Source organism: Kitasatospora sp. NPDC059146 (assembly GCF_042786665.1).
In the GTDB taxonomy this organism is placed as follows: Bacteria; Actinomycetota; Actinomycetes; order Streptomycetales; family Streptomycetaceae; genus Kitasatospora.
Genome location: NZ_JBHZCY010000043.1, coordinates 1 through 55,629 on the forward strand (window position 1 = coordinate 1; position 55,629 = coordinate 55,629).

Annotated in this window: 54 protein-coding genes and 1 rRNA gene (1 of these 55 only partly in view); 39 read left to right on the forward strand and 16 right to left on the reverse strand. The window is 72.3% G+C overall.

All coding sequences use genetic code 11. The annotated features are described in order from the left end of the window. Window positions 1-144: 144 nt before the first annotated feature. The 9 genes from rrf to pstB all read left to right on the forward strand — a co-directional run bounded on the left by rrf (window position 145) and on the right by pstB (window position 10,058). A 5S ribosomal RNA gene (gene rrf / locus ACFXPX_RS19730) occupies window positions 145-261 on the forward strand. Window positions 262-333: 72 nt separating this feature from the next. After that, complete coding sequence (gene mshD / locus ACFXPX_RS19735; protein WP_380642486.1) at window positions 334-1,362, forward strand: mycothiol synthase; 1,029 nt, start codon at window positions 334-336, stop codon at window positions 1,360-1,362. Between the two features lie 330 nt (window positions 1,363-1,692). Further along, entirely contained in the window at window positions 1,693-3,870 is a 2,178-nt protein-coding gene (locus tag ACFXPX_RS19740; RefSeq protein ID WP_380525379.1) for an RNA degradosome polyphosphate kinase, read from the forward strand. A gap of 121 nt (window positions 3,871-3,991) precedes the next feature. Next, on the forward strand, window positions 3,992-5,080 hold the full coding sequence (locus ACFXPX_RS19745) for a CHAD domain-containing protein (protein ID WP_380407387.1): 1,089 nt from the start codon (window positions 3,992-3,994) through the stop codon (window positions 5,078-5,080). A 112-nt stretch (window positions 5,081-5,192) separates the two neighbouring features. Further along, entirely contained in the window at window positions 5,193-5,654 is a 462-nt protein-coding gene (locus ACFXPX_RS19750; protein ID WP_380407393.1) for an NUDIX hydrolase, read from the forward strand. A 227-nt stretch (window positions 5,655-5,881) separates the two neighbouring features. Continuing rightward, entirely contained in the window at window positions 5,882-7,015 is a 1,134-nt protein-coding gene (gene pstS, locus ACFXPX_RS19755; RefSeq protein ID WP_375888835.1) for a phosphate ABC transporter substrate-binding protein PstS, read from the forward strand. Window positions 7,016-7,165: 150 nt separating this feature from the next. Then, a complete protein-coding gene (pstC, locus tag ACFXPX_RS19760; protein ID WP_375888832.1) occupies window positions 7,166-8,143 on the forward strand; it encodes a phosphate ABC transporter permease subunit PstC in 978 nt (325 codons plus the stop codon). Then, complete coding sequence (gene pstA / locus ACFXPX_RS19765) at window positions 8,140-9,213, forward strand: phosphate ABC transporter permease PstA (RefSeq protein WP_380525378.1); 1,074 nt, start codon at window positions 8,140-8,142, stop codon at window positions 9,211-9,213. Before pstC ends, pstA begins: the two co-directional genes overlap by 4 nt. A 68-nt stretch (window positions 9,214-9,281) precedes the next feature. Then, window positions 9,282-10,058 (forward strand): phosphate ABC transporter ATP-binding protein PstB, encoded by a 777-nt coding sequence (gene pstB / locus ACFXPX_RS19770; RefSeq protein ID WP_375888826.1) that lies wholly within the window; start codon window positions 9,282-9,284, stop codon window positions 10,056-10,058. A 121-nt stretch (window positions 10,059-10,179) separates the two neighbouring features. Here pstB and ACFXPX_RS19775 read toward each other — a convergent pair whose 3' ends face one another. Then, complete coding sequence (locus ACFXPX_RS19775; protein WP_375888824.1) at window positions 10,180-11,175, reverse strand: anion permease; 996 nt, start codon at window positions 11,173-11,175, stop codon at window positions 10,180-10,182. A 5-nt stretch (window positions 11,176-11,180) separates the two neighbouring features. Then, window positions 11,181-11,801, reverse strand: coding sequence for a DUF47 family protein (locus ACFXPX_RS19780; RefSeq protein WP_359914173.1), 621 nt, complete (start codon window positions 11,799-11,801; stop codon window positions 11,181-11,183). Window positions 11,802-12,159: 358 nt separating this feature from the next. Here ACFXPX_RS19780 and ACFXPX_RS19785 point away from each other — a divergent pair, with 358 nt between their 5' ends. Beyond that, window positions 12,160-12,576: a metal-sensitive transcriptional regulator gene (locus tag ACFXPX_RS19785; protein WP_380642488.1), complete on the forward strand. Its 417-nt coding sequence runs from the start codon at window positions 12,160-12,162 to the stop codon at window positions 12,574-12,576. 13 nt (window positions 12,577-12,589) lie between these two features. Here ACFXPX_RS19785 and ACFXPX_RS19790 read toward each other — a convergent pair whose 3' ends face one another. Together ACFXPX_RS19790 and ACFXPX_RS19795 are read right to left on the reverse strand one after the other, a co-directional pair. Continuing rightward, complete coding sequence (locus tag ACFXPX_RS19790) at window positions 12,590-12,778, reverse strand: hypothetical protein (protein ID WP_375888817.1); 189 nt, start codon at window positions 12,776-12,778, stop codon at window positions 12,590-12,592. A gap of 183 nt (window positions 12,779-12,961) precedes the next feature. After that, on the reverse strand, window positions 12,962-13,861 hold the full coding sequence (locus ACFXPX_RS19795) for a hypothetical protein (RefSeq protein ID WP_375888814.1): 900 nt from the start codon (window positions 13,859-13,861) through the stop codon (window positions 12,962-12,964). A 177-nt stretch (window positions 13,862-14,038) separates the two neighbouring features. Here ACFXPX_RS19795 and ACFXPX_RS19800 point away from each other — a divergent pair, with 177 nt between their 5' ends. After that, entirely contained in the window at window positions 14,039-14,230 is a 192-nt protein-coding gene (locus ACFXPX_RS19800; RefSeq protein ID WP_375888811.1) for a hypothetical protein, read from the forward strand. Window positions 14,231-14,291: 61 nt separating this feature from the next. Here the strand turns inward: ACFXPX_RS19800 and ACFXPX_RS19805 are convergent, their stop codons facing one another. Together ACFXPX_RS19805 and ACFXPX_RS19810 are read right to left on the reverse strand one after the other, a co-directional pair. Then, on the reverse strand, window positions 14,292-15,014 hold the full coding sequence (locus ACFXPX_RS19805; RefSeq protein WP_375888808.1) for a phosphatase PAP2 family protein: 723 nt from the start codon (window positions 15,012-15,014) through the stop codon (window positions 14,292-14,294). A gap of 179 nt (window positions 15,015-15,193) precedes the next feature. Further along, on the reverse strand, window positions 15,194-16,351 hold the full coding sequence (locus tag ACFXPX_RS19810) for an NlpC/P60 family protein (protein WP_380642490.1): 1,158 nt from the start codon (window positions 16,349-16,351) through the stop codon (window positions 15,194-15,196). Window positions 16,352-16,599: 248 nt separating this feature from the next. Here ACFXPX_RS19810 and ACFXPX_RS19815 point away from each other — a divergent pair, with 248 nt between their 5' ends. From ACFXPX_RS19815 to ACFXPX_RS19840, 6 genes are all read left to right on the forward strand, one after another. Then, on the forward strand, window positions 16,600-16,950 hold the full coding sequence (locus tag ACFXPX_RS19815; protein WP_375888806.1) for a hypothetical protein: 351 nt from the start codon (window positions 16,600-16,602) through the stop codon (window positions 16,948-16,950). A gap of 167 nt (window positions 16,951-17,117) precedes the next feature. Then, entirely contained in the window at window positions 17,118-17,933 is an 816-nt protein-coding gene (locus ACFXPX_RS19820; RefSeq protein ID WP_380642492.1) for a hypothetical protein, read from the forward strand. Continuing rightward, on the forward strand, window positions 17,923-19,221 hold the full coding sequence (locus ACFXPX_RS19825; RefSeq protein WP_380642494.1) for a hypothetical protein: 1,299 nt from the start codon (window positions 17,923-17,925) through the stop codon (window positions 19,219-19,221). Before ACFXPX_RS19820 ends, ACFXPX_RS19825 begins: the two co-directional genes overlap by 11 nt. A 7-nt stretch (window positions 19,222-19,228) precedes the next feature. Beyond that, complete coding sequence (locus ACFXPX_RS19830) at window positions 19,229-20,803, forward strand: SCO6880 family protein (RefSeq protein WP_375888799.1); 1,575 nt, start codon at window positions 19,229-19,231, stop codon at window positions 20,801-20,803. Between the two features lie 117 nt (window positions 20,804-20,920). Next, the gene (locus ACFXPX_RS19835; protein ID WP_375888796.1) at window positions 20,921-22,270 is read left to right on the forward strand and encodes an ATP-binding protein; all 1,350 of its coding nucleotides are present in this window, start codon (window positions 20,921-20,923) and stop codon (window positions 22,268-22,270) included. Window positions 22,271-22,515: 245 nt separating this feature from the next. Beyond that, window positions 22,516-24,315 carry a bifunctional metallophosphatase/5'-nucleotidase gene (locus ACFXPX_RS19840; protein WP_375888793.1) on the forward strand — a complete coding sequence of 600 codons (1,800 nt, stop codon included), beginning with the start codon at window positions 22,516-22,518 and terminating at the stop codon, window positions 24,313-24,315. 89 nt (window positions 24,316-24,404) lie between these two features. Here the strand turns inward: ACFXPX_RS19840 and ACFXPX_RS19845 are convergent, their stop codons facing one another. The 5 genes from ACFXPX_RS19845 to ACFXPX_RS19865 form a co-directional block, all read right to left on the reverse strand. Continuing rightward, window positions 24,405-25,835 (reverse strand): ATP-binding protein, encoded by a 1,431-nt coding sequence (locus tag ACFXPX_RS19845; RefSeq protein ID WP_380642496.1) that lies wholly within the window; start codon window positions 25,833-25,835, stop codon window positions 24,405-24,407. 59 nt (window positions 25,836-25,894) lie between these two features. Further along, entirely contained in the window at window positions 25,895-26,665 is a 771-nt protein-coding gene (locus tag ACFXPX_RS19850; RefSeq protein WP_375888789.1) for a response regulator transcription factor, read from the reverse strand. A 112-nt stretch (window positions 26,666-26,777) separates the two neighbouring features. Continuing rightward, window positions 26,778-27,971, reverse strand: coding sequence for a S1C family serine protease (locus tag ACFXPX_RS19855; protein WP_380642497.1), 1,194 nt, complete (start codon window positions 27,969-27,971; stop codon window positions 26,778-26,780). Between the two features lie 129 nt (window positions 27,972-28,100). Then, window positions 28,101-29,159 (reverse strand): LacI family DNA-binding transcriptional regulator, encoded by a 1,059-nt coding sequence (locus ACFXPX_RS19860; protein WP_360241551.1) that lies wholly within the window; start codon window positions 29,157-29,159, stop codon window positions 28,101-28,103. A 137-nt stretch (window positions 29,160-29,296) separates the two neighbouring features. Then, on the reverse strand, window positions 29,297-30,028 hold the full coding sequence (locus ACFXPX_RS19865; RefSeq protein ID WP_375888784.1) for a winged-helix domain-containing protein: 732 nt from the start codon (window positions 30,026-30,028) through the stop codon (window positions 29,297-29,299). Between the two features lie 655 nt (window positions 30,029-30,683). On the opposite strand from ACFXPX_RS19865, the gene ACFXPX_RS19870 reads away from it, so the two are divergent. The 7 genes from ACFXPX_RS19870 (at window position 30,684) to ACFXPX_RS19900 (ending at window position 35,482) form a co-directional block, all read left to right on the forward strand. Then, window positions 30,684-30,977: a MoaD/ThiS family protein gene (locus ACFXPX_RS19870; protein WP_375888782.1), complete on the forward strand. Its 294-nt coding sequence runs from the start codon at window positions 30,684-30,686 to the stop codon at window positions 30,975-30,977. 5 nt (window positions 30,978-30,982) lie between these two features. Continuing rightward, a complete protein-coding gene (locus ACFXPX_RS19875; RefSeq protein ID WP_380642498.1) occupies window positions 30,983-32,518 on the forward strand; it encodes a hypothetical protein in 1,536 nt (511 codons plus the stop codon). A 132-nt stretch (window positions 32,519-32,650) separates the two neighbouring features. After that, the gene (locus ACFXPX_RS19880; RefSeq protein ID WP_375888778.1) at window positions 32,651-33,373 is read left to right on the forward strand and encodes a DUF2993 domain-containing protein; all 723 of its coding nucleotides are present in this window, start codon (window positions 32,651-32,653) and stop codon (window positions 33,371-33,373) included. Between the two features lie 257 nt (window positions 33,374-33,630). Then, on the forward strand, window positions 33,631-33,711 hold the full coding sequence (locus tag ACFXPX_RS19885) for an Ms5788A family Cys-rich leader peptide (RefSeq protein ID WP_350517234.1): 81 nt from the start codon (window positions 33,631-33,633) through the stop codon (window positions 33,709-33,711). 253 nt (window positions 33,712-33,964) lie between these two features. Further along, window positions 33,965-34,801: a sulfurtransferase gene (locus ACFXPX_RS19890; RefSeq protein ID WP_375888776.1), complete on the forward strand. Its 837-nt coding sequence runs from the start codon at window positions 33,965-33,967 to the stop codon at window positions 34,799-34,801. A 37-nt stretch (window positions 34,802-34,838) separates the two neighbouring features. Next, window positions 34,839-35,129, forward strand: a complete 291-nt coding sequence (locus ACFXPX_RS19895) for a DUF1416 domain-containing protein (RefSeq protein WP_030288989.1) — start codon at window positions 34,839-34,841, stop codon at window positions 35,127-35,129. A gap of 101 nt (window positions 35,130-35,230) precedes the next feature. Beyond that, the gene (locus ACFXPX_RS19900; RefSeq protein ID WP_380592331.1) at window positions 35,231-35,482 is read left to right on the forward strand and encodes a hypothetical protein; all 252 of its coding nucleotides are present in this window, start codon (window positions 35,231-35,233) and stop codon (window positions 35,480-35,482) included. A 4-nt stretch (window positions 35,483-35,486) separates the two neighbouring features. Here the strand turns inward: ACFXPX_RS19900 and ACFXPX_RS19905 are convergent, their stop codons facing one another. Continuing rightward, complete coding sequence (locus tag ACFXPX_RS19905) at window positions 35,487-35,849, reverse strand: DsrE family protein (RefSeq protein ID WP_375888771.1); 363 nt, start codon at window positions 35,847-35,849, stop codon at window positions 35,487-35,489. A gap of 370 nt (window positions 35,850-36,219) precedes the next feature. Between ACFXPX_RS19905 and ACFXPX_RS19910 the strand changes: the two genes are divergently transcribed. The 3 genes from ACFXPX_RS19910 to ACFXPX_RS19920 all read left to right on the forward strand — a co-directional run bounded on the left by ACFXPX_RS19910 (window position 36,220) and on the right by ACFXPX_RS19920 (window position 38,366). Further along, window positions 36,220-36,822 (forward strand): FABP family protein, encoded by a 603-nt coding sequence (locus ACFXPX_RS19910; RefSeq protein ID WP_375888866.1) that lies wholly within the window; start codon window positions 36,220-36,222, stop codon window positions 36,820-36,822. A 79-nt stretch (window positions 36,823-36,901) separates the two neighbouring features. Further along, window positions 36,902-37,384, forward strand: coding sequence for a Fur family transcriptional regulator (locus ACFXPX_RS19915; RefSeq protein ID WP_375888768.1), 483 nt, complete (start codon window positions 36,902-36,904; stop codon window positions 37,382-37,384). Window positions 37,385-37,403: 19 nt separating this feature from the next. Beyond that, a complete protein-coding gene (locus tag ACFXPX_RS19920) occupies window positions 37,404-38,366 on the forward strand; it encodes a YgfZ/GcvT domain-containing protein (protein WP_375888864.1) in 963 nt (320 codons plus the stop codon). Between the two features lie 75 nt (window positions 38,367-38,441). Here the strand turns inward: ACFXPX_RS19920 and dtd are convergent, their stop codons facing one another. Further along, a complete protein-coding gene (dtd, locus tag ACFXPX_RS19925; protein WP_375888765.1) occupies window positions 38,442-38,882 on the reverse strand; it encodes a D-aminoacyl-tRNA deacylase in 441 nt (146 codons plus the stop codon). 482 nt (window positions 38,883-39,364) lie between these two features. On the opposite strand from dtd, the gene ACFXPX_RS19930 reads away from it, so the two are divergent. From ACFXPX_RS19930 to ACFXPX_RS19940, 3 genes are all read left to right on the forward strand, one after another. Next, entirely contained in the window at window positions 39,365-39,982 is a 618-nt protein-coding gene (locus tag ACFXPX_RS19930; RefSeq protein ID WP_375888762.1) for an ABC transporter substrate-binding protein, read from the forward strand. Window positions 39,983-40,056: 74 nt separating this feature from the next. Then, complete coding sequence (locus ACFXPX_RS19935; RefSeq protein ID WP_375888760.1) at window positions 40,057-41,016, forward strand: asparaginase; 960 nt, start codon at window positions 40,057-40,059, stop codon at window positions 41,014-41,016. A 107-nt stretch (window positions 41,017-41,123) separates the two neighbouring features. Then, window positions 41,124-41,333 carry a dodecin gene (locus ACFXPX_RS19940; protein ID WP_375888757.1) on the forward strand — a complete coding sequence of 70 codons (210 nt, stop codon included), beginning with the start codon at window positions 41,124-41,126 and terminating at the stop codon, window positions 41,331-41,333. A 112-nt stretch (window positions 41,334-41,445) separates the two neighbouring features. On the opposite strand, the gene ACFXPX_RS19945 is transcribed toward ACFXPX_RS19940, so the two are convergent. After that, window positions 41,446-41,937 (reverse strand): inorganic diphosphatase, encoded by a 492-nt coding sequence (locus tag ACFXPX_RS19945; protein ID WP_350517236.1) that lies wholly within the window; start codon window positions 41,935-41,937, stop codon window positions 41,446-41,448. Between the two features lie 256 nt (window positions 41,938-42,193). On the opposite strand from ACFXPX_RS19945, the gene dacB reads away from it, so the two are divergent. From dacB to folE, 6 genes are all read left to right on the forward strand, one after another. Beyond that, window positions 42,194-43,477 carry a D-alanyl-D-alanine carboxypeptidase/D-alanyl-D-alanine-endopeptidase gene (gene dacB, locus ACFXPX_RS19950; protein ID WP_380642499.1) on the forward strand — a complete coding sequence of 428 codons (1,284 nt, stop codon included), beginning with the start codon at window positions 42,194-42,196 and terminating at the stop codon, window positions 43,475-43,477. 194 nt (window positions 43,478-43,671) lie between these two features. After that, on the forward strand, window positions 43,672-44,856 hold the full coding sequence (locus tag ACFXPX_RS19955) for a zinc-dependent metalloprotease (RefSeq protein ID WP_380642500.1): 1,185 nt from the start codon (window positions 43,672-43,674) through the stop codon (window positions 44,854-44,856). Between the two features lie 312 nt (window positions 44,857-45,168). Further along, window positions 45,169-46,296, forward strand: a complete 1,128-nt coding sequence (gene tilS, locus ACFXPX_RS19960) for a tRNA lysidine(34) synthetase TilS (RefSeq protein ID WP_375888749.1) — start codon at window positions 45,169-45,171, stop codon at window positions 46,294-46,296. Between the two features lie 70 nt (window positions 46,297-46,366). Beyond that, window positions 46,367-46,921, forward strand: a complete 555-nt coding sequence (gene hpt, locus ACFXPX_RS19965) for a hypoxanthine phosphoribosyltransferase (protein WP_363441651.1) — start codon at window positions 46,367-46,369, stop codon at window positions 46,919-46,921. A 227-nt stretch (window positions 46,922-47,148) separates the two neighbouring features. Further along, window positions 47,149-49,203 (forward strand): ATP-dependent zinc metalloprotease FtsH, encoded by a 2,055-nt coding sequence (gene ftsH, locus ACFXPX_RS19970; protein WP_375888747.1) that lies wholly within the window; start codon window positions 47,149-47,151, stop codon window positions 49,201-49,203. Window positions 49,204-49,309: 106 nt separating this feature from the next. After that, entirely contained in the window at window positions 49,310-49,915 is a 606-nt protein-coding gene (gene folE / locus ACFXPX_RS19975; RefSeq protein WP_350509225.1) for a GTP cyclohydrolase I FolE, read from the forward strand. 47 nt (window positions 49,916-49,962) lie between these two features. On the opposite strand, the gene ACFXPX_RS19980 is transcribed toward folE, so the two are convergent. Both ACFXPX_RS19980 and ACFXPX_RS19985 read right to left on the reverse strand, forming a co-directional pair. Then, a complete protein-coding gene (locus ACFXPX_RS19980; protein ID WP_380525367.1) occupies window positions 49,963-50,751 on the reverse strand; it encodes a ferritin-like domain-containing protein in 789 nt (262 codons plus the stop codon). Window positions 50,752-50,867: 116 nt separating this feature from the next. Then, a complete protein-coding gene (locus ACFXPX_RS19985) occupies window positions 50,868-52,022 on the reverse strand; it encodes an alpha/beta hydrolase (RefSeq protein WP_375888743.1) in 1,155 nt (384 codons plus the stop codon). Between the two features lie 379 nt (window positions 52,023-52,401). Between ACFXPX_RS19985 and ACFXPX_RS19990 the strand changes: the two genes are divergently transcribed. The 3 genes from ACFXPX_RS19990 to ACFXPX_RS20000 form a co-directional block, all read left to right on the forward strand. Beyond that, window positions 52,402-54,243, forward strand: coding sequence for a phosphatidylglycerol lysyltransferase domain-containing protein (locus ACFXPX_RS19990; RefSeq protein WP_380525366.1), 1,842 nt, complete (start codon window positions 52,402-52,404; stop codon window positions 54,241-54,243). Between the two features lie 68 nt (window positions 54,244-54,311). Further along, window positions 54,312-55,199: a dihydropteroate synthase gene (folP, locus tag ACFXPX_RS19995; protein WP_375888738.1), complete on the forward strand. Its 888-nt coding sequence runs from the start codon at window positions 54,312-54,314 to the stop codon at window positions 55,197-55,199. Between the two features lie 28 nt (window positions 55,200-55,227). Then, on the forward strand, window positions 55,228-55,629 hold the 5' portion of the coding sequence (locus ACFXPX_RS20000; RefSeq protein WP_188309659.1) for a nuclear transport factor 2 family protein. The gene runs 78 nt beyond the window's last position; only the first 402 of its 480 coding nucleotides appear in the window; it begins with the start codon at window positions 55,228-55,230; the stop codon falls past the right edge of the window.

Genomic DNA, 55,629 nt, shown 5'->3' on the forward strand with positions numbered 1-55,629 from the left:
AAGCCCTGTAAGGGGTGGAGTTGACCGGTACTAATAGGCCGAGGGCTTGTCCTCAGTTGCTCGCGTCCACTGTGTTGTTCTGAAACAACGACCCCGACCCGGGGAGAAGTTCACGGGTTGGTGCGGTTGACAGTTTCATAGTGTTTCGGTGGTCATAGCGTGAGGGAAACGCCCGGTTACATTCCGAACCCGGAAGCTAAGCCTCACAGCGCCGATGGTACTGCAGGGGGGACCCTGTGGGAGAGTAGGACGCCGCCGAACAATCATTCAGAAAAGCCCCTGATCCCTTCGGATCAGGGGCTTTTCGCATTTCCGTTGACGTATCGTCAGGGCATGGACGATCAGACAGCGGTCATTGCGAGCAACGTGCTCCGCCCCGAGCAGCGCGACGGCGCCCTGCGTGTTCTGGCGGAGGCCCAGGCGGTCGACGGCCGAGCCGCGGTCTCCGAGCAGGGCCGGCTGCGGCTGCGGAACGCCGAGACTCCCCGGCCGGGCGTCACCCACCTCATCGTGACCGAGGCCGAGAGCACGAGTGCGAGTGCGAGCGCCACCGTGGTCGGCTACGGCCAGGTGGAGGTGCCGGAGGCCGTGACGGCGAACCCGGCGGCCGAGCTGCTGGTCGACCCGGCCGCCCGCGGCCGCGGCCTGGCCCGCCCGCTGGTGGACGCCGTCCTGGAGCAGGCTCACCTGGTCGGCCGGGACGCGGTGGACTTCTGGGTGCACGGCGGTCACCCGGCGGCCCGGCACCTGGCCGGGGCCTACAGCGCCGAGCTGGTCCGGGAGCTGCGGCAGATGCGCCGCACCGGTCCGCAGACCGAGGCCGTGGCCGTCCCCGAGGGGATCGAGCTCCGCACCTTCCGTCCGGGTGAGGACGACGCCGAGTGGCTGCGGCTGAACGCCCTGGCCTTCTCCCACCACCCGGAGCAGGGTTCCTGGACGCAGCAGGACCTGGCGGAGCGGATCGCCGAGCCCTGGTTCGACCCGGCCGGCTTCTTCCTCGCGACCCGGGGCGGCAAGGTCGTCGGTTTCCACTGGACCAAGGTGCACCCGGCCACCGCCACCGAGCCGGAGCTCGGCGAGGTGTACGTCGTCGGGGTGGACCCGGCCGAGCAGGGCAGCGGCCTCGGCCGCGCGCTGACCGCCGCCGGCCTACGTCACCTGACCGGGTCAGGGGCCGGTGAGCGTGGACTGGAGACGGTCCTCCTCTACGTCGATGCCGACAACCCGGCGGCCGTCCGGGTCTACGAGCGACTGGGATTCACCGTCCACGAGGTGGATCTGATGTACCGCGCCCGGTACCAGGCGGACCGAGCAGCAGACCGTGCAGCAGACCGGGCGACGGACCGGGCGGCCGACCGCTAGACCCACGCCCGGTCCCGCGCCGCAGGCGGCCCGGTGGTAACGGAGCGGTCGCGGGCAGGGGGCGGCGAGGCCCGCCACCCCTTGCTCCGACCGACTCAGCTTTCCTCCTGGCCATGCGGTGTTTACCGTGGATTCAATTGCTGCCGCGAAGATCACAGGATGAAGTCCGTAGTGTCTCGCTCGTGCAGAGTCGACCGCCATTCCCCGGCCGGTCCTGTACGGACCGCGCCCGGTGGGTGGGTGCTGTCCCCGGGGGCGACCCGGGGCGAGGACGACGGCCCGCAGAGCCATTCGTGTCCGGACGCCGTCCTGCTGGAGGAGCTGGAACCCATGAGCATCCCCCGCCCCGTCCCTGCCCCGCTGCCGCCCACGGCGCGGATGTCCAGCGCGCTGGGCGTCCCGCCGGAGCTGCCGGCCACGGACGAGCAGGAGTTCGAAGCACTGCCGCAGGGCCGCTTCCTGGACCGTGAGCGGAGTTGGCTCGCGTTCAACGAACGCGTCCTGGAGCTGGCCGAGGACCCGGGGATCCCGCTGCTGGAGCGGGCGAAGTTCCTGGCGATCTTCGCGAGCAACCTGGACGAGTTCTTCATGGTCCGGGTCGCCGGCCTCAAGCGCCGGATCGCCACCGGTGTGGCCCAGCGCAGCGCGTCCGGCCTCCAGCCGCGTGAGGTGCTGGACCTGATCTGGACCCGCTCCCGTGAGCTGATGGCCCGTCATGCCGCGGCCTTCCAGCAGGAGGTGCTGCCGGACCTCGCCGCCGAGGGCATCGAGGTGGTCCGCTGGCCGGAGCTGGCCGAGAAGGAGCAGGCCCGGCTGCACACCCTGTTCCGGCAGAGGATCTTCCCGGTGCTGACCCCGCTGGCGGTCGACCCGGCGCACCCCTTCCCCTACATATCGGGGCTGTCGCTCAACCTCGCCGTGGTGGTCCGCAACCCTGTGTCCGGCCACAAGCACTTCGCCCGGGTGAAGGTGCCGCAGTCGCTGGCCCGCTTCCTGGAGGCCTCGCCCCAGCGGTACGTCCCGCTGGAGGACGTCATGGGCGCGCACCTGGAGGAGCTCTTCCCGGGGATGGAGGTGCTGGCCCACCACGCCTTCCGGGTCACTCGCAACGAGGACCTGGAGGTGGAGGAGGACGACACCGAGAACATCCTCAAGGCCCTGGAGAAGGAGCTGATGCGGCGGCGCTTCGGCCCGCCGGTCCGGCTGGAGGTCGAGGAGTCGATCGACCCCTACATCCTGGACCTGCTGGTGCGGGAGCTGAACATCACCGAGGCGGAGGTCTTCCCGCTGCCCGGTCCGCTGGACCTGACTGGTCTGTTCGGCATCGCCGAGCTGGACCGGCCGGAGCTCAAGTACCCGAAGTTCGTGGCCGGTACGGCCCGCGGGCTGACCGACGTCGAGTCCGCCTCGCAGCCGGACATCTTCGTCGCGATGCGCGAGCGCGACGTGCTGCTGCACCACCCGTACGACAGCTTCTCCACCTCGGTGCAGGCCTTCCTGGAGCAGGCCGCCGCCGACCCGGACGTGCTGGCGATCAAGCAGACCCTGTACCGCACCTCCGGCGACTCGCCGATCGTGGACGCGCTGATCGACGCCGCCGAGTCCGGCAAGCAGGTGCTGGTGCTGGTCGAGATCAAGGCGCGCTTCGACGAGCAGGCCAACATCAAGTGGGCGCGCAAGCTGGAGGAGGCCGGCTGCCACGTGGTCTACGGCCTGGTCGGGCTCAAGACCCACTGCAAGCTGTCGCTGGTGGTCCGCGAGGAGGGCGACACCCTGCGCCGCTACTCGCACGTCGGTACCGGCAACTACCACCCGAAGACCGCCCGGCTGTACGAGGACCTCGGCCTGCTCACCTCCGACCCGCAGGTCGGCGCGGACCTCTCGGACCTCTTCAACCGGCTGTCCGGCTACTCGCGCCGGGAGTCCTACCGCCGGCTGCTGACCGCCCCGCGCGGCCTGCGCGACGGGCTGGTCTCCCGGATCCACAACGAGATCGCCCACCACCGGGCCGGCCGGCCCGCGTACGTGAAGATCAAGGTCAACTCGATCGTCGACGAGGCCCTGATCGACGCGCTCTACCGGGCCTCGCAGGCCGGGGTTCCGGTGGACGTCTGGGTCCGCGGCATCTGCGCGATCCGGCCGGGGGTGCCGGGGCTGAGCGAGAACATCCGGGTGCGCAGCATCCTGGGGCGCTTCCTGGAGCACTCCCGGGTCTTCGTGTTCGGCAACAACGGCGATCCCGAAGTGTGGATCGGCAGCGCCGACATGATGCACCGCAACCTGGACCGCCGGATCGAGGCGCTGCTCAGGATCACCGATCCGGCGCACCGTGCCGAGCTGTCCGGGCTGATCGACCTCGGGGTGTCGGACGAGACCGAGTCCTGGCACCTGGGCCCGGACGGTGCCTGGGAGCGCCGTTCGCAGGACGCCGAGGGCAAGCCGTTGCGGCACGTCCAGGACCTGCTCATCGATTCGCGCCAGCGCCGCCGGGCCGCCACCTCGCGCTGACGCGTCCACTGATGCGAGCCGCCGGAGCAGTCGGGGCCCCCGGGGCCCCGGGGGGAGCTGCTCCGGCGGTCGGCCACCAGCCCCGGGGAAGGGCCCCGGGGGAACGGGGATCTACCACGCCATGACCGAAGCGCCGATGACGGCCCAGGCGGCCTCCACAGCGACCGCCGGGGACATCCTTTCCCGCCAACTCACCGCCCAGGCGGGCGCGTTCCTGCGCGCCCTGCCGCTCGCGGTGGGCGAGGTCGGCGCCAGACCGGGGTCGGCCGCGGCCGTTCCGGCGAGCGGCACCGCCGACCTGCTGCGGGCCGTGCGGCGGGTCGGCGGGCTGCTGCACACCTTCGGGGCCGTGTTCGAGCAGTCCTGGGCGCAGGAGTCGCGCACCGAACTGCGCTGGCTGCTGAACCTGTTGGCGCTGGAGCCCGGTTACGTCCGCCGCTCGGCCCGGCTGCTGGGCGCGGTGGACTCGCTGAGCGGCACCGACCCCGAGGGGACGGGCATGCTGGCCGGGCACGCGGGCGCCCCCAAGGCGCGGGCGCTGCTGGACCGGCAGCTGACCCTGGCCCGGACCAGGGCGCACTCCACGGTGCTCCAGGAGCTCCGCTCGGCCCGGCTGCACGCGCTGGCGGACCGGATGACCCTGCTGGTCGGCGAGGCGCCGCTGCTGGAGGCGGCCGGCGGCCGGGCGTCGGCGGTGCTGCGGCCGCAGGCGGCGGCCGCGTTCACCGCGCTGTCGGTGAGCGCCCAGCAGCTGCCGCTCCACCGGGCCGCGACCCCGTACGGCGGGGACGGGCTGCGCCGGCTGGGCGCGGTGCCGGCGGCGCGCGGGGCGGCGGACGCGGACTCCGCGCTGGCGGCCGACGACGCGCCCTGGTCGCGGCTGCGGATCCTGGTGAAGCGGGCCCGGTACGCGCTGGAGGTGTGCGCCCGGCCGTCCGCCGAGCTGGACGAGCTGGACGCGGTGCTGGCCCGGCACCAGGAGGCCGCGGACGCCGCGGTGACCGCCGCGACGGCGGCGCGCACCCCGCGGATCACCCCCGCGACCGCCTACGTGCTGGGCGTGGTGCATGCTGATCAACGACTGGAGGTCGAGGCGGCGCGGTACGCCTTCGGCCGCCGGTGGCCCGAGCTCCCGCCGTCCCCGGACGGCTGGCTGGAGCTCCCCCCTGCCGAGGGCCGGGGGCATTCCCCCGCACCACGGACGGCTTGAATTGCACGATCGCCTGCGCACCGGGCGGGCAGCGGACCCGACGGTGGGACCGGCCGTGAACCCGGCGGCGGCCCGGGCCGCGGGCCCGGCGGCCGCACCGGCCCGCGGCCCGGTGGTCCTGGCGGCGGGCGCGGTGCTCTGGCTGCCCGGCCGGCCGAAGCCCAGCGGTCGGCTGGGGCGGCCGCGGATCGCGGTGATCCACCGCCCGAAGTACGACGACTGGAGCCTGCCGAAGGGCAAGCTCGACCCGGGGGAGGGCGTGGTCGAGGCGGCGCTGCGCGAGGTGCGGGAGGAGACCGGCTTCGACTGCCTGCTCGGTCCGGAGCTGCCCGTCCAGCACTACCTGGCCCAGGGTCGTCCGAAGGAGGTCCGGTACTGGGCCGCGGTGCCGACCGTCGGGGCCTTCCGGCCCAACCGTGAGGTCGACCGCCTGGACTGGCTGCCCGCGGGCAAGGCCCGGGCGCGGCTGACCCATGACCGCGACCGGTTGCTGATCGATGCGCTGCTGGTGATCCTGGGTGCGAAGCCCGTACGGACGGGCGGGTCGGGGCCGGTGGAGGAACGGCGGAAGTGATCTCCCCGCGCCCGCGCCGTGACGCAACCGTTACTACGTGACGTAGTTTCCTGTCATCCGTTCGAGGTTCACTTTCCGTTCACTTGCGACCGGCTGTCGTGTCACTTACCCGGCCTAACTTCGGGACTACCGGCGGGCCGAACGGGCCCCGGACCACAGCAAAACCCATGCTCAGCCGTACTCCTGCGGCCTGCGCAGCGGGCAATGCCACAGAAAGGGACACCCCTGTGAAGCTCCAGCGGAACGGCCGCTCCAAGGCCCTCGCCATCGGTGCCATGGCGCTCGTCAGCTCGCTGTCGCTCGCTGCCTGCGGGTCGGACGACAACAACAAGACGGCGTCCAGCGGTTCCAGCGGCTCCTCCGCGGCCGGTGCCGCGGTCAACTGTGGCAAGGCCGGCACGCTCCTGGGCGCCGGTTCGACCGCGCAGGCCCCGGCGATCGACGTGTGGAAGACCAACTTCGGCGCCGCCTGCTCCGGCACCACGGTGAACTACAGCGGCGGCGGCTCCGGTGCCGGTGTCCAGCAGTTCACCCAGGGCAAGGTCGCCTTCGCCGGCACCGACTTCGCCCTCAAGCCGGCCGACGTCGACGCCTCCAAGGCCGTCTGCACCGGCGGCAAGGCGATCGACCTGCCGATGGTGGCCGGCCTGGTCTCGCTGGTCTACAACGTCGAGAACGTCGACAACCTGGTCCTGGACGGCCCGACCGCCGCCAAGATCTTCGACTCGCAGATCACCAAGTGGAACGACCCGGCCATCGCCGCCCTGAACCCGGGCGCCAAGCTGCCGGACGCCGAGATCCAGAGCTTCCACCGCTCCGACGACTCCGGCACCACCTTCAACCTGACCTCCTACTTCGCCAAGACCGGTGGCGGCGCCTGGAGCGCCGAGCCGAACAAGGCGTGGAAGGGCAAGGGCGGCCAGTCCGCGAACGGCAGCGCCGGTGTCTCGGCCCAGATCAAGCAGGTCAAGAACTCGATCGGCTACGCCGAGCTGTCCTACGCCCAGACCAACAACCTGAAGAGCGCCCAGATCGCCACCGGTGCCGCCAAGCCGGTCGAGGCGACCGCCGCCAACGCCGCGCTCACCATCGCCTCCTCCACCGTCACGGGCACCGACGGCGACCTCGCCCTCTCCCTGGACTACGGCACCAAGGCCGACAACGCCTACCCGATCGTCCTGGTGACCTACGAGATCGCCTGCGACAAGGGCAACAAGGCCGAGACGCTGGACACCCTCAAGTCCTTCCTGAACTACACCATCAGCGACGCCGCCCAGAAGTCGATCGGCGACAAGGGCTACGTCCCGATGCCGGCCGCGATCGGCGACAAGGTGAAGGCCGCGGTCGGCACCCTCGCCTGACCCGACAGGACCCCCGGTGGGACGGCCCCGTGAGCGAGGGGGGCCGGGGCCGTCCCGCCGGAACGCACCAACCCAGCACCAACGTCCGGGGCACCGCCGCCATGGTGCCGACCCCCTACCGGGGCGGCACCACCAGACCGGAGTAGACCAATGACTTCATCCTCCCCTGCCGCCCCGCGAGGCAGGGAACGCCGACAGCGCGACAGCCGCGTCGGCGACAAGATCTTCATGAACCTCGCCCGCGGTGCGGGCATCCTGCTGCTGGTCATCATGGCCGCGATCGCCGGCTTCCTGGCCTGGCGCTCGGTCGTGGCCCTCGGCAACAACGACGGCAACTTCCTCACCACCTTCGAGTGGACGCCGGACGCCCCGAAGCCGGTCTTCGGCATCGCCGTCCTGGCCTTCGGCACGATCGTCAGCGCCGTGATCGCGATGGCGATCGCCGTCCCGGTGGCCATCGGGATCGCGCTGTTCATCTCGCACTACGCGCCGCGCCGGATCGCCCAGCCGTTCGCCTACCTGGTCGACCTGCTCGCCGCCGTCCCCAGCATCGTCTACGGCCTCTGGGGCGCGCTGTTCCTCGTCCCGCACATGGACGGGCTGACCAGCTGGCTCAACCAGTACCTGGGCTGGACGTACATCTTCGACCAGACCAGGACCGGCACCCCGCGCAACCTGTTCACCGTCGGCATCCTGCTGGCGATCATGATCCTGCCGATCATCACCGCGGTCTCCCGCGAGGTGTTCCGCCAGGTGCCGCGGATGCACGAGGAGGCGGCGCTCGCCCTCGGCGCGACCCGCTGGGAGATGATCCGCACCGCGGTGCTGCCGTTCGGCCGCCCCGGCATCATCTCGGCCTCGATGCTCGGCCTCGGCCGGGCGCTCGGCGAGACCATCGCGGTCGCGGTGGTGCTCTCCGCCAACAGCGTCCTGTCGCTGCACATCCTGGACGCCGGCGGCGGCACCTTCGCGCAGAACATCGCGCTGAAGTTCGCCGAGGCCGGCAACAACGGCCGCGACGCCCTGATGGCCTCCGGCCTCGTCCTGTTCGTGATCACCCTGCTGGTGAACGGTGCCGCGCGACTGATCATCGCCCGCCGCAAGGAGTACTCGGGGGCCAACGCATGACCACCGTCACCGTCCCCGAGGACGCCCGGCCGCAGGTCGGCCCGAAGCTCACCGCCAACCGGCTGCCCAAGTGGACCCCGCCCGTCGTCGCCGTCGGCTCGATCGCGGTCGGCTGCGGGATCGGCGCCGCCGCCGGCCTGGAGAGCCACCTCCAGTGGGGCCTGATCTCGGCCCTGCTGTTCCTGGCCGGCAGCTACCTGATCTCGGCCCAGGTCGAGGGCCGCCGGCAGGCCAAGGACCGCTTCGCCACCTCGGTGGTCTGGGTCGCCTTCATCCTGGCCGTCGTCCCGCTGGCCTCGCTGACCGTCTACACGGTCCAGCAGGGCATCGGCGTGGTGAACGGGAACTTCCTGAGCCACTCGATGAAGGGCGTGATCCAGAGCGGCCCCGGCGGCGGCATCTACCACGCGCTGCTCGGCACCCTCCAGCAGGTCGGCCTGGCCACTGTGATGGCCGCCCCGCTCGGTCTGCTGACCGCCGTCTACCTGGTGGAGTACGGCCGCGGCCGGCTCGCCAAGGCGGTCACCTTCTTCGTCGACGTCATGACGGGCGTCCCGTCGATCGTCGCCGGTCTGTTCATCCTCTCGCTCTGGAACCTCGCCCTGGGGTTCAGCTACTCCGGCTTCTCGGGCAGCCTCGCGCTGGCGATCCTGATGATCCCGGTCGTGGTCCGGTCGACCGAGGAGATGCTCAAGCTCGTCCCGAACGAGCTGCGCGAGGCCTCGTACGCCCTCGGTGTGCCGAAGTGGAAGACCGTCCTGCGGATCGTCCTCCCCACCGCGATCGGCGGCATCACCACCGGTGTGATGCTCGCGGTCGCCCGCATCACGGGCGAGACCGCCCCGGTGATGATGCTGGTGTTCGGCGCCGACTACATCAACAGCAACCCGTTCGACGGACCGCAGCAGTCCCTGCCGATGTACATCTGGCAGCAGTACTCGGTGGTCAACAACGACTTCGGCTACGCCCGCGCCTGGGGTGCCGCGCTGGTGCTGATCGCCTTCGTGATGGGGCTCAACCTCATCGCCCGGGGCATCGCACGCTGGCGCTCGCCCAAGGCCGGACACTGAGCGACCACTGACGTACGAAACAGCATTCATTAGCGGCCCTCCGGCCGCGGGCGAGAGAAGCAACGATCATGGCCAAGCGCATCGACGTCAGCGGACTGTCGGCCTACTACGGCACCACCAAGGCCATCGAGGACATCTCGATGAGCATCGAGCCCCGCTCGGTGACCGCCTTCATCGGCCCCTCCGGCTGCGGGAAGTCCACCTTCCTGCGCACCCTCAACCGGATGCACGAGGTGATCCCCGGCGCCCGGGTCGAGGGCAAGGTCCTCCTGGACGACGAGAACCTGTACGCCTCCAACGTCGACCCGGTCGCCGTGCGCCGCTCGATCGGCATGGTCTTCCAGCGCCCGAACCCGTTCCCGACCATGTCGATCTACGACAACGTGGTCGCCGGGCTCAAGCTCGCCGGCGTGCGGAAGAAGGCCGTCCTGGACGAGGTGGTGGAGCGCTCCTTGAAGGGCGCCAACCTCTGGAAGGAGGTCCACACCCGACTGAACAAGCCGGGCGCCGGCCTCTCCGGCGGTCAGCAGCAGCGCCTGTGCATCGCCCGCGCGATCGCGGTCGAGCCGCAGGTCCTGCTGATGGACGAGCCCTGCTCCGCGCTCGACCCGATCTCCACCCTCGCCATCGAGGACCTGATCGGCGAGTTGAAGTCGCAGTTCACCATCGTCATCGTGACCCACAACATGCAGCAGGCGGCCCGCGTCAGCGACCGCACCGCCTTCTTCAACCTGGCCGGCGTCGGCCAGCCGGGCAAGCTGATCGAGCTGGACGACACCCAGCGGATCTTCTCCAACCCGTCGGTGCAGGCGACCGAGGACTACATCTCCGGCCGCTTCGGCTAGACCGACCCCAGCTGTCCCGCGGTGCTGCATGGCGGTGCCGCCGCGGGACATGAAGAAGGGCCCGCCCCCGAGATGTGGGGGCGGGCCCTGTCAGTTGTCGGCCGGGGCGGAGCGTCGGCGGTCAGCCCCAGAAGAGGTGGACGAACCAGTACATCAGCGCTGCGACGACGGCGGCCGCCGGCATCGTGATGAACCAGCCGAGCACGATGTTCTTGGCGACGCCCCAGCGCACCGCGCGGATCCGCTTGGTGGCCCCCGCGCCCATGATCGCCGCGGTGATCACGTGGGTGGTGGAGATCGGCGCCTTGAAGACGAACGAGGTGATGTACATGATCACCGAGGAGGTGGCCTCGGCCGCGAAGCCCTGCGGCGGGTCCAGCTCGATGATCTTCCGGCCGAGGGTCCGCATGATCCGCCAGCCGCCCGCGTAGGTGCCCAGCGAGAGCATGGTCGCGCAGGAGATCTTCACCCAGACCGGGATGTCACCGGTGGTCTGGTGGCCCGAGATGGTGAGCGCCATGACCACGATGCCCATGGTCTTCTGGGCGTCCTGCAGACCGTGGGCCAGCGCCATCGCGGCGGCCGAGGCGGTCTGGGCGACCCGGAAGTTGCGCTTGGCCTTGTGCGGGTTGGCCCGGCGGAAGATCCACAGGATCGCCAGCATCACGATGAAGCCGCCGACCAGGCCGACCACCGGCGAGACGATCATCGGGACGACGATCTTGTCGATCACGCCGCTCCAGATCACCTCGGTTCCGCCGGCCAGGGCCGCACCCACCAGGCCGCCGAACAGCGCGTGCGAGGAGGAGGACGGCAGACCGAAGTACCAGGTGACCAGGTTCCAGGTGATCGCCCCGACCAGGGCCGCGAAGAGGATCGCCATCCCCTGGTTGCCGGTCGGCGTCTCGATGATCCCGCTGGAGACGGTGTGCGCCACCCCGCTGCCCAGGAAGGCACCGGCCAGGTTCATCACGGCGGCCATCGCGAGCGCGGCCCTCGGGGTCAGCGCCCGGGTGGAGACCGACGTGGCGATCGCGTTCGCCGAGTCGTGGAAGCCGTTGGTGTACGTGAAGAAGAACGCAACGCCGATGACGGCGATGAGTGCAGCCATGTCCACGAGGGTCAGGACTCCTTGACGGCGATGGTCTCCACCGTGTTGGCGACGTGCTCGAACGCGTCCGCCGCCTCCTCAAGGACGTCCACGACCTGCTTGAGCTTGAGGACCTCGATGGCGTCGTACTGACCGGAGAACAGGTGGGCGAGCAGCTTGCGGTGGATCTGGTCGGCCTGGTTCTCCAGCCGGTTGACCTCGATCCAGTACTCGGTCAGGTTCGACATGCTGCGCAGGTTGGGCATCGCCTCGGCGGTGAGCTCCGCGGCGCGCGCCAGCACCTCGATCTGCTGCTCGACGCCCTTCGGCAGGGTCTGGATGTCGTAGAGGACGACCAGGTCGACGGCCTCCTCCATGAAGTCCATGATGTCGTCCAGCGACGAGGCGAGGCTGTAGATGTCCTCGCGGTCGAAGGGCGTGATGAAGGAGGAGTTCAGCTGGTGGAAGACGGCATGGGTGGTGTCGTCCCCGGCGTGCTCGGCGGCGCGCATGCGCTCGACGATCTCCGCGCGGGCCGACACGTCTGATCCCAGCAGTTCGAGCAGGAGCTTCGATCCGACGACGAGGTTCTCCGCAGCGGCGGCGAACATGTCGTAGAAACTCGTCTCCTTCGGGGTCAGGCTAAAACGCACGGAATTCTCCGATGTGCGGGGTACGGACTGAACGATGCTAGGTGCAACCGAGCGCGATCGCGCAAACGGGGTGGTGACCTGGGAGGCGGAACCTCCCCTTCCGTTCGGCTGCCGCACGGGCTGTCCCGGACCGCGCCGCCAGGTGCGGACGCAAGGACTCAGTCTGACGGAACCTCGACGCGTTTGCCCCGTCCCGCGTGCGGAAGACCGGGGCGCCGCTCAGACGGGTTAACCCCGCCGCGACCCCGACCAGGCCGTTCGGCACATGCCGGGTGGGCCGTCGGAACACCACGCGGGGCCCCGGTGTTGGACACTGGAGGCCGACGCAGCCACCAGGCACCCAGACGAAGGCGGGCCGATGACCACGACGCAAGCGCGCACCGAGCCGGACCACGCGCCCGGGACCGGCCCCGGGGCCGACACCCCCGCCGCCGAGGGCCACGGCGCCGCGGACCACGGCGACGCGGAGCACGGCGGGCACAGCCCGCACGGCCCGCACGGCTACAGCGCGCAGAAGGACGCCCACCTCAAGCGGCTGCGCCGGATCGAGGGCCAGATCCGCGGCCTCCAGCGGATGGTGGACGAGGACGTCTACTGCATCGACGTGCTCACCCAGGTCTCGGCCGGCACCAAGGCCCTGCAGTCCTTCGCGCTCTCCCTGCTGGAGGAGCACCTGCGGCACTGCGTCGCCGCGGCCGCCGAACAGGGCGGCACCGAGCTGGACGCCAAGGTCGCGGAGGCCTCGGCCGCGATCGGCCGACTGCTGCGCAGCTGACCCCCGGGGGCCGTCAGCCCTCGCCCTCCCGCTCGGTCCGGGCCGGGTCCACCCGGTCCAGCAGCACCTCGTCGATCCGCTCGGTCGGCAGCCGGTCACCGGCGCTGGCCGTCGCGGCGATCATCAGCTCGCCGGCCAGCTCGATCTCGTCGAGGGCCGCGTCGTCGTGGCCGCCGCTGCGGCCGCCCGTGGACGACACCACCTGCACCACCCCTTCAGTGCCTCGCCAGCCCGGGCGGCAGCCACCCGACGTCCAGCCTAGGCACTCCGGGGCCCGTCCACATGGCACGGACGGGCCATCTCGGCGCCGCCGAAACGGGTGACCGTCGCTCCCCGGACGGCCACCCGCGCCGGCGGCGCCCCGTTCCGCCCCGGCGCCGGGGCGCTACTTCGGGCTCTCCGTCGGCTTCATCTGGTAGATGTCCGAGGCCGGCGGCTCGGCCGCCTCGACCGGCTTGCCGAAGTCCGACAGGGCGGTGGTCGAGGTGACCTTCACCTGGTCCTTGGCCTCCTTCGAGCCGGCCACCCCGGCGAAGGTGAACACCTCCACCACCTTGTGCAGCCGCCCCTGGTCGTCCAGCCAGGCGTCGTACGGGACCTCCTTGACGGTGAAGGTCTGCCCGCCCATCCGCAGGCCGTCCCCGCCCCGGCCGCCGGTGGCGTCGGCCGCCTTGGCCAGGTCCAGGGTGCCGCGGTAGTGGTGCAGCGGGGTGCCGTCCACCGTCTCGGTGCCGACCAGGTCGGCCTTCTGCACCCCGCGCAGCGCCCCCGCCGCCGTGGCCGGATCGGTGGCGCCGCTGCTGACCAGGTTGCCGTCCGGCAGCTGGCGCACGTCCAGCTTCACCCACTTGCCCTCGGGCACCTTGGCACCGCTGTTCTGCAGGTAGACGGTGCCCGGCAGGACCACCTCGACGATCTTCCCGGTGGTCGCCGCCCCCGGCGGCACCTGGACCTCCAGCCGGCCGATCCGCTTCACGTAGTCGTAGCCGCCGGTGCCGGAGAAGGACGCCTTCTTGTCCGCGGACTCCGTGACCAGCTCGGTGGCCGCGTGAGCGGAGCCGGTGCGACCGGTGATGTCCGCCGCGCCGCGCACCGCCGCCACCGGGTCGGCGGCCAGCTGGTCGGGCGCGTTCGACTGCTGGTCGGAGGAGCCGCCACCGGAGTGGGCCGAGCACCCGGCCGCCCCCGCGGCCAGCGCGGCGGCGAGCACGGCGGCGCCGGCCGCCGCGCGCAGGCGCGGCCCCGGACGGCGCGCCGGCCGCCCGGTTCGCTGCTGGTCGGTCATCTTCATCCTCGCGACAACCCCCTCGGGACCGACTGCCCCGCCGACTGCGGCACCGGCTGGGGCGCCGGGAGGGCAGAGCTCTTTCCGGGCAAACGAGTTGGCTCGCGAAGGGTTACGGGTCCGGCGGGAACCGGCGGGTGTCGCGTGAGGGTCGCCCGGCGCGTTACGGTGAATCCCGTGCACAGTGAGCTGCCGGTCGCCCCCGGCACCACCCCGATGCCAGAGCACCGCGTCGCGCTCAGCGAACGCGGTTCCTTCGCCTTCGCGACCTGCAGCTGCGGCTGGTACTCCGCTGCCCGCCGCTCCCGGGACCTGGCCCGCCGCGAGGGGGCCGACCACCTCGCCGAGTACGGGGCCGACGCACCCTAGGGGCGTCCGGACCCGTCCGGACCCGTCCGGACCGTTCGGTGCGGCGGGGTACTCCGGGCCCTCAGGCCGCGAGGTCGGACTCCGGCGGCTGCTCCTCCCGGCGCACCGCTCCCCGCCCGCGGCGCCGGCCGCGCCGCTCGGTGCCCCGGCCGGCGGCGGCCCCGCGCTCCGGGGCCCGGACCAGCGGGGCCACCGCCGTCCGGGTCAGCGCGTGGCAGAACGGGACCAGCACCGCCATCGCGATCGGCGCCAGCAGCAGCACCACGGCGACGGCCAGCGCGAAGCCGCCGATCACGTCCGTCGGGTAGTGGACGCCCATGAACATCCGGCAGAAGCCCTGGAGCAGGGCCAGGCCCCCGGCGATCCAGCCCAGCTTCCGGTTCACCAGGAACAGCGCCACCGCCACGGCCATCGTCATGGTCGAGTGGTCGCTGACGAAGGAGTGGGTGCCGGCCTTGCCGTCCACCAGCACCAGCAGCCCCGGGTGGTCGACGAAGGGCCGCGGCCGGTCCACGATCGCGGCGATCGGCAGGTTGGCCAGCTCGGCGACGGCCACCGAGAGCGGCACCCAGAGCAGCCCGGCGATCGCCACCGGCGCGTCCGGGCGGCGTCTGGCCTGCAGCCAGCCCACCAGCCCGAGCAGCGCGAGGCCGATCAGGATGCCGTACTCGCCGATCCACGACACCGCGTGGTCCAGCCACTGCGGGGAGCGCTTGGCCAGGCCGTTGACGGCGTAGAGCAGACCGAGGTCGGGGTTGGTCGTGTCGGCAAGCGGCGTCGACACGCCGCACCTCCTTCTGGTCCGCTGCACCTGTTCGATCCCGCCGGGGCCCGCCCGGCGGGCGAAGCTGACGAGGGACCACCGGACCCAACGTCATCGCCGGGACCCAGCGTTCCACGGAAACGCGCGGTTATGGAAACTTGACTCAGCGTCCACAGGCCGCACACAGATCGGTGGACGACTCAGCCGGTCCCACCGGTTGCGGTGGCTCCGTTGACCCGCCCCGCGGCCGTCGGGGCGGCCGGTGCGGCGGCCGCGGGCCGGCTGCCGGGGGCGGTCGGGGTCGGGGTCGGGGCCGTCGTGCCCGGGCGGCTCGGGGCGTTGACCGCGCCGCTGGTGTTGTTGCGCGTCGGCAGCGCCTGGGCGCCGTCCGTGGTGACCCGGGTCGCCCCGATGTACTCCTTGGTGTCGATCTTGTCGTAGCGGATCACCGCCCCGGTGTGCGGCGCGTTGATCATGTAGCCGCCGCCGACGTAGATCCCCACGTGGTGGATGCTCCGCGGATCGCTCAGGTCGGTCGCGAAGAACACCAGGTCGCCCGGCCGGAGCTGATCCCGTGACGGGTGCGGTCCGGCGTACCACTGGTCGTTGGCCACCCGGGGCAGGGCGATGCCCACGGTGGCGAACGCGGCCACGGTGAGCCCGGAGCAGTCGAACCGCCCGTTCTGCCAGGCCGCCCCGTCCCCGCCCCACAGGTACGGCGTGCCGAGCTTGGTCTGCGCGAAGTAGATCGCGGCGGCCGACTGCGCGGACACCTCCACCGGCGCGGTCGGCGCGGCGAAGCTCCGGGCCATCGCCTGGATGTTCCGCACGTACCCCTGGGTCTCCCTGTACGGCGGGACGCCCCGGTTCGACGTCACCGCGTACGGGCCGGCGTTGTAGGCGGCCAGCATGTTGGCCTGCGGATCGCCCGGCACGCCGGCCACGTCCTTGGCGAGCGCGCAGTCGTAGACCGCCGCGGTGGCGATCGCGTCGTACGGGTTCCAGACGTCCTTCTTGCCGTCCCCGTCACCGTCCGTGGCGTACATCGGCCAGGTGCCCGGCATGAACTGCGCCATTCCCTGTGCCCCGACGCCGGATTGGGCCTTGGGGTCGAAACCGCTTTCCTGGTACAGCTGCGCCGCGAGCATCGGCGGGGAGATCTCCGGGCAGAGCGAGCCCCACTTCTGGATCGCGTCCTGGTAGGCCGCCGGAACGGTGCCGGGGGAGAGGGCGGAACGATTCGCCGCCAGTTGCGGTGTCCCACCCGCCGCATACGTCCCCATCGTCACCAGACCGAGGAACCCGAACGCGACAACTCCCGCCGCAGCGGCGGCCGTACCGGCCTTCCGGAGTACCATCAGCACCATCCCGACGAATCGTCAGTCGAAGTGTCCCGGAAGGCGTTGCTCACCGCAATCATCAGAGATACAAAGAGTGAGCGCTATCCTTCGTACGGTGGACATCCTCGCGTACGTGTCCGATGCCTCACGACCAATCCGCGAGAAGTAGCCAAGTCGACATCAGATCTGGCCAAGAATAGGCACCGACCCTTCGCGCGGGCGGGGTCCGGGCCCTTGAATTTGCCTGATCGGGCGGTGAGATGGAAATGAACCTGAGCAGCGTGCACACCTATGCGGTCGGCCACCTGGCCGAGGACCCTCCCAAGAAGCCGAATATCGACACCATCATCGGCGGGATCGCCCCGGACTGGGGCCCCTTCGCCAGCCTCGGGTCGGAGGCCCGGGTGATGGTCGAGGTCATCATGGCCGTCGCCATCCTCGTCTGTCTCGGCCTCGCGGTGTGGGGTGCGGCCAAACAGCGGATCGGCGCGACCGCGATGCGGGACAGCTTCGGAGCCGAACAGGGCAAGGGGCTGATCATCGCCGGGCTGACCGGCGTGTTCATCATTGGATCACTCGGCACTCTGTTCACCATTGTCTACGGCATGGCTATCTGACGATCGGACAGCAGTGACCCGGCCCGCCTGACGACAGGTTCCCGCCCGGACCTCCCCAGAGGGCCGACCCGCCAGGAGTCCACCCCCCGTTCCCACCCCCCGTCCACGCCCGCCCCCGGACGGAGGGCCCCCGGAGCCGCCCGGCTCCCCGCACCAGGAGGGCCGCCGTGCCGTTGTCCGACGACCAGCCGCACACCCGTACGCGGCTGCCGGTCGACGAACAGCCCTCCGCACTGCCGACCAGCCGTCAGTCCAGGCCGCTGCGCACCCTGCTGACCGTCCTCGTCGTCGTCACCCTGCTCGTCGTCGCCATCTCCGTCGCCAACCGCGGCAAACCGGACCCCGGCAGCGGCGGCAGCTCCGCCGACCGGGCTGCCCCCAGCGCCGGCTCCGGCGCAGGCCCCGCGCCCAGCGGCGACCAGCCCGTCGGCACCACCGTCAACGGCATCGCCTCCGGCTACCCGCACAGCGACCAGGGCGCCCAGTCCGCCGCCGCCAACTACGCGGTGGCGATCGGCTCCGCGGACATGTTCCGCGCCGACAGCCGCCACACCATCGTCGCCACCGTCGCCGACCCGGGCTCCGCCGCGGCCCTGCAGAGCCGGCTGGACCAGGGCTTCGGCGGCGACACCGTCGCCCGCTACGGCCTCGACGCCCAGGGCCACGCGCCCAAGGGCCTCACCTTCGTCAGCCGCACCGTCCCCGTCGGCACCAAGTCGACGGCCTACGCCGACCAGGACGCCAAGGTCGAGGTGTGGTGCACCGGCCTCACCGGCCTCGCCGGCCAGAGCTCCGTCCAACCGGTGACCGCCAACTGGTTCACCCTCACGCTCTCGCTCCACTGGACGGGGAGCGACTGGAAGCTGACCGACTTCACCAGCAGGCAGGGCCCCGCGCCGATGCCCGGAGACCAGCAGGCCGCCACCGCCGAGGAGATCACCGGCGCCGTCCAGCAGTTCGGGGGGTTCCGCTATGCCCGTTGACCAGAGCACACGCCGAACGACCGCACGTCGTACGACCGCGCGCAGAGCGGGGACGCTGGCCGGCGTCCTCGCCGCCGTGCAGTTGACGGCGATGCTGGCCGCCCAGAGGGTGTTCGCCGAGCCGTCGCCGTCGCCGACCGCGACTCCCACCTGTCAGAAGGTCGATCTCCCGATCCCCGGCAGCGACGCCGGGTGTGCTCCCAACGGGGCCGTCGTCATTCCCGGCGGCGGCGCCGTCAACAACGTGACCGATCCGCTCGGGTCGCTCGCCAAGGGGTGTGCGCAGGCGGCGGCGTGGGTGGTGCGGAACCTGTCGGGGGCGATCGACGGGACGACGTCGGTGGACTTCACCAACCAGTCGTTCCTGCAGCAGTACGCCGTGGTGTTCGCCGTGTCGACGGTGATCACGCTGGTGCTGTGGCTGCTGGCGGTGACCAAGCGGGCGGTGCGCGGGGCGTCGTTGACGACGGCGATCTCGGAGGCGGTCGGCTTCCTGTGGCTGACGGTGGTGGCCTCGGCGTTCACGCCGTTGATCCTGTTCACCGTGGTGAGCGTGACGGACGGGCTGACGAAGGCGATCGCGGTCGGGACGAAGTCGGACACCGGGACGTACCTGGGCGGGTTCGCCGACACCCTGGAGAAGGGGAACGTCGGCGGCGGCCCGCTGATCCTGGTGCTGGTGTCGCTGGTCGCGGTGCTGGCGGCGGCGGTGCTCTGGATCGAGCTGGTGATCCGGGCGGCGATGCTGTACGTGGGGGCGCTGCTGGGGACTGCGGTGTACGCGGGGCTGGTGGACCGGCAGTTGTGGAAGCACGTGCGCCGGTGGGCCGGGATGATGCTGGCGGTGGACCTGGCGAAGCCGATCATCGTGATCATCCTGGGTCTGGCGGGCGCGGTGGCGACCGGGGCCGGGGCCAACGACGACTTCGCCCGGGTGCTGTCCGGGTTGGCGATCCTGTTCCTGTCGATCTTCGCGAGCGCCGCGGTGTACCGCTTCGTCCCGACCTTCGGCGACGAGATGCTGAACATGCGCGGGGCCCGGGCCAGTGCGGTGCAGGCCGGTTCGGCGATGATCAACGGGACCGCGAACCTGATGAAGCAGGGCATCTCCACCCACGGCGACCGCGGTCCGCAGGGGGCCGGGGGCGGCGGGGGTGCGGGCGGCGGCTCGGTCGCGCCCGGCATCGCCGCGCACGCCGGCCGGACGCCGTCCCCGCCGCCGCAGGCCGGGCCGCCGCCGCAGGCCTCGGTTCCGAACCGCGACAGCAATCCAGCGAAGGGAGGGTGACGGGTAAGTGAGCAGCGAACCGCTCGGCCAGTACGGGGCCCAGTACGCCCAGCCGTACGTGCACCAGCGCCGCACCTACCTGATCGGCAAGGCCCGCCCGAACGCGGTGATCGGCCGCAACCGGGAGTCCGGGGAGATCATCCTGATCATCTTCGGGGCGTTCCTCGGGATGCTCTGGGGCCTGCTGATGCCGGTCCTGGCGCTGCGGATCGCCGGTCTGATCGGCCTGCCGCTGCTGGCCATCGCGGCGGTCTACGTGCCGTACCGCAAGCGGACGTTCTACCGGTGGGTGGAGATCAACCGCACCTACCGCCGGACGGTCCGCAGCGGGCGCGGGCTGTGGCGTTCGGACGCGATGGACGCGGGCACCCGGATGGACGGCCGGGAGGTGGAGGTCGGTCCGCCGCCCGGGGTGGGGCGGCTGCGCTGGCTGACCGCGCCGTTCGGGCCGGACGAGGTCGGGGTGCTGATGCACCTGGAGCGGCGGACGGTGACGGCCGCGATCGAGATCGAGGGCCCGGGCGTCGGGCTGCGCGACTCGGAGGACCAGGAGGCGCTGGTCGACCGGTTCGGCACGCTGTTGAAGCACGTCGCCAACGGGGACGGCTTCGTGACCCGGCTGCAGATCCTGGCCCGCACCCTGCCGGCCGACCCGGACGCCCACGCCAAGGACGTCGAGCGCCGCGGCGACCACGACGCGCCGCGCTGGCTGCAGGACTCGTACGACCAGCTGCAGTCGATGGTGTCGACCTCCTCGGAGCAGCACCGGGCGTACCTGGTGGCGTGCATGCACTACACCCGGGACCTGGCCGCCGAGGCGCACGCGATGGGCCGCACCGCGACCGGCGGGCGGGCCCGGGACGACGACGGGCTGGCGGCCGTGATGGCCCGCGAGCTGACCGACATCTGCGCCCGGCTGGCCGAGGCGGACATCCGGGTGCGCCAGCCGCTGGGCCAGGCCCGGCTGTCCTCGCTGCTGCACTCGATGTACGACCCGGACCACCCGATCGACCACATCCAGGCGATGTCCCGGCGCAACGCCTGGCCGGCCGAGCTGGACGCGACCCACCCCCAGTACCTGACGGCGAAGACCCGGGAGTCGGTGACCCGGGAGCCGTGGTGCCACGCCACCGCCTGGGTCAAGGAGTGGCCGCTCACCCCGGTGGGCGTCAACTTCCTGGCGCCGCTGCTGGTGCACACCCCGGACGTGATCCGGACGGTGGCGGTGACGATGGACCTGGAGCCCACCGACGTCGCGATCGAGCGGATGCTGACCGAGAAGACCAACGACGAGGCGGAGGCCAGTCGCGCGGCCAAGATGAACCGCACGGTCGACCCGCGCGACCTGGCCCACACCGGCCGGGTGGACCAGCGCGGTGACGACCTGGCCTCCGGCGCGGCCGGGGTGAACCTGGTCGGCTACATCACGGTCTCCTCGCGCAACCCCGACGCGCTGGCCCGTGACAAGCGGACCATCCGGGCCTCGGCGGGCAAGAGCTACCTCAAGCTGGAGTGGTGCGACCGCGAGCACCACCGGGCCTTCGTCAACACCCTGCCGTTCGCCACCGGCATCCGCCGCTGACCCCCGCGCCGGTCCTCCGGGACCGGGCCCGTCCACCCACCGCGCCCGTCCACCCACCGCGCCACCCCGTCCACCCACCGCGCCCGTCCACCCCTCGCCGGCACCAGGAGGCCACCCATGGCGATCGGCAACCTCACCGACGCGTTCACCAGCCTGATGTTCGGCAAGGTGGAGACCACCCGGCTGCCGGTGCGTACCTCCACCGGTCAGGCGCAGGCGGTCTACCTGCCCACCGCCGCACCGGGGTTGGGCGACTCGGGCGTGATCATCGGGCGTGAGGTGTACAGCGGCAAGGGGTACGTCTACGACCCCTTCCAGCTGTACGGGCAGCAGCTGCCCGCCCCGCACTGGCTGGTGCTGGGGGAGTCCGGCAACGGCAAGTCGGCGCTGGAGAAGACGTACGTGCTGCGGCAGTTGAGGTTCCGCGACCGGCAGGTCGTGGTGCTGGACGCGCAGGGCGAGGACGGCGTCGGCGAGTGGAACCTGATCGCCAACGCGCTGGGCATAAAGTCGATCCGGCTGGACCCGATGGCGGCCAGGGACGGCGGGGTGAAGCTCAACCCGCTGGATCCGGCGATCACCCAGACCGGCCAGCTGTCGCTGCTGCGCACCATCATCGAGGTGGCGATGGGGCGCGGCCTGGAGGAGCGGGCGGGCTTCGCGTTGAAGGCCGCGCACGCCCATGTGGTCGCCTCGGTGACTGACCGCCAGCCGGTGCTGGACGACATCATCGACACCCTGCGCAGCCCCGAGCTGTCCTCGGTGGAGTCGCTGGGCGTGGCGGTGGACGAGGTGCAGTCCTGGGGCCTGGACGTGGCGCTGGTGCTGGACCGGCTGGTCGACGGCGACCTGCGCGGCATGTTCGACGGCCCGACCACGGACGGCATCGACCTGGACGCGCCGCTGATCGTCTTCGACCTCTCGCACATCGACCGCAACTCGATCGCGATGCCGATCCTGATGGCGATCGTCGGGGTGTGGCTGGAGCACACCTGGATCCGGCCGGACCGGAAGAAGCGCATCTTCCTGGTCGAGGAGGCCTGGCACATCATCAACAGCCCCTTCGTGGCGCAGCTGTTCCAGCGGCTGTTGAAGTTCGGCCGCCGGCTCGGGCTCTCCTTCGTGGCGGTGGTGCACCACCTGTCGGACGTGGTGGACGGCGCGGCGGCCAAGGAGGCGTCGGCGATCCTGAAGATGGCCTCCACCCGGACGATCTACATGCAGAAGGCCGAGGAGGCGCGGGCCACCGGCCGGGTGCTGGGCCTGCCGCGCTGGGCGGTGGAGATCATCCCGACCCTGTCGCCGGGCATCGCGGTCTGGGACGTCAACGGCAACGTGCAGGTGGTGAAGCACATCATCACCGACACCGAGCGGCCGCTGGTGTACACCGACCGCGCGATGACCGAGGACGCGGTGGCCGAACGGGTGCGGGCCGAGCGGCACTTGGCGGCCGAGCCGGGGGTCTGAGCAGGCGCCGCCGCCGGGGGCGGGCCGGGGACCGGGCCGCGGGCGTCGGGCGGGGCCGGGGGGATCGTGTGCAGGCGGTCCGTCCCGGTCTGACGGCGGTGGTTCGTCAGCAGGTAATCCTCTCGTTACGTTCGACATCCTGACAGCTACGCGCGTTGACCCTAGGCTGCACTCGCGCAACACATTGCCCACGCGCCGGCGCGCTCCGCCGCCCGCGTGCTCCTCCGAGGTGCAGGGGATCCCTCATGCTCACCGTCAGATCCCGACGGGCGGCGTTCGCCGTCGTCGCCGCCGCAGGTCTGTTCGGCACGGTGGTCGTGCCGACGGCCGCTCAGGCCGCCGACGCCAACGCCAAGCGTCACAAGACCGTCAACCTCCAGCTGCTGGCGATCAACGACTTCCACGGGAACCTGGAGCCCCCGGCGGGCTCCTCCGGCACGATCAAGGAGATCGACCCGGCCACCGGCAAGGAGGTCTCGACCCCGGCCGGCGGCATCGAGTACCTGGCCACCGAGCTGCGCAAGGCGCGGATCCCGGCCGACGACTCGATCACCGTCGCGGCCGGCGACATCGTCGGTGCCAGCCCGCTCACCTCGGCGCTGTTCCACGACGAGCCGACCATCGAGGCGATGGACAAGCTCGGACTGGACGTCACCTCGGTCGGCAACCACGAGTTCGACCAGGGCGCGACGGAGCTGCTGCGCAAGCAGGAGGGCGGCTGCCACCCGACCGACGGCTGCTACGAGCCCGGCCGGACCTTCAAGGGCGCCAACTTCAACTACCTGTCGGCCAACGTCACCGACGAGCAGTCCGGCAAGCCGCTGCTGCCGCCGTACTGGGTGACCAAGTCGCAGGGCGTCAAGATCGGCTTCATCGGCGTCACCCTGGAGGGCACGCCGAACATCGTCACCGCCGAGGGCGTCAAGGGCCTCAAGTTCGCCAACGAGGTCACCACGATCAACAAGTACGCCGCGGAGCTCAAGGCCAAGGGCGTCAACTCGATCGTCGCGCTGATCCACGAGGGCGGCTACCCGGCCAGCGGCGTCTACAACTACGACTGCGGCGCGGCCGGTCAGGGTATCTCCGGCCCGATCGTCGACATCGCGAAGAAGATCGACCCGGCGGTCGGCGCCATCGTCACCGGCCACACCCACAACGCGTACGCCTGCAGCATCCCCGACCCCAACGGCGTGCCGCGCTCGGTGACCAGTGCCGCCTCCTTCGGCCGGCTGTTCACCGAGATCGACATGAAGCTGGACAAGACCACCGGCGAGATCGTCCGCCCGTCGGTCAAGGCCGAGAACCACGTGGTGCGGCGCACGGTCGAGAAGGCCCCGGACATGACGGCGCTGATCGACCACTACTCCAAGCTGGCCGCCCCGAAGGCCAACCGGCCGATCGGCTACATCGCCTCGGACATCAACGGCCGGGGCAGCAGCGACCTGGAGAAGCCGCTCGGCGACGTGATCGCCGACGCGCAGCTGGAGGGGCTCGCCCCGGCCGACAAGGGCGGCGCCCAGGTGGCCTTCATGAACCCGGGCGGGCTGCGCTCCGACCTGGTCTATAAGGCCTCGGGCAGTGAGGGCGACGGCGTGGTGACCTACGGCGAGGCGTTCACCGTCCAGCCGTTCACCAACATGATGCAGGTCAAGACGCTGACCGGCGCCCAGCTGGTCCAGCTGCTGCAGCAGCAGGTGAGCGGTCTCAACGACGCGGCGCCGAAGATCCTCCAGGCCTCCTCGAACCTCCACTACACCCTGGACATGCGCAGGACCGGCGCGGCCCGGGTGGTCCTGGACTCGATCCGGCTGAACGGCGCACCGGTCGACCCGGCCGCCAAGTACCGGGTCGCCGCCAACGAGTTCCTGGCCGGCGGCGGCGACGGCTTCCCGGCCTTCGCGGCCGGCACCGACAAGCTCGTCGGCGCCTCCGACCTGGACGTCTTCACGGCCTACCTGACGGCCCACAGCTCGGCGGCCTCGCCGTTGAAGCCGCCGGCGCAGGACCGGGTCAAGGTCCTCGGCCCGGGCAGCGACATCGACTGACCGAGAGCCGGACACCGGCCCCGGTGACGGGGCCCTGGGACGGGCGGGGCGCTGTCGGGGCGCCCCGCCCGTCCTGCCGTTCCCGGCGGCTACTCGGGGGCGGGGCCGCCGGGAAGTCGTACGGTCGCCAGCGCGCCGGGGCCGCCGTCCTGGGCCGGGCCCAGCGTGACCTCGCCGCCCGCCTCCCGGACGCTCTGCGCGACGATCGACAACCCCAGGCCGGAGCCGGGGAGTTGACGCGAGGACGGGGAGCGCCAGAACCGGTCGAAGACGTACTGGAGCTCGTCCGGTGGAATGCCGGGACCGTGGTCGCGGACGGTCAGCACGCCCTGCTGGAGCCGGACCTCGATGGTGCCGGCGGGCGGGCTGTACTTCACCGCGTTGTCCAGCAGGTTGATCACGGCCCGCTCCAGGCCCGCCGCGTCGCCGTGCGCGTACCAGGGCTCGACGGTCGTCTCGAAGACCAGCCCCGGGCCGCGGAGCTTCGCCCGCTCGACCGCGCGCCCGGCGATCTCGTGCAGGGCGACCACGGTCAGGTTCGGGCCGGCCTTCGGGGTGTCGGGGCGGGAGAGCTGGAGCAGGTCGCCGATCAGCACGGTGAGTTCCTGCATCTGGGCCTTCATGTTGCCCAGCAGCTTGGTCTTGGTCGCCGGGGGCAGCGGGCGGCCGGTGTCGTTGCTGCGGATCAGCAGGTCGACGTTGGTGCGCAGGGAGGTGAGCGGCGTCCGCAGCTCGTGGCCCGCGTCGGCGATCAGCCGGGTCTGGCGCTCGCGGGAGTTGGCGAGGGCGGTGCTCATCGAGTTGAAGGACGTGGAGAGCCGGGCGATCTCGTCGTCCCCGTTCACGGGGATGGTGCTGCCGACCTCCTCGGTGCGGGCGATGTGCTCGACGGCGTCGGTGAGTTGGTCGACCGGCTTGAGGGAGGAGTGGGCGACCAGGCGGCCCGCGACGGCGGCGAGCAGGATGCCGCCGAGGGAGACGGCGCCGAGGAGGATGGCGAGGCCCTGGAGGGATTCCTCGATGGGCTGGGTGGGGGAGGCGACCATCAGCAAGGCGGGCCGTGGGCCGAAGTGGGTCAGAGCGATCCTGACGACGGCGGGCCTGCCGTCGGTGAAATGACCGTCGCGGATGATCGATTGGCCTGGCTTGAGTTTGAAGCCGGCGACGTCGTTTGCCTGGACGGCGATCGCCTTGGTCGCGTAGGGGGGTAGGCACACTCCCATCGGATTGGCCACGACGTACTGGGTGTCCCTGCCGACGGCTCCGATGTTCTCCGGTGCGCTGCTGCCGTGCTGGGCCTGTAGGGCCGATTCGGGGGTGGCGTAGCAGAGCGGGTCGAACCCTCGGGGAGCCATGGGCAGCGGCGCGTTCGCCAGGTCGGAGCGGGCCTGGTCGTACAGCTGTCTCTCCACGATGAACCAGCACGCCAGTGCCGACAGCGCGATGGCCACGGCCACCGCGGCCGCAGTCATGAACGTGAGGCGGCCGCGCAGCGAGCGGGAGCGGTACCACTGGACCACGCGCTGGCGTCTGCCGGGCACCACCCGCGGCGGGGCCAGCGGCGGGGGCGGAACAGCGTTCACGCGCTGGTGCCGGCGGCCGGGCGGAGGGCGTAGCCGACGCCGCGGACGGTCTGGATGAGGCGCGGCATGCCGCCCTGCTCGGTCTTGCGGCGCAGGTACATGACGTACACGTCCAGGGAGTTGGAGGAGGGCTCGAAGTCGAAGCCCCAGACCGCCTTGAGGATCTGTTCGCGGGTGAGGACCTGCCGCGGGTGGGAGAGGAACATCTCCAGCAGCATGAACTCGGTGCGGGTGAGTTCGACGGGCTTGCCGCCGCGGGTGACCTCGCGGGTGGCGGTGTTCATCCGCAGGTCGGCGAAGGCGAGGACCTCGCTGTCGTCCTCGGCGGCGGCGCGGGCGGCGGCCTCGGTGGCGAGGGCGTTGCGGCGCAGCAGGGCGCGGACGCGGGCGAGGAGTTCGTCGAGTTCGAAGGGCTTGGCGAGGTAGTCGTCGGCGCCGACGTCGAGCCCGGTGACGCGGTCGCCGACGGCGTCGCGGGCGGTGAGCATCAGGACGGGGACGGTGTCGCCGCGGGAGCGCATCCGGCGGACGGCGGTGAGGCCGTCCATCCGGGGCATCATGATGTCCAGCAGGACGAGATCGGGCTTGTCGCGCTCGACGGACTCCAGGGCCTCGTAGCCGTCGGTGGCGGTGGCGACCTCGTAGCCCTCGAAGGCGAGGCTGCTCTCCAGGGCGTCCCGGAGGGCGGGTTCGTCGTCGACCACGAGGAGCCGGGCGGAGGGGTGGCCGGCCTCGGCGGGGGTGCGGTCGTCGGCGGACGGGGTCATGGGCTGCTGCCCTTTCTCGTCGGGTGGAGGGCCCGCTGTCGGGTCTGCTGGGTCTGCTGCTGGTGGCAATTGTCCGCCTCGCGGACGTTCACCGGTTCCTACGGATTGTGGCTCACAGGCTCTGGCCGGATTCGAGCTTCGGCAGGACCTGCTTGATGTCGTTCATCGGGATGGCGAAGCCGAGGCCGACGCTGCCGGCGCCGCTGCTGCCCGAGGAGCCGGAGCCGCTGGGCGCGTACATCGCCGAGTTGATGGCGATGACCTGGCCGTTGGCGTTGATCAGCGGGCCGCCGGAGTTGCCGGGGTTGAGGGCGGCGTCGGTCTGGAAGGCCTTGTAGGTGGTGCTGCTGCCGCTGTTCTGCTGCTGCTGGGCGCCGCCGCCGCGCAGGCCGGGCACGCCGGGCAGGAACGGGAGGCCGAAGCCGCCGTTGCCACTGGTGGAGCCCTCGTCGAGCTGGACGGTGACGTCGCGGTTCTCGGCGCTGATGATGCCGGAGGTGACGGTGCCGGTGAGGCCGTCGGGGTTGCCGATGGCGACGACCGGGTCGCCGATGGCGACGGTGGAGGAGTCGCCGAGGACGGCGGGGGTGAGGTTCTTGGCTCCGCCGGCGGTGATCACGGCGACGTCGAGGTTCTTGTCGGTGCCGGTCACGGTGGCGGGGGCGGTGGAGCCGTCCTTGAAGGTGACGGTGATCCGGCCGCCGGCCGACGCGCCGTCGATCACGTGGAAGTTGGTGAGGATCTGGCCGTCGGCGTTGAGGACGACGCCGGTGCCGGTGGCGGTGCCGTTGCTCTCCTTGACGGTGATCTGGACGACGCTGGGCGAGACGGCGGCGGCGATGGCGGGCACGTTGGCGGTGCCGTCGGTGCGGGCGGAGACGGGGCTGGCGATCGTTCCGACCCGGTTGTCGGAGGACTGCCGGTCGGCGGCGATGACCCCGCCGGTGACCCCGCCGATGACGGCGGCGATCGCGGCGACGGCGGTCACCAGGGCGAGCCGCCCGCGCAGCAGTCCGCGCCGGGCCCGGCCGCCGTGGCGGCCGGGGCCCTCGGAGTCGGAGGGGTGGCCGAGCAGCGTCGGGGGCTCGGGCGGCATCGGCGGCGGCGGGGGCGTCGCGCCGAAGGCGGCACCGGAGTGGTCCTGGTGCTGGCCGTACCCGGAGTACGGGTCGGTGCCGTCCTGGTGGTGGCCGTACCCGGTGCGCGGGTCGGTGCCGTCGGTGTCGGAGCCCAGCACGGTGCCCTCGATGACGCGGGGCTCGTACGGACCGTACTGCTCGCTGGGGTTGTGCCGCTGTTCGCTCATGCCGACCAAGTTCCGCCCGGTGGATGAGGACGGGATGAGAAGCGGCTCAGAACGCGGCGAGAAGCCCGTTGACTTCTCATAAAGCCTGGTCAGGCAGCTCTTGGAGCGGAACCGGCGGTTCCGCTCCGGCTAGTCCAGCGGGGCCCGGTCGGGTGCGGCCCCGTCGCAGCCGCAGGAACGGCGGATGACCAGGCGGGACGGGAACTTGCGGACCCGCTCGGTGTCCGAACCGGGCACCATCAGCGAGTCGTCCAGCACCAGGTCCACGGCGGCCCGGGCCATCGCGTCGCGGTCGGAGGCGACGGTGGTCAGCGGCGGGTCGGCGAGCGCGGCCTCGGGCACGTCGTCGAAGCCGGCCACCGCGAGGTCCTCGGGGACGCGCAGGCCGACCTCGCGGGCGGCCCGCAGCACGCCGATCGCCTGGTCGTCGGTGGAGCAGAAGACGGCCCGCGGCCGGTCGGGCGAGCGCAGCAGCCGCAGGGCGACGTCGTACGCGCCGTAGCGGTGGAAGGGGGCGTCGATCAGGTGCGGCTCGGTGGGGATGCCGTGGGCGTCCATGGCGCGCTGCCAGCCCTCGACGTGGTCGATGACCGGGTCGCCGGGGGCGGGGGACTCCACCGGGCCGCCGAAGCAGGCCACGTACGGGTGCCCGTGCACCTCCAGCAGGTGGCGCACGACGGCCTCGGCGCCGCCCACGTCGTCGGTGACCACCGCGACGTCGTCGATCGCCTCGGGGCGGCGGTGCAGCAGCACCACCTTCGCGCCCTCCATCGCGGCGAACTCCTCGGCGGCGCGCTGGGAGGGGCCCTGGCTGACCAGGATCAGCCCGGAGACCCGCATGCCGAGGAAGGCGCGGACGTAGTGGACCTCGCGGTCGTCGACGTAGTCGGAGTTGCCGATCAGGACGAGCTTGCCGCGCTCGGAGGCGGCCCGTTCGACGGCGTGGGCCATCTCGGCGAAGAAGGGCTGGCGGGCGTCCGGGACGACCATGCCGATCAGGTTGGTCCGGCGGGAGGCCATCGCCTGGGCGACGCTGTTCGGCCGGTAGCCGAGCTGTTCGATCGCCGCGAGGACCTTCTCCCGGGTCGCGGGCGCGACCGGGCGCGGCCCGTTGTTGATCACGTAGCTGACGACCGCGGTCGAGGTCCCAGCCAGTCGGGCTACATCGTCGCGCGTCACCTTGGCCACGGGGGGAGTCTACGCGTGTGGTCCCCGGGGCGGCAGTGGGAGCTGGGGCCGTTCCGGGGCGGGACCGGGAGCAATCCGGACGAGCCGGACGGGCCGACGGCCCGCCCGGCCCGCCCGGCTCCCCGGGCCGGTCCCCGTCAGGCCTCCAGTGGGGCCGAGGGGCGCTGGGCGAGGTCCGGACGCTCGCTCTTGTCGGCCTTCTCGGGGACGACGAAGCGGTAGCCGACGTTGCGCACGGTGCCGATCAGCTGTTCGTTCTCCACGCCGAGCTTGGCGCGCAGCCGCCGGACGTGCACGTCCACCGTGCGGGTGCCGCCGAAGTAGTCGTAGCCCCAGACCTCCTGGAGCAGCTGGGCCCGGGTGAAGACCCGGCCGGGGTGCTGGGCGAGGTACTTGAGCAGCTCGAACTCCTTGAAGGTGAGGTCGAGCGCCCGGCCCTTGAGCTTGGCGGAGTAGGTGGCCTCGTCGACCGAGAGGTCGCCGTTGCGGATCTCCATCGGGCTGTCGTCGGCGGCGACCTGGAGGCGGCCCAGTGCGAGCCGCAGCCGGGCCTCGACCTCGGCCGGGCCGGCGGTGTCCAGCAGGACGTCGTCGATGCCCCACTCGGCGGTCACGGCGGCCAGGCCGCCCTCGGTGACCACCAGGATCAGCGGGGAGCCGATGCCGGTGGAGCGCAGCAGCTGGCACAGGCTGCGGATCTGCGGCAGGTCGCGCCGGCCGTCGACCAGGATGACGTCCGCGCTGGGGGTGTCGACCAGGGCGGATCCCTCGGCGGGGGCCACCCGGACGTTGTGCAGCAGCAGGCCGAGGGCCGGTAGCACTTCGGCGGACGGCTGCAGTGCGTTGGTGAGGAGGAGGAGTGAACTCATACCCGGGGGTCCCCTTTCCGGGTCGTCGCGGTCGCGCCCAGGCTGCCGCCGCAGCCGGTGGGCGCAGGTGCTGAGGGGAGGGGGAAGGACGCCCCGGGGGTCTCGTGGGAGCACTCGGCGCACCGGGGGTCCCGCAACCCGCGGCGCACCGTTTCTGCCCTGTTCATCCCGCGAACCCTCCGGTCTGGTCCGGTCCCGGGTGGCGGCCCGGTGCCGGGTGGCGACACCCCGGCAGGCCCGGCACGTCCTTGTGCCGCGAGAGCGGGGCGGTTCCCGCGACGCGCCGGGGGTGGGCCGACGAATCGCACGAACGTCCGTACTGGCGTCCTGAAAGCACAAAAGGACCCGGGGGCGACTCTGCCCGGATCCCTCTTGGAGGTCGAGGATAGCCGACCGCTCCGCGTGCCGGGAGTGCGCGAATCCGACGGTTCGCCCAATCCGGGCGTGCGCCGGGTGAGCCTGGCCACAGCTTCGAGCGCCGCTGCGGGCCGGTCGGGCCAGGGCGATTGCCGCTCGCACCGGCGGACACGCCATCATGGGACGCACATCGGCGGCGCTGCCCGGGTCCATCGTTCGGGTGGTCGGGGCACGCTCCGGTGGCGAGCCGGACCGGGTCACCGGGGCCGGGCGAGGACGAACGGAATGGGGTGGCCCGATGGGCGCGACCACCGAGCCCGCGAGCGGCGCCCGGGCGCGCGGGACGATCCGCTACTGGGCGGCGGCGAAGTCCGAGGCCGGGCTGGCCGAGGAGCCGTACGAGGCGGCGACCCTGGCGGAGGCGCTGGCCGCGGCCCGGCAGCGGCACGCCGACCGGCCGAAGCTCGTCCAGCTGCTCGGGCACTGCTCGTACCTGGTCGACGGCGCGCAGGTCGGCGGCCGGGACCACGCGACGGTGGCCCTGACCGAGGGCGGGACGGTCGAGATCCTCCCGCCGTTCGCGGGAGGCTGAGCGGCGTGACGGACATGAACGACCCGAACCACGGCGGCGGCCACGGCAACTGGCCGCAGCAGCCGCAGCAGCCGCAGCAGCCCTATCCGCATCCGCAGCAGTACCAGCAGCAGCACGCGCCGCGGCACCCGCAGCAGCCGCAGCACCCGTACGGCTATCCGGTGGACGACGCCGACGCCACCACCGTGCTGCCGCCGGTGCCCGCGCTGGACGACGCGGCCGCGACCACCCTGCTGCCGCCGGTGCCCCCGATGGACGACGCGGCGACCACGCTGCTGCCGCCGGTGCCCCCGATGGACGACGTGGCGGCCACCACGCTGCTGCCGCCGGTGACGGTCTCCGGCGCGATGCCGGTCGCCCCGCCGCCGCAGTACGGCCGGCCGCCGGTGCAGCAGCCCCCGGCCGCGCAGCCGTACCCGCCGCGGGGCCCGGCGCAGCCGTACTCGCAGCAGCCTCCGGCGGCGCAGCCGTACCCGCAGTCGTACCCGCCGCAGGCCCCGCCGCCGCCCTCCCGGGCGCGGCACGCGGCCCCGGCCGGGGCGCCCGCTCCTGCGCCGCGGACCGCCCCGCAGCAGGGTTTCCCGCAGCACGGTGCCCCGCAGGGCGCGCCGGTCGGGCATCCCGCGGCCGCGGTGCCGCCCGGCGGCATGCCGCCCGCGCCGCCCGTCGGGGCGCCCGGCGCCGGGCCGGGCTTCGACCCGCCGACCATGACGCTCAAGCGCCCGGACCTGCCCGCCGCCCCGGCGTACGGCGCCGTCCCGGCGCAGCCGGTGCCGGGCCTCCCGTTCCCGGGGGCCCAGCCCCCGGCGGCGGCCGCGGCCCCGGGCGGTCGGACCGGTTCGCCGATCATCGACCCGGGCCTCCAGCCCGCCCTGATCACCGCCGCCGTGGCCGCGCTGCTGGCCGGCGGTGCCGCGCTGGGGCAGGTGGCGCTGGCCCTGGTGGTGGCGGCGCTGCAGCTGCTCACGGCGGCCGGCTGGTTCCGGCTGAACGGCATGTGGCCGGCCCGGCAGGGCATCCTGCTGGCCGCGCTGTCCGGGCTCACCGCCGATGTGGCGGTGCTGCTGGCGGACGCCGACAGTGGTGCGGCGGCCGTGGTGGGCGCCCTGGGCGGGTTCTTCCTGCTGGTGCTGGTGCTCCAGACGTTCCGCCCGTCGGACCCGAAGGAGCGGTTCTACGCGCTGACGGTGCTGGGGTCGGCCACCGTGGTGACGGCGCTGTGCACCACTCTGCTGCTGGCCGACTGGGTGCCGGCGGGGGTGGGCGCGGTCGCGCTGGCCACCGTGCTGGCGGCGGCTCCGCTGCCCGGGCCGAAGCAGCTGGGCCCGGTGCTGGGTGTGGTCGCCGCGGTGCTGCTGGGCCTGCTGGTGGGTGCGCCGCCGGCGCTGGGCGTGCTCGCCGGCCTGGGGGCGCTGGTGGGCCGCCGGGTCGCGGCGTACGACTTCCCGTCCCGCTTCGTGCACATGACGGCGGGCGTGGCGCTGCCGCTGGCGGTGGCCGCGCCGCTGATCTGGATGGCCACCGGGCTGCTGGCCGGCTGAGTCGGGTACGTCACGACCGCGTCCCGTCCCGGAACCACCGTCCGGGGCGGGACGTCGTACGGTCGTGCGGGAGGGTCGCGCCCGGCGCGGCTCCGGGACGGACGACGGCGACCGGCGACGACGGGGGACACGATGCGCGGATGGCTGAAGGCGACGATCGGCCTGGTGGTGCTCTCCGGGCTGCTGGTGGGCGCGGACCGGATCGCGGTCGGCGTGGCCGAGGACGAGGCCGCCGACCAGCTGGTGAAGAACGGCCGGATGAGCCAGCGGCCGGACGTCACGATCGAGGGCTTCCCGTTCCTCACCCAGGTGGTCTCGAAGAAGCTGGACGACGTCCGGATCTCCTCGGACGGGCTGACCGTCCGGAACAACGGGCAGCAGGTGGCGCTGCACTCCTTCAAGGCGAAGCTGTCCGGGGTCGAGGTGAGCGACAGCCTGAACAGCGCCACCGTGGACAGCGGCGCCGGCAGCGGCGTGATCAGCTACCAGGACCTCGCCCAGCTGCTGCCCCCGGCCTCCCAGCTGATGGGCGGCGCCTCGCTGCCGGTCGGCGGCAACGCCCGGTTGAGCCTGTCGTACGGCGGCCCGGGCAAGGTCAAGGCCTCGCTGGGTCCGGTCTCGGTGGGTGAGGCCACCGTGCACAACACGGGCAACACCATCACCGTGGACGGTCTCAAGCTGAGCTCGCTGGCCGAGATGGTCGCCGGGCTGGGCAACCGGAAGATCGAGCCGGCGAGCTTCACCCTGGACTCGATGCCGGCCGGCCTCCAGCTGGCCGCGAAGGACGGCGTGGCGCCGCTGCCGGAGGGCCTCCAGCTGTCCTTCGAGGGCAAGGACGTCAAGCTGCTGGGCTGACCCGCTGCCCGCCCGCTGCCCGCCCGCCGGCCGCCGCCGGCCGTTCCGAAGGGGCACCCCCCGTTCCGCTCCGCGAGACGCGCTGTCCAGCGCGGACCGCGGGGCGGTGTCGTTTCCGCCCGTTGTGGGCCGTCGGCGGGGGCCCGCCCGGCGCCCGGCGGGCCGCGCCCAGGGCGAATCCCAGTATCCGGTCGTTCTGGTCTCGGCATTCGATACGCTGATGACAGCGGGCCTCCGGTGTCCTTAGCATCGTCGGCATGAAGCGACAGACGGATCTCACGAAGCGGCGGGCGGTCGACCTGTGCCGCGTGGCCGCCTGTCTGTGTCGAATGCGCTGAGTCGGCATCCTGGCAGGGCAGTTCGTGCCCGCCGCCGACCTTCCGGTGACCTCGTCCGGCCCTCGGGGCCGATGGTCCCCGCCGTGCTCCGCAGTCCTCCGCCCGGTCGTCCCGGTTCTCCTCCTCCGTCCCATCATTCGGACAGGATTTCGGACCGCCTCCGTTCGGGCACCCCGGCAGTACCCCGGCAGCACCCCCGCTGAGCAGCTGAGCAGCACCTTCCGCAAACCGCCCTCGGATGGAGAACACCACCATGAGCCGCAGCGACGTCCTGGTCGACGCCGACTGGGTCCAGGCCCGCCTGGACGACCCGAAGGTCGTCATCGTCGAGGTCGACGAGGACACCTCCGCGTACGACAAGAACCACATCCGCAACGCCGTCCGGATCGACTGGAAGCAGGACCTCCAGGACCCGGTCCGCCGCGACTTCATCGACCAGGCCGGCTTCGAGGCGCTGCTCAGCGCCAAGGGCATCGCCAACGACGACACCGTCGTCCTGTACGGCGGCAACAACAACTGGTTCGCCTCGTACGCCTACTGGTACTTCAAGCTGTACGGCCACGGCGACGTCCGCCTGCTGGACGGCGGCCGCAAGAAGTGGGAGCTGGACTCCCGCGACCTGGTCGCCGAGGTCCCGGCCCGCCCGGCCACCGCGTACCAGGCGCAGGCCGTGGACTCCTCGATCCGCGCCTTCCGCGACGACGTGATCGCCGCCATCGGCACCCTCAACCTGGTCGACGTCCGCTCGCCCGACGAGTTCTCCGGCAAGCTGCTCGCCCCGGCCCACCTCCCGCAGGAGCAGTCGCAGCGCCCCGGCCACGTGCCGAGCGCCCGCAACATCCCGTGGGCGAAGAACGCCAACGACGACGGCACCTTCAAGAGCGACGACGAGCTCAAGGCCCTCTACGAGGCCGAGGGCATCGACCTGGCGAAGGACACCATCGCCTACTGCCGGATCGGCGAGCGCTCCGCGCTCACCTGGTTCGTGCTGCACGAGCTGCTCGGCCAGGAGAACGTGAAGAACTACGACGGCTCGTGGACCGAGTACGGCAGCCTGGTCGGCGTGCCGATCGAGCTCGGCAGCAACTGAGCCCCCGGCTCGACCCGTAAGTCAGAAGGAGACAGACATGTGCGGTGCGAAGGCCGGCGGGCCGGACCTGGCAGGAGTTGACGTGGCGAACGAGACGATCATCCAGGGTTCGGTGACCCGCGACGGTGAGCCGGTCAACGGCTACGTCCGGCTGCTGGACGAGAACAACGAGTTCACGGCCGAGGTGCCCACCTCGGCGACCGGCCAGTTCCGGTTCTTCGCCCGCCCGGGCAAGTGGACCCTGCGGGCGCTGGTCCCGGGCCAGACCGTGGACCGTCAGGTGGTGGCCTCCCAGGGCACCGCCGTCGAGGTCGCGATCGCGGTCTGACCGGCACGGACGATCACGCCGAGGGCCCCTGCCGCGCGGGGGCCCTCGGTCGTACCGTGGAAGACGTGCAGACGAGGCGTCGGCGGCGCTACTACTACGCCATGATGGGCGTGTGCCTGGGCCTGTTCGTCCTGGCCTGGGGCGTGGTGCGGTTCTTCTCGGTGGGAGCCGCGGTGGGACTGTGCGTGGTCGCGATGGTCATCCCGCCGGCCGCTGCGGTGTTCGCCAACAAGCGGGACCCGGACGACGACTGGTGGAACGACCCGCGCTGGGAGGACCCGAAGTGGGACGAGCCCGGCCACGACCGGGACCGCCCCGACCGGGACCGCCCCGACCGCGAGGAACGCCCGTAGGGCGTCAGTAGACGAGCGCCTGGACGTTGTCCGCCATGATCTCGCTGACGAAGACCTGCGCCCCCGCGATCCGGACGCCCTCGACGGTGTCCTTCTGGGTGATCCCGCGCCGGGCCGCGCACTGGGTGCACAGCGTCACCGAGCCGGAGGCCAGGATCGACTCCAGCAGGTCCGGCAGCGGTGCGGCGTGCGGCAGCTCGAACTCGGCGGCCCTCCCCGGCACCGCGAACCAGGAGGACTCCCCGGTCAGCCACAGCGAGACGTCGATCCCGCTGGCGACGGCCACGGCCGCCACCGTGAAGGCTTGTGAGCACCGCTCGGGCGCGTCCGCACCGGCGGTCACCTTGATGACGAGCTTCTTCGACATGGCGCCACCTTAGAGGTCCCGCCGCCCCCGTCCGCCGTCATCGTGGAATCCCGTGGGCAAACCTTGAACGGCGCCCCGGGGGAGGCGGCGCGGCGGCTACGCTGCGGCGCGGAAGCCGACGTGGTGGGGCTCACCGCGACCGACCGTAGCCCTCCGGATAGAGTGGGCGCGAGCAAAATCCACCACACTGTCGCCGCCTGGGAGCCCCCCGTGTCCGGTCTGGAAATCTTCTTCGACGGTCTGCTGGCCCTGATGGCCGTGCTGATCACCTGGTTCGCCATCTTCTCGGTGATGAAGCTGTACCAGGGCCAGCGCTGACCCTGCCGTACGGTTGAGGCAGACCGCACCGACCACGACAGCGACCAGGAACATGATCGAGATCCCCTCTGACCTCCACAGGGACGTCGTCCCGCTCGCCTTCCTCCTCGGTACCTGGGAGGGCGCGGGCGTCTACGCCCCTCTGCCCAATGAGGCGGGCCCCGGCACGGAGAAGTGCAACTTCGGCCAGGAGATCGTGATCCGCCACGACGGCCGCCCCTTCCTGGAGTTCCGCTCCCGTACCTGGGTGCTGGACGAGGAGGGCGAGAAGGTCCGTCCGCTGGAGAACGAGCACGCCTTCTGGCGCATCACCAGCAACCACGACGGCACCAGCGGCGTCCGCGGGATCGAGATCTCCTCGGTCCGCGACGACGGCACGGTCGAGATCTGGTACGGCGAGCTGGCCGACGGCAAGCCGCAGGTCGACGTCTCGACCGACGCGGTGGCCCGGATCGAGGGCTCCCCGGAGTACTCCGGCGGCAAGCGGCTGTACGGCTTCGTCAACGGCGAGCTGCTCTGGGTCGGCGAGAAGGCCGCCCCGAACGTGCCGCTGCGCCCGTACATGTCCGCGCAGCTCAAGAAGGTGCTCAGCCCGGCCCAGCTGATCAAGGACATCAACGACCTGCCGGACGACGGCATCGCCTTCTTCAAGTAGGCCCGTCCCGGGACGTTCTGCGCACGAGGTAGGGACCGGCCGCCGGCCGGTCCCTACACTTGTCCCAGGACCCCCGACCTTGGCAGGGACAGAAACCGTGGCGGACACCGGCACCACCGACTGGCAGCTCTCGGGCGACTGGAAGACCGACCTGCGCGAGCGCGGCTACCGCCTCACGCCGCAGCGGCAGCTGGTGCTGGAGGCCGTGGACGCCCTCGACCACGCCACCCCCGACGACATCCTCTGCCACGTCCGCAAGACCGCCAGCGGCATCAACATCTCCACCGTCTACCGGACCCTGGAGCTGCTGGAGGAGCTGGGCCTGGTCTCGCACGCCCACCTCGGCCACGGCGCCCCGACCTACCACCTGGCCGGCCGCCACCACCACCTCCACCTGGTCTGCCGGGACTGCGAGAAGGTCACCGAGACCGACACCGAGATCGCCCAGCCGCTGGTCGACCGGCTGCGCGAGCAGCACGGCTTCGACACCGACCTCAAGCATTTCGCCATCTTCGGCCGCTGCGCCGACTGCGCCGCCGGGCGGGCCGACGAGCGGTCGTAAGCTGGCCGGTATGACCGGTGTGAAGAGCCCGCTGCTTGCCCTGCCCGGAGCCGTCCCCGCCGAGGGGGCCGACGAAGGCGTCGCCGCCCACTACGGCGACATCTTCCGCGAGCAACGGAACCTGTCCCGGGGCACCGGCTTCGTCGACCTCTCGCACCGCGGTGTGCTCACCGTCACCGGTGCGGACCGCCTCGCCTGGCTGCACCTGCTGCTCACCCAGCACGTCAGCGGGCTGGAGCCGCAGCACGCCACCGAGGCGCTGGTGCTCTCCCCGAACGGGCACGTCGAGCACGCCCTCTACCTGGTCGACGACGGCACCACCACCTGGGCGCACGTCGAGCCCGGCACCCAGGAGGCGCTGATCGGCTACCTGGAGAGCATGAAGTTCTTCTACCGGGTGGAGGTCGTCGACGCGACCGCCGACTACGCCGTGGTCCACCTGCCGGCCGGCTCCACCGGCTCCGTCGAGGGCGCCGCCGCCGTCCGCGAACTCCCGTACGGCCGCGACCTGTTCGTGCCGCGCGCCGAGCTGGCGGAACGCACCGCCGGGTACGGCCCGGCGGCCGGCGTCTGGGCCTACGAGGCGCTGCGGATCGAGGGCCACCGGCCCCGGCTCGGCTTCGAGACCGACCACCGGACCATCCCGCACGAGGTGGACTGGCTGCGCACCGCCGTCCACCTGCAGAAGGGCTGCTACCGCGGCCAGGAGACCGTCGCCCGGGTGCACAACCTGGGCCGCCCGCCGCGCCGGCTGGTCTTCCTGCACCTGGACGGCACCGAGGAGACGCTGCCCCCGCACGGCACCGAGGTGCGGCTGGCCTCCGACCCGGACGGCCGGGCGCTGGGCCTCGTGACCTCCTCGGCCCGGCACCACGAGCTGGGGCCGATCGCGCTGGCGGTCGTCAAGCGGAACGTGCCGGTGGACGCGGTGCTGCTGGCCGGCACGGTGCCGGGCACCCAGGACGTGATCGTCCCGCAGTAGGCCGGGCAGGGTCCGGGGCGGGGCCGGGGTCTCACGGCACCGGCCCGGGGCCCGGCCCTCGGGTGCTCCGGGGCCTCAGACCTCGACGAGGACGGTGAACGGGCCGTCGTTCACCAGCGCCACCTGCATGTCGGCGCCGAACCGGCCCGTCTCCACCTTGGCGCCCAGCGCGCGCAGTTGGGCCACCACCTCGTCCACCAGCGGCTCGGCGACCGGCCCGGGGGCGGCGGCGGTCCAGGTGGGCCGGCGGCCCTTGCGGGCGTCGCCGTAGAGGGTGAACTGGCTGATCACCAGCAGCGGGCCGCCGATGTCCGAGCAACTCTGCTCCACGCCCTCGCCGTCGACCGGCAGGATCCGCAGCGTCCAGAGTTTGCGGGCCAGTTGGGCCGCCTTGGCCGGGGTGTCCTCGTGGGTCACGCCGACCAGGACGCAGAGCCCGGGCCCCTCGATCGCGCCGACGGTCTCTCCGGCCACGGTCACCCGGGCCTCGGTCACTCGCTGCACCACTGCTCGCATGCCGCCATTGTGCCGGAGCACCGGGGCGCCCCGTGGGGTCCCGGGGGAATCCGGGGGCGTGCACCCGGGGCGCGCACAAGGGTGGCGCACGCCGTGCAGCGCGCGCCTGCGCAGGTTCGGGCGCTGCTCCTGCTGCGGAAAGGCCCGGTCATATCAGCCACCCCCGTTCGCCAGGGGGCCGTTCGGGTGCACGGGCGGTGCGCGCGCGCCGGGTGGGGTGGCACGCTGGGGGACCGCACGAAGGCCCGGCGCGCCTGGAGGTCCGCCGCACCGGGCCGGGTTCGGCCGGGCGGTCGAGCCGGTAGGTCAGGCGTTCTGTCGGGGTCGCCCCGGCGGGTGGTCTCGGCCGGGGAGTGGAACCCTTCGGGGCCCCCGGGCGTGCCAACGGACGGGACGCACGAGCCCGTCGGGGGACGGGCCGGGCCGGCGGCAGGGACGGGGTGCCGCGAGCGGGCGGGATCGGACGACGGCAGGTGGGCTGGATGATGGACGCGAGCAGCGCGGCGTGGAGCCGTTCCGGACCGGTGGCGCAGGCCGCCGGGGACCGGTCCTGGACGGCCGTCCGGGACGGCGAGCCGGACCTGGAGGCGCTGGGCCTGGACCAGCTGCGGATCCTGCGCCGGGAGACCCTGGCGCAGGAGGCTGACCTGTCCTACCTGCGGCGGCTGCTGCACGGGCGGATGGACATCCTGCGCGCCGAGCTCGACCGGCGCCCCGGCGGCGGCCCCGCCCACCCGTCCCCGGCGGCCGGCGAGGAGCCCGGCGGCGACCTGCTGGACCGGCTGCCGGCCATCCTGACCGACGCGCCCTCCACGGTGCGGCGCTCGGCCCGGCACGTCACCCTCGGCCCGCCGCGCACCCAGGAGTCCCAGCTGGAGGCGGACGCGCTGATGGGCGACGTCCAGCTCGCCGACCTGGCGGCCCACCCGGCGGAGGAGCTGCTGGCCGCCCTGGAGCGGCTGCGCGCCCACGAGCGCGAGGTGTCCGGCCGCCGCCAGCGGCTGCTGCGGACGGCGGACGGTTGCAACGCCGAGATCACCCGCAGGTACCGTGATGGGGAAGCACGGGTCGACGACCTGCTCTCGGAGAGGCCGCTCTAGACCGGGTGAGTCGTCGCGGGGTGGGTGGGGTCCGGCTTCCTCCCGGCCCACCCCCGCCCCCGGAAGGCTCCGCGATGTCCCAGTCCGCCACCCCGCCCGTGCTCGCCGAGGTCATACGCTCGGGCTTCACCGAGGGCCGGCACCACGGCTCTCTGGTCCTGCTGGCCGCCGACGGTTCGGTGGAGTTCGCGCTCGGCGACCCCGACGCGCCGGTCTTCCCCCGCTCGACGGCCAAGCCGTTCCAGGCGATGGCGACCCTGCGGGCCGGGCTGGCGATCGAGGGCGAGCTGCTGGCCCTGGCGGCCTCCAGCCATTCCGCGGAATCGTTTCACCTCGACGGCGTACGGGCCATCCTGAGCTCCGCCGGCCTCGACGAGTCCGCCCTGCGCACCCCGGCCGACCTGCCCCTGGACGAGACCGAGGCGGAGCTGCTGCTCGCCGCCGGCGGACGGCGCGCCCCGATCCTGATGGACTGCTCCGGCAAGCACGCCGGCTGGCTGGCCGCGTGCGTCGCCAACGGCTGGGACACCGAGACGTACCTCGACCCGGCGCACCCGATCCAGGAGCTGGCCCGCGAGGCCCTCGCCGAGGGCACCGGCGAGACCCCGGCGCACACCGGGGTGGACGGCTGCGGCGCCCCGCTGCTCGCCGTCACGCTGACCGGCCTGGCCCGCGGCTACCGCCGCCTGGTGCTGGCCGGGGAGGGCACCGCGCAGCGGCGGGTGGCCGACGCGATGCGCGCCCACCCCGAGTACGTGGCCGGCACCCGCCGGGCCGACACCCTGCTGATGCGGTCCGTTCCGGGCGCGCTCTCCAAGATGGGCGCCGAGGCCGTCCAGGTGGTCGCGCTGGCGGACGGCCGGGCCCTCGCCTTCAAGATCGACGACGGCTCCGAGCGGGCCCGCGGCCCGGTGCTGGCGGCGGCGCTGCGCCGGCTCGGGGTGACCGGCGCGGACGACGCGGTCGAGCGGATCGGCGCGGCCCCGCTGTTCGGCGGCGGCGCCCCGGTCGGCGAGGTCCGCGCGGCCTTCTAGGGAGCGCGTCGGCGGCTCCGGCTTCCGGTCGGCCGTCGTCGGGGTGCGGGCGGGGCGGGGGCGGTGCACGGTGGACGGGGGCCGTCGCACAGCTGAGGGAGTCCGCCATGACCGACCACGTGTACCGGGTGACCGAGATCGTCGGGTCCTCGACCGAGAGCGTCGCCTCGGCCATCCGCAACGGGGTGGAGCGGGCCTCCCGGACGCTGCGCAACCTCGACTGGTTCGAAGTCACGGAGATCCGCGGCCACATCGAGGAGGGCCAGGTGAAGCACTACCAGGTCGGGTTGAAGGTCGGCTTCCGGCTGGAGGACTGAGCCTCCCCGAACGTCTCCTCGAACGCCTCCCGGAACGGCAGGGGCCGGGGCCCGCGGATCGGTCCGCGGGCCCCGGCCCCCTGGCTGTCCCGACCTAGATCGGAACGACGGATCAGTGGCCGCCCTGCTCCGCGAGACGCTTGACCGAAGCGGTGACCTCGGCCTCGGCCTCGACACGGCCGACCCAGTTGGCGCCCTCGACCGACTTGCCCGGCTCCAGGTCCTTGTAGACCTCGAAGAAGTGCTGGATCTCCAGGCGGTCGAACTCCGACACGTGGTGGATGTCGCGCAGGTGCTCCCAGCGCGGGTCGGTCGCCGGGACGCACAGCAGCTTGTCGTCGCCGCCGGCCTCGTCGGTCATGTGGAACATGCCGATGGCACGGCACTTGATGAGGCAGCCGGGGAAGGTCGGCTCGTCCAGGATGACCAGGGCGTCCAGCGGGTCGCCGTCCTCGCCGAGCGTGCCCTCGACGTAGCCGTAGTCGGCCGGGTAACGGGTCGACGTGAAGAGCATCCGGTCGAGCCGCAGACGGCCGGTCTCGTGGTCGACCTCGTACTTGTTACGAGAGCCCTTCGGGATTTCGATAAGGACGTCGAATTCCAACGGTTCCTCCAAGGTAGGGACTGACAGAATCCAAGTGTCTCCTACGGGAGTGAGTGCTGGGGAAAGGGGCCGGTCGGTGGGAGCTGGGGCGGGGGCGGCGCGGCGTCGCGGGGGGACGGCCGCGGGGCTGTGCGGAGCGGCCCTTCTGGTCGCCGGGGCGGTGCTGGGCGGGGGCGGTGCGTACGCGCAGCCGTCCCCCTCGCCGGGCGGTGGCGATGGTGCCGGCGGTGTCAGCGGTACGCCGGTCGCGCGCCCGGTGCCCGCCGCGGGCGCCGTGCTGGCCGTCGCCGGGGACGGCCCGGAGGCCGCCGTCCCCACCGCGCAGGGCCTCCAGCAGGCGCTGGCCCCCGCACTCGCCGACAGGAGCCTGGGCACCGTGACCCTCGCCGTCGCGGACGCCGCCGGCGGGCAACTCCTGTACGGCTCCGACGAGAACACCCCGGTCACCCCGGCCTCCACCACCAAGCTGGCCACCTCGGTCGCGGCCCTGTCGCTGATCCCCGCCGACACCCGGCTCACCACCCGGGTGGTCCGCGGCGCGGACCCGGGCAGCATCACCCTGGTCGGCGGCGGGGACCCGACGCTCACCGCGCTGCCCGCCGACCAGGTGCAGGTCGGCGGCCGGCCCGTCGACGCCGACACCGCGCCCGCCTCGCTGGAGGAGCTCGCCCGACAGACCGCCACCGCCCTCAAGGCGGCCGGGACCACGACGGTCCGGCTGGGCTACGACCTGTCGCTGTACCCCGACAGCACCCAGCAGCGGAAGCCCGACAACGAGAACCTCGCCCTGGTCGTCCCGCTGATGGCGGACGAGGCCAAGGTCGACCCGAAGAGCAAGGACGAGGCCCCGCTCCGGGTCGCCGACCCGGCGGGCGCGGCCGCCACGGCCTTCGCCACGATGCTCGCCGCCCAGGGCGTCACCGTCGAGGGCAGGGCCAAGCCGGCCGCCTCCCCGGCCGCCGCGGACGCCCCCGTCCTCGGCAAGGTCGACTCACCGACCGTCGCCCGGCTGGTCGAGCGCCTGCTCACCACCTCGGACAACCAGCTCGCCGAGGCGATCGCCCGTCAGGTCGCCCTCGCCGGGCACCAGCCGGCCGGCTACGAGGGCGCGGCGACCGCCGTCGTCAAGGAACTCGGCAGGCTCGGCGTGCCGATGACCGGCGTGGTCCTCAACGACGGCAGCGGCCTGAACACGGACAACCGGATCCCGCCCGCCGTCCTGGTCCGGATCCTCGCGTTGGCCTCCTCCGACCAGCACCCCGCGCTGCGCCCGGTCCTCACCGGCCTCCCGGTGGCCGGTTTCACCGGCACCCTGGCCAAGCGCTACGGCTCGGGCTCCGGCGCCGCCGACGCGGCCGGCCTGATCCGCGCCAAGACCGGCAGCCTCAGCGGGGTCAACACCCTCGCGGGCACCGTGGTGGACGCCGACGGCCGCCTGCTGGCCTTCGCCGTGATGACCCGCACCACCGCGCCGGCGGACACCGCCCGCGCCGCGATGGACCGGATCGCCGCCCGCCTCGCCTCCTGCGGCTGCCACTGACCGACCCCGGTTCCGTTCCCCCCGTCCGCCGCCCGGCCGACCGCCCGGCGGAGGTCGGCCGGAGGGGCGGCCGGGGCGGCGCCCGCCGGGCCGTAGGGGGCCCGTGGAGGGCGGGTTCGAGCGGGCCCGGAGGCGGGCAGGGTGTTCGTGGCGGGTGGCTGCCGTTGATGGTGGGGAGCACGTACGGTGAGGGCATGACGAGCGCGAGCGGCGGGGCTGACATGGTCGACTGGAATCTCGCGGTCGCTACTGCGACCAGGTTGGTGCGGCCGGGGCCGGAGGTGAGCCGGGCCGAGGCGGCGGCGGTCGTCGCCGAGCTGCGCCGGCACGCGCTGGAGGCCGAGGAGCACGTGCGGGTGTTCACCGGGATGCGGTCGAGCAGTCTGGCCGCGGCCGCCGCGACGCCGGTGCTGGTGGTGGACCGCCCGGGCTGGGTCCGGGCGAACGTGGCGGGCTTCCGCACGGTGGTCCAGCCGCTGGTGGAGAAGCTCCAGGCGCGGCGGGTCACCGGCGCGGCGGCGGGCGTCTTCGGGGCGGTGGGGGAGAAGGCCACCGGGATCGAGGTCGGCGCGCTGCTGGCGTTCCTGTCCACCAAGGTGCTGGGCCAGTACGAGACCTTCGCCCCGGCCGGGCCCTCGCTGGAGGCGCCGGACAGCCCGGCGGCGCTGTTCGACAAGCCGCGGCTGGGCCCGGAGGGCCCGGGGCCGGGCCGGCTGCTGCTGGTGGCGCCGAACATCGTGCACGTCGAGCGCGAGCTGGACGTCGACCCGTCCGACTTCCGGCTCTGGGTCTGCCTGCACGAGGAGACCCACCGCACCCAGTTCACCGCGGTGCCGTGGCTGCGCGACCACATCCAGTCCGAGGTGCAGTCCTTCCTGGCCGAGACGGACGTGGACCCGGGCGCGCTGCTGGAGCGGCTGCGCGACGCGGCGGGCTCGCTCGGCGCGGGCCTGCCGGGCACCGGCGCCCGGGAGGGCCGGGACAGCGCCTCCGGCGGGAACCTGCTGGAGATCGTCCAGTCGCCCGCGCAGCGCGAGATCCTCGGCCGGCTGACGGCGGTGATGTCGCTGCTGGAGGGTCACGCGGACGTGGTGATGGACGGCGTCGGCCCGGCCGTGGTGCCGACGGTGGCGGAGATCCGGGAGAAGTTCCAGCAGCGCCGTGACCGGGGGGCGAACCGGCTGGACCTGATGCTGCGCCGGCTGCTGGGCATGGACGCCAAGCTGCGGCAGTACCAGGACGGCGCGGTGTTCGTCCGGGCGGTGGTGGAGCAGGTCGGCATGGAGGGCTTCAACCGGGTGTGGACGTCCCCGAACACCCTGCCGACCAAGGACGAGATCCACGACCCGGCCGCCTGGGTCGCCCGGGTCGGCCGCTGAGGCCCTCGGGGAGGCCCTCGGGAGGCCCTCGGGAGGCCCCGATCGGGCATTCCCGGAGTACCGGGAGACCGCCGTCGGTCGGCGGCGGTCAAACCCGCTCGTACGAGTGGTCCAATCGGGCAGATGATGGGTGAAGATACGTTTCTCCATTCACCCGTACGTGGGACGGTGGTCGTACCGGTGGCGCGGGTGGCGTAGCGGCCCGCCACTTTCTGCCACCATCTGTGAGCGCCCGGTAACGCGGCGCTATCCTGGTGCGCGGTTCCGGCCGCCCGCCGCAGCCCTGTCCCCTCCGTCGAGGAGTCGTCCGCCGTGGGCCCTCACCCCGCCGTCGCCGCGATACGCCTGGCCGTTCGCCGTACGCTCACCGACCTCGCCGCCGAGGCCGGTACCACCTTCACCGCGCCCGTGCGCGAACCCCGCGGGCGCCCCGCCGGGGCGCCGCTGGTCGGTGCCGCCGTCGGCACCACCCTGATCGGCAACGCCGCCCGCCACCCCTCCGGGCTGCCGCGCACCCCGGCCGCCCCCGGCTCGCCGCTGGTCCTGGTCGCCGTCAGCGGCGGCGCGGACTCGATGGCGCTGGCCATCGCTACCGCCTTCGAGGCCCCCAAGATCGGTCTGCGGGTCGGCGCCGTCACCGTCGACCACGGCCTCCAGGACGGCTCCGCCGACCGCGCCGCCCAGGTCGCCGAGCGCCTGCGCTCGCTGGGCCTGGACCCGGTCGAGGCCGTCCCGGTGCGGGTCGGCCGGGCCGGCGGCCCCGAGGCCGCCGCCCGGGACGCCCGCTACGCCGCCCTGGACGAGGCCGCCGAGCGCCACGGCGCGATCGCGGTGCTGCTCGGCCACACCCGGGACGACCAGGCCGAGACCGTGCTGCTGGGCCTGGCCCGCGGCTCCGGCTCCCGCTCGTTGGCCGGGATGCCGGCCCAGAAGGGCCGCTACCGCCGCCCGCTGCTGGAGCTGGACCGGGCGGCCACCCTGCAGGCCTGCTCCGCCCAGGCGATCCCGGTCTGGGACGACCCGCACAACTGTGATCCCGCCTACACCCGCTCCCGGGTCCGCCACGAGGTGCTGCCGGTGCTGGAGAAGCACCTCGGCGGCGGCGTGGTCGAGGCGCTGGCCCGCACCGCCCGGCTGTTCCGGGACGACGCCGACGCCCTCGACCAGTGGGCCTCGCTGGCCGAGCGCGACCTCCGTACGGGCGAAGGCACCCTGGACGCCGTGAAACTGGCCGAACTGCCGCCCGCCGTCCGGCGCCGGGTGCTGCGGCGGGCGGCGCTGCGGGCGGGCTGTCCGGCCGGGGACCTCTTCGCCCGGCACCTGGAGACGGTGGACCTGCTGGTCACCGGATGGCGCGGCCAGGGGCCGCTGCACCTACCCGGGGGCGTCGAGGCCACCCGTAGGTGTGGCACGCTGGTCTTTCGGCGGCAGGGCGACTGAGGGCGAGGCACGTCCCGGGGGAGCCGGCCGCCGGCCACACAGACCCCGAACGTTTGAGGACGTATCCCCGGTGGACCAGAACGACATGGGCGCTGACCTCGCGAAGGTGCTCATCAGCAAGGACGAGATCGACGCCAAGCTCCAGGAGCTGGCCGAGCGAATCGACCGGGACTACGCAGGCAAGGACCTGCTGATCGTCGGCGTCCTCAAGGGGGCCGTCATGGTGATGGCCGATCTGGCCCGGACCCTGCACTCGCAGGTCACGATGGACTGGATGGCCGTCTCCTCGTACGGCATGGGGACCAAGTCCTCCGGTGTGGTGCGCATCCTGAAGGACCTGGACACCGACATCGCCGGTCGGGACGTCCTGATCGTCGAGGACATCATCGACTCCGGTCTGACGCTGTCCTGGCTGCTGGGCAACCTGGGCTCGCGCGGCCCGGCCTCGCTGGAGGTCTGCACCCTGCTGCGCAAGCCGGACGCGGCCAAGGTCGAGATCGACGTGAAGTACGTCGGCTTCGACATTCCCAACGAGTTCGTGGTCGGCTACGGCCTGGACTACGCGGAGAAGCTGCGTAACCTCCCCTTCATCGGGACCCTCGCCCCGCACGTCTACGGCGGTTGAGGGCTCCGTTCGGGCTATGGGCGGGAACAGAGGGTTGTTCCCGCCCGTTGGACCGGGGGACAAAGAAGCTGAGCCGTGTCGCCGTGCTCCCGCCATGGGTGGGTGCGACTGCGGTACGGTCCAATAAACCGCTCTTCACATGAGCATCGATTCGGATTGCGCCGCGGCCCAAAGCCTCCCGGCGCCGCTGAGTGGCAGGAGGGACGGGGCGGCAACGCTCCGCATGGATGGACGTCAAGCGATACTTCCGTGCGCCGATCATGTGGATCGTGCTGGCTGTCCTCGCCGTCATCGTACTGATGCAGGTCGTTTCGGACTCGAACGGCTACAAGACGGTGGACACCGGGCAGGTCGTCGCAGCGATCGATGCGCACAACGTCAAGTCGGCGCAGATCACCACCGGTGACTCGAACACGATCAAGATCCAGTTGAAGGACGGCGCCACGCTGTCCAACGCCGGTACGGGCAAGGTCCCGTCCGGCAACAAGTTCCAGGCCTCGTACATCGGTGACCAGGGTGTGGCGATCGCCGACAAGCTGCAGGCCCAGATCAACGACAAGGACCCGAACACCCTCGCCGAGGGCTACACGGTCAGTCCCGAGAAGCAGAGCACCTTCGTCAGCCTGCTGCTGTCGATGCTGCCGATCGTGATCATCGTCCTGGTCTTCCTGTTCCTGATGAACCAGATGCAGGGCGGCGGCTCGCGCGTCATGCAGTTCGGCAAGTCCAAGGCCAAGCTGCTCACCAAGGACACCCCGAAGACCACCTTCTCGGACGTCGCGGGTGCCGACGAGGCGGTCGAGGAGCTCCACGAGATCAAGGAGTTCCTCCAGGAGCCGGCCAAGTTCCAGGCCGTCGGCGCCAAGATCCCCAAGGGTGTGCTGCTCTACGGCCCGCCCGGGACCGGCAAGACCCTGCTGGCGCGTGCCGTCGCGGGCGAGGCCGGGGTGCCGTTCTACTCGATCTCCGGCTCCGACTTCGTCGAGATGTTCGTGGGTGTCGGCGCCAGCCGCGTCCGCGACCTCTTCGAGCAGGCCAAGGCGAACGCTCCGGCGATCATCTTCGTCGACGAGATCGACGCCGTCGGCCGGCACCGCGGTGCGGGTCTCGGCGGCGGCCACGACGAGCGCGAGCAGACCCTCAACCAGCTGCTGGTCGAGATGGACGGCTTCGACGTCAAGGGCGGCGTGATCCTGATCGCGGCGACCAACCGCCCCGACATCCTGGACCCGGCGCTGCTGCGCCCGGGCCGCTTCGACCGGCAGATCGCGGTCGAGCGTCCCGACCTCCAGGGCCGTCTGGACATCCTCAAGGTGCACCAGAAGGGCAAGCCGATCGCGCCCGACGTCGACATGTCGGCCGTCGCCAAGCGCACCCCCGGCTTCACCGGCGCCGACCTCTCGAACGTGCTCAACGAGGCCGCGCTGCTGACCGCCCGCTCGGACAAGAAGCTGATCGACAACGGCATCCTGGACGAGGCGATCGACCGCGTCGTGGCCGGTCCGCAGAAGCGCACGCGGATCATGTCCGACAAGGAGAAGAAGATCACCGCGTACCACGAGGGCGGTCACGCCCTGGTCGCGGCGGCCTGCCAGTACAGCGACCCGGTGCACAAGATCACGATCCTGTCCCGCGGTCGGGCCCTCGGCTACACCATGGTGCTGCCGGAGGAGGACAAGTACTCCACCACCCGCAACGAGATGCTCGACCAGCTGGCCTACATGCTGGGCGGGCGCGCGGCGGAGGAGCTGGTCTTCCACGACCCGACCACCGGTGCCTCGAACGACATCGAGAAGGCCACCGCCACGGCGCGGGCCATGGTCACCCAGTACGGCATGACCGAGCGCCTGGGCGCGATCAAGTTCGGCAACGACGCTTCGGAGCCCTTCCTCGGCCGTGAGATGGGCCACCAGCGCGACTACTCGGAAGAGGTCGCCGGGCTGGTCGACGAAGAGGTCAAGAAGCTCATCGAGAGCGCGCACAACGAGGCCTGGGAGATCCTGGTCGAGAACCGCGACGTGCTCGACAACCTGGTTCTGGAGCTCCTGGAGAAGGAGACCCTGAACAAGGAGCAGATCGCCGAGATCTTCGCCCCGATCGTCAAGCGCCCGGCCCGGCCGGCCTGGACGGGCTCCGCCCGTCGCACGCCGTCCACCCGGCCGCCGGTGCAGTCGCCGAAGGAGCTGGCGCTCACCAACGGCGCCGCCGCCTCCGACACCGCTCCGGTCGACATCGTGAAGCTCCCGCCGCTGCCGGCGGCCGAGCCGCCGACCGAGGGCTGAGCCGCACTCCGGTAGGAATGGATGCCGCGTCACCAGGGTTTGTACCCTGGAGGCGCGGCATCCGTGCTGTTCAGCCAGAGTCTTCCCACGAGTAAGCGAGGCCCGCATGATCGACCCGGTGACGCTCGACGGTCCGCCCGCCGTCGGTGCCTTCGACCAGAAGCGGGCCGAGAACGCCATCCGTGAGCTGTTGCTCGCGGTCGGGGAGGATCCCGACCGCGAGGGCCTGCTGGAGACGCCGGCCCGGGTCGCGCGGGCCTACAAGGAGATATTCGCGGGCCTGTGGCAGGAGCCCGAGGACGTCCTGACCACCACCTTCGACCTCGGCCACGACGAGATGGTGCTGGTCAAGGACATCGAGCTGACCTCGGTCTGCGAGCACCACCTGGTGCCGTTCCGCGGCGTCGCGCACGTCGGGTACATCCCGTCCCCCAGCGGCAAGATCACCGGGCTGTCCAAGCTGGCCCGGCTGGTCGACGTCTACGCCCGCCGGCCGCAGGTGCAGGAGCGGCTGACCAGCCAGGTGGCCGACGCGCTGATGCGGATCCTGGAGCCGCGCGGGGCGATCGTCGTGGTCGAGTGCGAGCACATGTGCATGTCGATGCGCGGCATCCGCAAGCCCGGCGCCAAGACCATCACCTCCTGCGTGCGCGGCCAGCTGCGCGACCCGGCCACCCGGGCCGAGGCGATGAGCCTCATCATCGGCAGGTAGCGGCAGGCAGTAGGGGCATCGGTCGCCAGGCGGCGACCGGTCCCGGCTCAGGGCACCTCGGGCTCCGCGTGCGGCGGGGCCGGGGTGCCCAGTGCGTTGCGGCGCTCCGGCATCCGCAGCGTGACCATCCGGCGCCAGCCGAAGGCCCGGTCGTACAGGTAGAGGGCGTGCACCCCGAGGGTGACCACGGCCAGCTGCCAGCGGGGCCAGCGCAGGATCCGCGCCATCCGGGCGGTGACGGCGAGGCCGACGTCCCGGTGGGTGCGGATCTCGCCGCGGGCGCAGGTCTCCAGGGTGTGCCGGACGTACGGTCCGTGGCCGTCGGCGACCAGCCGCAGCAGCTCCTCGTGGCAGTAGGCGAGGTGGTTGTCCTCGTCGGCGGAGATCATCCGCATCGCCCGGCCGAGGTCGGGGTTGTCCCCGTACACCTTGACCAGCTGGCGCATCTGCTCGGCGGCGCGCTGCTCGGTGACCCGGCTGTGCGCGAGGTAGGTGATGATCTCGCGGTCGGTCAGCGGGGCGTCGCCGAGCAGCCGCTCGTGGGACAGGCCGACGCCCTGGCGCTCCAGCAGCATGCAGTAGTCGGCCTCGTCCGGGACGGGCACCTTGGGCAGTCCGCGCTTGTTCAGCAGCTGGGTGAAGATCCGGCCGTGCTTGCGCTCGTCCGCGCCGTGCCGGGCGACCTTCGGGGCGAGCACCGGGTCCGGGGTGAGGGCGGTGATCCGCTCGTTCTCCCAGCCGCCCTGGTCCTCGCCGCCGGCCGCGATGCTGCAGAACAGCTGGTAGGCCTGGTCGTTCCGGTAGATCTCGTTGAAGAGCGATCTGGTGCTCAGCACGGCGCCTCCTGCGCGGATCCGGGGCGGCGCCCGCCGGTGGTCGGGCGGGCGGCCGCGATACGTCCCCCCGAACCGCCGGCCGGCCGGGCCGACCGGCGGGTAATCACCCGCACGCCTCAGCCGAGGTGGGAGCCCAGCCACTCCAGCGAGGCCGGCAGCTCCCGCGTCCAGCTGTCGAAGTTGTGGCCGCCGTCGTCCAGGTACAGCGACTCCACCTTGAACTGCGGATTGGCCGCCGCGACCTGGGTGGCCTGGTCGACGAACTGGACGGTCTGCGGGTAGTCCGACTCCTTGCGGGTGGAGACCACCAGCAGGTTGAGCGGCGGGGCCGGGAGGTTCTGCAGCCGCCAGCCGAGGTCGTGCTGCTGGGTCAGGGCCTTGTCGCCGTTGAAGAGGTCGCCGCCGGTGTACTGGTCCTGGCGCACCGCGAAGTCGCCGTGCAGGCCCGCGGCGCTGCCGTAGACGTTCGGGAAGCGCATCGACAGCCGCATCGCGCAGCTGCCGCCGGTGGAGTAGCCGAACAGGCCCCAGGAGGCGGCCGAGCGGCCGAGCCGGTACGCGCTCTGCAGGGCCTCGGGCACGTCCTTGACGAACCAGGTCTCGCTGCGCGGCCCGCCGGGGACGTCCACGCACTCGGTGTCCCGGGCCGGGACCACCGACGGGCGGGCCAGCACCAGGACGGTCGGCGGCATCTTGCCGGAGCGCTGCAGCTCCACCGCGGTCTGCACCAGCGGCAGCTCCTTGAGCAGGTTCAGGGTGGTGCCCGGGAAGCCGGCCAGGGCCACCACGGCGGGGAAGCGGACCAGGGCGAACTTCGGGTCGAAGTACTCGGGCGGCAGGTAGACGAACATCTGGTCGGAGAAACCGGTCTCCTTGCCGTTGACCCGGACCGACTCGATCTTCCCGACCTCCTCCGGCGGGCCCTTGGGGAGGTTGGGGGCGCTCTCCATGCCGCCCTCGTTGGTCGGCCGGACCAGCTGGTCGGAGACCGGGGTGCCGCCCTTGTGGTTCTCGTTGCCGGCCAGCGCGAGCTTGGCGCCGCCGGGGCTGAGCAGGTCGTCCCAGGAGGTGTAGAAGCCGAAGGAGTTGTTCACCGACAGCGCCAGCACCGCGAGGATCGAAACCTGAACGACGGTCAGCAGCCCGATCCTGCCGAGCACCGGGAGCGGGCGCTGCCGGGCCAGCCGGGGCCAGATCCACAAAGTGGTGAGCAGGGCCGCGGCCCCGAGTGCGAGCAGCGCGTTCACCAGCACGTTGCTGGTCAGTTCCATGCCGTCGGCCTTCCGGTGGGACACTGTCGATGCAGGCTTCATCGTCTGGCGGGCCGTCAGGCCGGGCCACCGCAGCTAGGCTGTCCGGACGTCCCGGCTGGGTCGGGAGGGTGGGGGGAGGTCCGGGGCAACCGGCGCCCTAGAATGCGGCGTCCACCGTACGTACGACGTACCGGAGGGCCCTGCCCCGCCACGCGGCGGCGGACCCACGGCTCCCACCCCCGGCTCAACCCGCAGCGCGCCCACGGCACCGGATTACCGTCCGTTTCCGGATCCTTGGTATGCGCATTGCCCGATGAAGGAATACGCATGAAGGTCCATCACACGTGCTCCCCCGGAGTGAACGGACACCGCCCCGCAGCCTCTACGCTGAGCTTCCATGAGCGTTCCCGTGTCCGTTGAGCCGAGCCCCGAGCAGCCGCCGCGCCGTCGGCGCGGCCTGCAGACGCTGCGCAACCAGGCGGCCGCCGTCCCGAGGGCCTGGCTCCCCGGTGCCGTCGGCTACGCCTGTCTGCTGATCGGGCTGGTGGACATCGCCAGCGCGGTGTTCCCCAAGCTCCGGCACACCAAGATGCACACCTTCGCCGGGCAGCTGCCGGGCGGCACCACCAGCCTGGCCGCGGTCGGCACGCTGATGGTCGGCATCCTGCTGGTGCCGCTGGCGCACGCGCTGCGCCGGCGCAAGCGGCGGGCCTGGCGGGCGGTCTGCGTGCTGCTGCCGCTCAGCGCCTCGCTGCACATCGTGCGCTGGCACCAGATCGGCCCGGCGGTCGTCTCGCTGGTGGTCCTCGCCGTGATGCTGGTGCACCAGCGCGAGTTCTACGCCAAGGCCGACCCGCGCACCCGCTGGGGCGCGGTGGTCAACCTGGTCGTCATGGGCGTCCTCAGCGTGCTGCTCGGCCTGCTGATCGTGAGCACCCGCACCAAGTACGAGGTCGGGCACCCCGCCCTGCTGGAGCGGCTGCAGCACGTCGGGTACGGGCTGTTCGGCTTCGAGGGCCCGGTCCGCTACAACAACGCGCGGATGTCCGACCTGGTCGCCTACCTGCTCGGCGGCCTCGGCCTGCTGACCGCCTTCACCACCGCCTACCTGGCGCTGCGCCCGGGCAAGCCCAAGCCGGAGCTCACCGCCGAGGACGAGGAGAAGGTCCGCGAGCTGCTCAAGCGGCACGGCGAGCGCGACTCGCTCGGCTACTTCGCGCTGCGCCGCGACAAGAGCGTGCTGTTCTCGCCCACCGGCAAGGCCGCGATCTCCTACCGGGTGGTCTCCGGCGTGATGCTCGCCTCCGGGGACCCGGTCGGCGACGTGGAGGCCTGGCCGGGCGCGATCAAGGTGTTCATGGCCGAGGCCCGCGAGCACGCCTGGGTGCCGGCCGTGATGGGCTGCAGCGAGGTCGGCGGCGAGGTCTGGACCCGCGAGGCGGGCCTGGACGCGCTGGAGCTGGGCGACGAGGCGATCGTCGACACCGCGACCTTCTCGCTCGCCGGCCGGGCCATGCGCAACGTCCGCCAGATGGTCAAGCGGATCGAGCGCAACGGCTACTCCTGCAAGGTGCGCAGGGTCTCCGACCTCACCGTCGAGGAGAAGTACCGGATCGCCGACGCCGCCGCCCGCTGGCGCGGCACCGACACCGAGCGCGGCTTCTCGATGGCCCTGGGGCGCTTCGGCGACCCGCTGGACGACGACTGCGTGGTGGTCACCGCCCACAAGGCCCCCGAGGAGGGCGAGAGCGGCGACGACCTCAAGGCCGTGCTGCACTTCGTGCCCTGGGGGCCGGACGGCATCTCGCTGGAGCTGATGCGCCGCGACCGCGCCGCCGACCCGGGCCTGAACGAGCTGCTGATCGTCGCCGCCCTCCAGGAGGTGGGTGCCCTGGGCATCCGCCGGGTGTCGCTCAACTTCGCGATGTTCCGCTCCGCGCTCGCCCGCGGCGAGCGGATCGGCGCGGGCCCGGTGCTGCGCGCCTGGCGCGGACTGCTGGTGTTCCTGTCGCGCTGGTTCCAGATCGAGTCGCTGTACAAGTTCAACGCCAAGTTCCAGCCCGAGTGGGAGCCGCGCTTCCTGGTCTTCCCGAGCACCCGGGACCTGCCGCGGATCGGCTTCGCCGCGATGCAGGCGGAGGCCTTCATCACCCTCGGGATGCCGCGCTTCGGCCGCAAGCGCCAGCGCGAGGGCCTGATGCCCGTCCCGTCGACCCGCGAGGTCGGCGAGGCGGCCTGAGGCCGGCCCGCACCCTTCGGGGCCCCCCCCGGGAACCACCGGCGGGGGCCCCGTTCGATAATGGGGGCATGAGCAATGGGCCCACCAGCGATATGCCGTCCTTCTCGTTGCCGGCCGGACTGCCGCGGCTCGACCGCTGCGCCGTGATGGGCGTGGTCAACGTCACGCCCGACTCCTTCTCGGACGGCGGGCTCTGGTTCGACGCCGCCAAGGCGATCGCGCACGGGCTGGCCCTGCGGGCCCGCGGCGCGGACCTGGTGGACGTCGGCGGCGAGTCCACCCGGCCGGGCACCCAGCGGGTGCCCGAGGACGAGGAGCTGCGCCGGGTGCTGCCGGTGGTGCGCGAGCTGGCCGCCGCCGGGGTGGTGGTGTCGGTCGACACCATGCGGGCCTCGGTCGCCGAGCGGGCCGTGGAGGCCGGTGCCGCGATCGTCAACGACGTCTCCGGCGGGCTCGCCGACCCGGCGATGGCCCGGGTGGTCGCCGAGACCGGCGCGCCCTTCGTGGTCATGCACTGGCGCGGGCAGTCCGCCGACATGGAGCGGCTGGCCGTCTACCGGGACGTCGTGCGGGACGTGGTCGGGGAACTGACCGGGCGGATGGACGCGCTGCTGGCTGCCGGGGTCAAGGAGGACCAGCTGGTCCTCGACCCGGGGCTGGGCTTCGCAAAGACCGCCGAGCACAACTGGGCGCTGCTCGGCCGGCTGGACGCGCTGACCGCGCTCGGCCGTCCCGTCCTCGTCGCGGCTTCGCGCAAGCGGTTCCTGGGTACGCTGCTCGCCGACCCGGAAACCGGGGAACTGCGCCCGGCCCGCGAGCGGGACGACGCGACCGCCGCGGTGTCGGTGCTGTCGGCCCGGGCCGGCGCCTGGGCGGTCCGGGTGCACGACGTGTCCGGTACGGCGGACGCCGTCCGCGTGGTCGCGGCCTGGCAGCGCGCGGCGCGGCTGGGGTGAGGGAGGGTCTGTGACAGGTGACGGCAGGGTGAGCGGCGGGACGGCCGGGAAGGCCCGGGAGGTGGACCTGGAGGCGGTGCTCGCGGCGAACCGGGCGTTCTACGAGGCGCTGGAGCGGGGGGACGTCGAGGCGGTCGAGGAGGCCTGGCTGGGGCCCGAGCACGCCGACGACAAGGGCGGCGTGGTCTGCGTCCACCCCGGCTGGCCGGTGCTGCGCGGGCGGGCGCAGGTGACCCGCTCGTACATGCTGATCATGATGAACACGGAGTACATCCAGTTCTTCCTGACCGATGTCGAGGCCGAGGTGCACGGGGATGTGGCCCTTGTCACGTGCACCGAGAACATCCTCTCCGGGGGCGAGGCCGAGGAGGAGGGGGAACTCGGGCCGCTGGTCGGCGGAAAGGTCGTGTCGAGCAATCTGTTCCGTCGC

Excerpts from the sequence above, each read along its gene's own strand:
- ACFXPX_RS19935 (WP_375888760.1), top strand. The coding sequence starts at position 40,057 with ATGTCCCAGTCCGCCACCCCGCCCGTGCTCGCCGAGGTCATACGCTCG.
- ACFXPX_RS19930 (WP_375888762.1), top strand. The coding sequence starts at position 39,365 with ATGATGGACGCGAGCAGCGCGGCGTGGAGCCGTTCCGGACCGGTGGCG.
- ACFXPX_RS19895 (WP_030288989.1), top strand. The coding sequence starts at position 34,839 with ATGTGCGGTGCGAAGGCCGGCGGGCCGGACCTGGCAGGAGTTGACGTG.
- ACFXPX_RS19880 (WP_375888778.1), top strand. The coding sequence starts at position 32,651 with ATGCGCGGATGGCTGAAGGCGACGATCGGCCTGGTGGTGCTCTCCGGG.
- ACFXPX_RS19900 (WP_380592331.1), top strand. The coding sequence starts at position 35,231 with ATGATGGGCGTGTGCCTGGGCCTGTTCGTCCTGGCCTGGGGCGTGGTG.
- ACFXPX_RS19955 (WP_380642500.1), top strand. The coding sequence starts at position 43,672 with ATGACGAGCGCGAGCGGCGGGGCTGACATGGTCGACTGGAATCTCGCG.
- folP (WP_375888738.1), top strand. The coding sequence starts at position 54,312 with ATGAGCAATGGGCCCACCAGCGATATGCCGTCCTTCTCGTTGCCGGCC.
- folE (WP_350509225.1), top strand. The coding sequence starts at position 49,310 with ATGATCGACCCGGTGACGCTCGACGGTCCGCCCGCCGTCGGTGCCTTC.
- ACFXPX_RS19795 (WP_375888814.1), bottom strand. The coding sequence starts at position 13,861 with ATGACCGACCAGCAGCGAACCGGGCGGCCGGCGCGCCGTCCGGGGCCG.
- ACFXPX_RS19890 (WP_375888776.1), top strand. The coding sequence starts at position 33,965 with ATGAGCCGCAGCGACGTCCTGGTCGACGCCGACTGGGTCCAGGCCCGC.
- ACFXPX_RS19855 (WP_380642497.1), bottom strand. The coding sequence starts at position 27,971 with ATGAGCGAACAGCGGCACAACCCCAGCGAGCAGTACGGTCCGTACGAG.
- ACFXPX_RS19815 (WP_375888806.1), top strand. The coding sequence starts at position 16,600 with ATGAACCTGAGCAGCGTGCACACCTATGCGGTCGGCCACCTGGCCGAG.
- ACFXPX_RS19870 (WP_375888782.1), top strand. The coding sequence starts at position 30,684 with ATGGGCGCGACCACCGAGCCCGCGAGCGGCGCCCGGGCGCGCGGGACG.
- ACFXPX_RS19865 (WP_375888784.1), bottom strand. The coding sequence starts at position 30,028 with ATGAGTTCACTCCTCCTCCTCACCAACGCACTGCAGCCGTCCGCCGAA.
- ACFXPX_RS19810 (WP_380642490.1), bottom strand. The coding sequence starts at position 16,351 with ATGGTACTCCGGAAGGCCGGTACGGCCGCCGCTGCGGCGGGAGTTGTC.
- ACFXPX_RS19745 (WP_380407387.1), top strand. The coding sequence starts at position 3,992 with ATGACCGAAGCGCCGATGACGGCCCAGGCGGCCTCCACAGCGACCGCC.
- pstC (WP_375888832.1), top strand. The coding sequence starts at position 7,166 with ATGACTTCATCCTCCCCTGCCGCCCCGCGAGGCAGGGAACGCCGACAG.
- ACFXPX_RS19840 (WP_375888793.1), top strand. The coding sequence starts at position 22,516 with ATGCTCACCGTCAGATCCCGACGGGCGGCGTTCGCCGTCGTCGCCGCC.
- ACFXPX_RS19850 (WP_375888789.1), bottom strand. The coding sequence starts at position 26,665 with ATGACCCCGTCCGCCGACGACCGCACCCCCGCCGAGGCCGGCCACCCC.
- mshD (WP_380642486.1), top strand. The coding sequence starts at position 334 with ATGGACGATCAGACAGCGGTCATTGCGAGCAACGTGCTCCGCCCCGAG.
- ACFXPX_RS19990 (WP_380525366.1), top strand. The coding sequence starts at position 52,402 with ATGAGCGTTCCCGTGTCCGTTGAGCCGAGCCCCGAGCAGCCGCCGCGC.
- ACFXPX_RS19910 (WP_375888866.1), top strand. The coding sequence starts at position 36,220 with ATGATCGAGATCCCCTCTGACCTCCACAGGGACGTCGTCCCGCTCGCC.
- ACFXPX_RS19825 (WP_380642494.1), top strand. The coding sequence starts at position 17,923 with ATGCCCGTTGACCAGAGCACACGCCGAACGACCGCACGTCGTACGACC.
- ACFXPX_RS19885 (WP_350517234.1), top strand. The coding sequence starts at position 33,631 with ATGAAGCGACAGACGGATCTCACGAAGCGGCGGGCGGTCGACCTGTGC.
- ACFXPX_RS19905 (WP_375888771.1), bottom strand. The coding sequence starts at position 35,849 with ATGTCGAAGAAGCTCGTCATCAAGGTGACCGCCGGTGCGGACGCGCCC.
- pstA (WP_380525378.1), top strand. The coding sequence starts at position 8,140 with ATGACCACCGTCACCGTCCCCGAGGACGCCCGGCCGCAGGTCGGCCCG.
- ACFXPX_RS19940 (WP_375888757.1), top strand. The coding sequence starts at position 41,124 with ATGACCGACCACGTGTACCGGGTGACCGAGATCGTCGGGTCCTCGACC.
- ACFXPX_RS19740 (WP_380525379.1), top strand. The coding sequence starts at position 1,693 with ATGAGCATCCCCCGCCCCGTCCCTGCCCCGCTGCCGCCCACGGCGCGG.
- dtd (WP_375888765.1), bottom strand. The coding sequence starts at position 38,882 with ATGCGAGCAGTGGTGCAGCGAGTGACCGAGGCCCGGGTGACCGTGGCC.
- ACFXPX_RS19985 (WP_375888743.1), bottom strand. The coding sequence starts at position 52,022 with ATGGAACTGACCAGCAACGTGCTGGTGAACGCGCTGCTCGCACTCGGG.
- ACFXPX_RS19835 (WP_375888796.1), top strand. The coding sequence starts at position 20,921 with ATGGCGATCGGCAACCTCACCGACGCGTTCACCAGCCTGATGTTCGGC.
- pstB (WP_375888826.1), top strand. The coding sequence starts at position 9,282 with ATGGCCAAGCGCATCGACGTCAGCGGACTGTCGGCCTACTACGGCACC.
- ACFXPX_RS19785 (WP_380642488.1), top strand. The coding sequence starts at position 12,160 with ATGACCACGACGCAAGCGCGCACCGAGCCGGACCACGCGCCCGGGACC.
- ftsH (WP_375888747.1), top strand. The coding sequence starts at position 47,149 with ATGGACGTCAAGCGATACTTCCGTGCGCCGATCATGTGGATCGTGCTG.